Below are 57,671 nucleotides of genomic sequence, written 5' to 3' on the forward strand. Positions count from 1 at the left end.
TGGTCGGAGTCGTCCTCGGGCTCGTCCTCGGGCTCGCGGTGTCGGCCGTCGGCGTGGTGGTGGCGGACCGGCCCGTGCTGCGCCGGGAGATCGCGGCGAACCTCGGCGCCTCCGTCATCGCGGAACTGCGCCGGGTACCCCGCCGGCGGGGGCGGCGGTGGCAGGGACGCCGGACCAGGAGGGCCCGCAGCCGGCTCACCGCGACCCTGGTCCGCAGCGTGCGCGACTCCGCGGAGCCGGTGTCGCTGCTGGAACTGGGCTGTGCGCGCAGCACGGGCGCGATCGCCCTGGACCTCGCCGCGGCACTGGGCGAGGAGGGGCCGGTCGTCGTGGTCGACGGCCTGCCCGGCTCGAAGCTCGCCGACCGCCGCCCCGGGCCCGGGGCCCCGACCGTGGTCGCCGACGGGACGGCCGAGGCCGAGTCGGCGCAGGAACGACGGGTCGGCGTCGGCTCGGTGGCGCCCGGCACGGCGTGGACCGACCTGCGCCACCTCGGCACCCGGACCGTGCTCGTCGTGCGGGCCGGCCACGGCAGCGCCGCATGGCTGCACACCGTGGCGCGGCAACTCGCGGACCAGCGCATACCGGTGATCGGTGTGGTGCTGATCGACCCCGATCCGCGGGACCGGACCGACGGCACGCTCTGGGACGGGCCGCCCGCCGCGCCGCGCGGCCGCAACGACCGGCCGGCCCGGCCGATCGGCACGGGGCGGCGGCGGACCGAGCGGCTACCGATGTGGACCGCCATGGTCCCGGACAGTGACCAGGAGGCGAGGTAGGACATGTGCGGCATCGCAGGAACGTACCGATGGCCGGACGGGAAGGCCGTGACCGACCTGCTCACCGAGACCCTCGCCCACCGGGGGCCGGACGGGGCGGGCCGGTACAGCCACCCCGTCGGTGACGGCGAGGTGCACCTCGGGCACCGCCGACTGGCCATCATCGACCTGTCGGAGACCGGCGCCCAGCCGATGGTCTCGAACGGCCTCGTCCTGACGTACAACGGCGAGCTGTACAACGCGCCCGAGCTGCGGGCCGAACTGTCGGCCACCGGGGTGCGCTTCCGCGGAACCTCCGACACCGAGGTGCTGCTGGAGGCCTGGCGGCGCTGGGGCACGGACTGCCTGCCCAGGCTGCGCGGCATGTTCGCGTTCGGGATCTTCGACGAGCGGACCGGCGAGCTGGTGCTCGCCCGCGACCAGCTCGGCATCAAGCCGCTCTTCCTGCTCCGGCGCGGCGAGGGCCTGGTGTTCGCCTCCGAGCTCAAGGCGCTGGCCGCCGCCACCGGCGGGTCGCTGCAGGTGGACCACGCGGCGCTGGTGGCCTCACTGCTGTACTACTGGGTGCCGGACTCGCGGTGCGCGTTCCGCGAGGCGGAGAAGCTGCCGCCGGGCAGCTGGCTGCGGTGCCGGCCCGACGGCCGGGTGGAGCGCGGCCGGTTCTGGCACCTGCGGGACGTCGCCGCCGAGGGCCGGGAACGGGCCCGCAGCGGCGAGCTGCCCGACATCGCCGCGATCGTCGAGGAGTCGACCCGGCGCCACCTGCTCTCCGACGTCCCCGTGGCGACCTTCCTCTCCGGCGGGCTGGACTCCAGCTACCTGACCGCGCTGGCGGCCCGCGACCACCCCGGGATCTCCGCCTACACGATCGGGTTCCGCGCCGAGGACGCCAGGTTCGAGGCGATGCCGGACGACCTCCGCTACGCCCGTCAGGTGGCCGAGCGGTTCGGCGTCGACCTGCACGAGATCGAGATCGCCCCGGACGTGCTCGACCTGCTGCCGCGGATGACGTACCACCTGGACGAGCCGATCGGCGACCCCGCCGCGATCAACACCTTCCTGATCTGCTCGGCCGCCCGGGAGGCCGGCGTCAAGGTGCTGCTCTCGGGGATGGGCGCCGACGAGCTGTTCGCCGGCTACCGCAAACACCTGGCCAACCTGATCGCGCTGCGCTACCAGCGCGTCCCGCGGCCCCTGCGGCGCGGCCTGTCCGCGGCGGTGGACCGGCTGCCGGTGGCCTCGGCCCGCCGCGGGTACCGGTCGGTGCGGTTCGCCAAGCGGTTCCTGTCCTTCGCCGACCTGCCGGAGGAGACGGCGTTCCGGCGCAGCTACACCATGTACGACCGGGCCGAACTGCTCGCCCTGGTCGATCCGGACCTCGCCGGGACCGTCGACGACGTCCTGACCGAGCACGCGGACGTCTACCGGGACAACGAGCTCGACGACTTCGTCAACCGGATGTGCCTGGGCGACGCCCGGATGTTCCTGCCGGGCCTGAACCTCGCGTACACCGACCGCTCCAGCATGGCCGCGTCGACCGAGGTGCGGGTGCCGTACGTGGACGTCGAGGTGGTCAGGGCGGCGTTCGCCGTGCCCGGCGACCGGAAGATCGTCGGACGGCAGGGCAAGGCCGTCCTCAAGGAGGCGGCCACCTCGGTCCTGCCCCGGGAGATCGTGTACCGGCCCAAGGGCCTGTTCAGCGCCCCGCTGCGGGCCTGGATGAGCCGGGACCTCGCCCCGCTGGTGCGCGAGGTGGTGAACGACGGCGTGCTCGTCCGCTCCGGGTTCCTGCGGCGCGACGCGCTGGCGCGGCTCGTCGCCGAGGACGCCTCCGGGCAGCGGGACTTCTCCAAACACCTGTGGCACGTGCTGACCCTGGAGTACTGGTACCGCAGTGCGACCTCCGGGACCGACCACAGCGCCGGTTCGCCGGCGTAGAGCACACGTGACGGCTGAGAAACCTAGGGGACTCCGAGTGAAACAGGTCGTGCAGAACTACAAGAGCGGCGAGCTGGCGGTGCTCGACGTGCCGGCGCCGGGGTGCAAGCCGGGCGGGGTGCTGGTCCGCACCGCCTACTCGCTGATCTCCACCGGAACCGAACTGATGAAGGTCTCCGAGGCCGGCATGTCGATGCTGGGCAAGGCCCGCTCCCGGCCGGACCAGGTCGCCAAGGTCATGCAGAGCGTGGCCACCAACGGACTGCCCGCCACCTACCGCAAGGTGATGGGCAAGCTGGACTCGTACACGCCGCTGGGCTACTCGCTGTGCGGGGTGGTCGAGCAGGTCGGCGCCGGGATCGACGACGTGAAGGCCGGCGACCTGGTGGCCTGCGCCGGCAACGAGCACGCGCTGCACGCCGAGCTGAACTGGGTGCCGAAGAACCTCTACACCCCGGTGCCGGACGGCCTGGCGCCGCGGCACGCGGCCTTCGGCACCGTCGGGTCGATCGCGCTGCAGGGCGTCCGCCAGGGCGAGCCGCAGCTCGGCGAGGTGGCGCTGGTGATCGGCCTCGGGCTGATCGGGCAGCTGGTGGTGCAGCTGCTCACCGCCGCCGGTGTGCGCGTGGTCGGCGCCGACCCGGACCCCTCGCGCTGCGAGCTCGCCGAGCGCCTGGGCGCGGCGGCCTGCGGCGACCCGGGCTCGGCGGCCGTGGAGAACGCCGTCGCGGAGCTGACGGACGGCCACGGCGTGGACCAGGTGTACCTGGCGGCCGGCGGCGGCAGCAACCAGCCCGTGGAGCTGGCCGCGCACCTGGCCCGGGACCGCGGCCGGGTCGTCGACATCGGCAAGTGCCGCCTGGACCTGCCGTGGAACGCGTACTACGAGAAGGAGCTGGACGTCCGCTTCTCGCGCTCCTACGGCCCCGGGCGCTACGACCCGGAGTACGAGCTGGAGGGGCGCGACTACCCGATCGGGTACGTGCGCTGGACGGAGCGGCGCAACCTGGCCTGCTTCATCGACCTGATGGCCCGCGGCCGCGTCGACGTCGACCCGCTGATCTCCCACGTCGCCGACTTCGAGGACGCGGTGGAGACGTACCGGCGCCTCAAGGACGGCGAACTGAAGGCCGTCACCGCGCTGTTCCGCTACGCCCCGGCGGAATCGGAGCCGCCGGCGAAGGCCGAGGCCCCGAAGCTGGAGATCCCCGCCGTCAGGCTCCCCGCCGCGCGGACGGCCACGGCCCGCCCGGCCGGCGCCCCGGTGCGGCTGGCGTTCGTCGGCGCGGGCAACTACGCGTCCTCCATGCTGCTGCCGCACCTGGCCCAGCGCGAGGGCGTGGCACTGTCCACCGTCGTCACCACCACGTCCCTGTCCGCGGCCAACGCCCAGCGCAAGTTCGGCTTCGCCCGGGCGACCACCGACCTGGACGCCGTCCTCGGGGACTCCTCGATCGACGCCGTCTTCGTGGTCACCCGGCACAGCTCGCACGCCTCCCTGACCCGCAAGGCGCTGCTGGCCGGCAAGGCCGTCTTCGTGGAGAAGCCGCTCGCCCTGACCGAGGACGAACTCGCCTCCGTGCTCGCCACGGTGGAGGAGTCCGGCAACGACCGCCTCCAGGTCGGGTTCAACCGCCGCTTCGCCCCGCTGCTGCGCGAGGCCAGGACCCGCCTCGGCGCCCGTACGGGCCCGGCCAGCCTGCGCTACCTCGTCAACGCGGGCCGCCTCCAGCACGGCAGCTGGTACCTCCAGCAGGGCACCGAGGGCTCGCGATTCGAGGGCGAGGGCGGCCACTTCATCGACACCGCGAGCTGGCTGCTCGGCGCGGACCCGGTCTCGGTGTACGCCGTCGCCCCGTCCGGCAACGAGGACCTCCAGATCGTGCTGGGCTACCCCGACGGCTCCACCGCCGCCATCAGCTACGTCACCTCCGGGGCGCCCGGCTTCCCCAAGGAGACGCTGGACCTGCTCGCCGACGGCAAGGTGCTCAAGCTCGACGACTTCGTCCGCGCCTCGGTGTACGGCCGCAAGCGGTGGGTCAGCTCGCGGCTGCCCAAGGCCCGGGACAAGGGCCAGTCCAACGAGCTGGCCTCGTTCGTCAAGGCCGTGCGCACCGGCGGGCCGATGCCGGTGCCGCTGGAGTCCCTGGTCGCCACCACGGCGGCCACCCTCGCGGTGCAGGCCAGCCTGGGCGCCGGCGCCCCGGTGGCCCTGGCGAGGTCGCTGTGACCATGAGCGCGGGCTGGTACCTGCGGCGCCTGTCCGCGATGGGGCCGCAGGAGGTCGCCGGCCGGGTGGGCGACACGCTGCGCCGGCGCCGGTGGGGCAAGGAGATCCCGCCGGCGGGCCCGGCCGTCAGCGGCGCCCGGTTCACCGCCGTGCTGCCCGCCGGGGCGGTCGAGGCGGTGCCCGCCGAGGCTGCCAAGCGGCTGGTCGCCGAGGCGGACCGGCTGATGGACGGCCGCGCCGAGTTCTTCGGCGTGGAGCGCGCGGACATGGCCGACCCGGACTGGTGGTTCGACCCGAAGACCGGCCGCCGGGCCACCGCCGGCTACGCCTTCGACGTGCCCTACCGGGACGAGGGCGCCGTCGGCGACATCAAGCAGATCTGGGAGCCCTCCCGGCACCAGTACCTGACGGTGCTCGCCGCCGCGTACGCCGTCACCGGCAACGAGCGCTACGCCGAGCGCGTCGCCGACCACCTGCGCTCCTGGTGGAAGGTCAACCCGCCGCTGGAGGGCGTGCACTGGGTCAGCGGCATCGAGCTGGGCATCCGGCTGCTGTCCTGGGTGTGGGTGCGCCGGCTGCTGGACGGCTGGTCGGGCGCGGCCGCGCTGTTCGAGGCCAACCCGACGGCGCTGCACCAGATCTGGCACCACCAGCGCTGGCTGGCGGCCTTCCCCAGCCGGGGCTCCTCCGCGAACAACCACGTCATCGCCGAGGCCGCCGGGCAGTTCGCCGCCTCCTGCGCCTTCGACCGGTTCCCCGAGTCGGAGCGATGGCGTGCGGAGGCGCTGCGCTCGCTGGACCGCCACCTGCGCGCCAACACCTTCCTGTCCGGCCTCAACCGGGAGCTGGCCAGCGAGTACCACGGGCTCGTCCTGGAGCTCGGCCTGGCCGCGGTCGCCGAGGCGGACGCCGCCGGGGTGCCCGTCCCCGCGACGGTCCGTCTGGTGCTGCTGCGGATGACCGACGCCCTGGCCGCCGTGGTCGACAACCGGCTGCGGCCCCCGCGCCAGGGCGACGCGGACGACGGGCACGGCCTGGTCGTGGACGGCGCGGGCACCGACCGCTGGGCCTCGCTGCTCGCCACCGGGGAGGCCGTGTTCGGCCGCCTGCCCTGGTGGCCGGAGGTGGCGGCCGGCGACGTCCGCACCCCGCTGCTGGCCGCGCTGCTGAAGCCGTACGGGTCGGGCGTGGCCCGCCCGGCGAGCCGGCCCGTCCACCTGGCCGACGCCGGGATGACCATCCTCCGCGACGAGGAGGACCGGATCTGGTGCCGCTGCGACGGCGGTCCGCACGGGTTCCTGTCCATCGCCGCGCACGCCCACGCCGACGCGCTGTCCCTGGAGGTCCGGCAGGACGGGGTCGACGTGCTCGCCGACCCGGGGACGTTCTGCTACCACGGGCAGCCGGAGTGGCGGCGGTACTTCCGCTCGACCCTCGGCCACAACACGCTGGAACTGGACGGCGCCGACCAGTCCGTCTCCGGCGGCCCGTTCCTGTGGACCCGGCAGGCCCGCAGCCGCGTCCTGGTCGCGGACGTGGCAGACAAGGACGCGGCCGGTGGGGGAGTGGCCCGCTGGTGCGCCGAACACGACGGCTACCGGCCCTCCGTGCACCGCCGCCGGGTGGAACTGACCGCCGGGAGCCGGGAGTTGCGGGTGGTCGACGAGGTGAGCGGACCGCGCCGGCCCGTACGGCTGGCCTTCCACCTCGGCCCCGCCGTCACCGCGGACCTGACGGGGAACCGGGCGCTGCTCACCTGGACCGGTGACGGCGAGGACCGCTCCGCGGAGCTCGACCTCGCCGGGCAGCTGTCCTGGCGCGCCCACCGCGGCGAGAGCGACCCGCCGCTCGGCTGGTACTCCGCAGGCTTCGGCCGCAAGGAGCCCGCCACCACGCTGATCGGCACCGGCTTCGCCGACGGCGCGCAGGGGTTCACCACCGTACTCAGGTTCCACGGCTAGGGGGGCGCGTGGGGATCACGAGGCGGCCGCACCGGGGGGCGTCGACGCCGCGGCGCACGGCGTCGGCTGCGGCGGCGCTGACGCTCGCCCTGCTGGCGGCGACCGGCTGCACGAGCACGTCGGACGCCCCGGCGAAGCCGACCGGGGCGCCGACCGCGTCCGCGGCCGTGGCCGTCGCCCGGGTGTGCGCCGAGCCCGCGGCCGGACCGGCGACGGCGCCGGCGGGCGCGGTGACGATCGACCCGGCGGTGGTCGGCGACCTGTCCGCAAAGACCAGGAACAGCCCGCCGAACACCACGTTCTGGCTCGGACCGGGCACGCACCGGCTCGCGTCGGACCGGTACGCCCAGGTCGTCCCCAAGGAGGGGGACAGCTACCTCGGCGCGCCGGGCGCGGTGCTCGACGGCGGGAAGACCAACGAGTACGCGTTCGGCGGCGCCGCCGGCGGCGTCACCATCCGCTACCTGACCGTGCAGGGCTTCGTCGCGCCGCAGAACGAGGGCGTGGTCAACCACGACTCGGCCGACGGGTGGGTGATCGAGCACGCGACGATCCAGAACAACTCCGGCGCCGGGCTGATGGCCGGCGCCCACCAGCGGGTCCGCGCCAGCTGCCTGCGCGGCAACGGGCAGTACGGCATGAACGCGTACAAGACCGGCGGCCCCGTCAGCGACCTCGTGGTGGAGGGCAACGAGATCACCGGGAACGACACCGACGAGTGGGAGCGGCGCCAGCCGGGCTGCGGCTGCACCGGAGGCGTCAAGTTCTGGGCCGTCAACGGCGCCGACGTGCGCGGCAACTGGGTGCACGACAACCGCGGCACCGGGCTGTGGGCGGACACCAACAACAACGACTTCCGCATCGAGGACAACGTGCTGGAGTCCAACGACGGCGCCGCGCTGATCTACGAGACCAGCTACAACGCGGTCATCCGGAACAACACGATCCGGCGCAACGACTGGGTCGAGGGCCGCAGGTACGCCGACCGCGGCGACAACTTCCCGGTCGCGACCGTCTACCTGTCCGAGTCCGGCGGCGAACCGCGGATCCCCGCCCGCACCGACAAGATCGAGATCGACCGGAACGTGCTGGAGGACAACTGGTCCGGGATCACCCTGTGGGAGAACGCCGACCGGTTCTGCAACAGCCCGGCCAACACCTCGTCCGGTGACTGCACCCTGCTGGTGAAGAACACCGCCAGCTGCGCACAACCGGGCATCGCCGGCGCACCGCTCTACGCCGACTGCCGGTGGAAGACCCAGCGCGTCGACATCCACGACAACCGCTTCGTCCTGGACCCGACCGTCCCCGGCTGCACGACCGGCTGCGGCCGGATGGCGGTGCTCGCCAACTACGGCACCTACCCGGACTGGTCGCCGTACAAGGGCGAACCGGTGGCCGAGGCGATCACCGGCAAGCAGCAGAACCGCTGGCACGACAACACCTACCTCGGACCGTGGAGCTTCGTCGCCCACGACCCGAGCCGGACGCTCGACTCCGCGCAGTGGCAGGGCGCGCCGTACCAGCAGGACCAGGGCAGCACCTTCCGGCCGCGGGCGGGTGGTTGAGATGGGCCGGAACCAGATGTGCGCCGGGCCGCCCGCCGGACCGGACACCGCGGGCGCCCGGCCCGACGCCCGGCCGCGCCCGGCCGGCACCCCGAAGGCCGTCGGGACGGTCTGGGGGCTGCTCATCCTCAACACCCTCGGCTCCGCCGGGGCGAAGACCATCGTCCCGCTGCCCCGCTCCCTCATCCAGATGGCCACCATGGGCGCGCTGGTCACCGCGTTCGCGCTGGCGCTCGCCCTCAACCTCCGGCTGCGCATCCGCGCCAGCGCCTTCCTGTTCCTGCTCACCCTGATGCTGGTGCTGAGCGTGATCTCCAGCGCGCACCTGGAGTCCGGGTTCGGGGCGCTGTTCCGCTGCTTCCGGCTGACCCTGTTCGTCGGCACGCTGTGGCTGCTCAGCCGCTGGTGGGACGGCGGCCCGCTGCTCGTCCGGCACCACATCCGGATGTACTTCGCGGTGCTCGCGTCGGTGGCCGCCGGCCTGGTCGTCTCGCCGGGCGCGGCCATGCCCGACCTCTACGGCGGGCGGCTGGTCGGCGCGCTGTGGCCGCTCACCCCGCCGCAGATCGGCCAGTACGCCGCGGTGATCATCGGGCTCACCGTGCTGCTCCTGCTGGACCGCCGGACCACCGGGGCGAGCGCGGCCACCGTCATCGTGCCGTCCTTCGTCCTGCTCGCGCTGACCCACACCCGGACGGCGACGGTCGCCATGCTCATCGGGCTGGTGCTGGCCGTCGGCTCACTCGTCCTGACCAGCGCCGCCGCCCGCCGGTTCTTCACCTGGGCGGTGCTGTGCGCCACCGTGGCCGCGGTCGGGCTGAGCTCACTGCTGCAGGCGTGGTTCCTGCGCGGACAGAGCCAGGAGAACTTCTCCAACCTCACCGGCCGGGCCAAGGTCTGGGACGCGCTGCTGGCGGCGCCCCGGACGACCACGGAGCAGCTGTTCGGCGTGGGGCTGGGCGACAAGTCGTTCGGCGGGCTGCCGATCGACAACAGCTGGCTGGCCGTCTACAACGAGCAGGGCCTGGCCGGCGTCACCGTCGTGGCGGCGATCCTCGTCGTGCTGGGCGGCGTCGCGCTGCTGCGGCCGCCGTCGCTGGCGAGGGCCTGCGCGATCTTCCTGATCAGCTACTGCGCGATCGCGTCGTACACCGAGGCCGGGCTGGGCGACGCCTCGCCGTACCTGCTGCACCTGACGGTGGCCGCCTCGCTGCTGGTGACACCCGCCGCGGCCGGCCACGGACCGGCGCCCGGAGTCGCGCTGTCCGGAGGCGGGTTGCCCCGAGTCGCGGCGTTCGGAGACCCGGTGTCCCGAGCCGGGGTGCCCGGAGCCCTCCGACGACGCACACCGCCATGGACCCACGGATCGGAGGGAGGGTGAGCATGCGCGTCCTCGTGGTGCACAACCGCTACGCCTCGGCGCAGCCGAGCGGGGAGAACATGGTCGTCGACCAGGAGGTGGGGCTGCTGCGCGAGGCCGGGCACCGGGTCGAGGTGTTCGAGCGGCGCAGCGACGACATCGCCGCCCGGTCCCTGCCGGGCAAGATCGCGGTGCCGCTGCTGGTGCCGTGGAACCCGGCGGTCCGCAAGGAACTCGCGGCCCGGCTGCGCACCGAGCGGCCGGACGTGGTGCACGTCCACAACGTCTTCCCGCTGCTGTCGCCCGCGGTGCTGGCCGCCTGCGCCGACGCCGGCGTGCCGGCCGTCGCCACGCTGCACAACTACACCCAGGTCTGCCCGCCGGGCACGCTGCAGCGGGACGGCCGGCCGTGCACCGAGTGCGTCGGCGGCTCGCCGCTGCCCGCCGTCCGGCACGGCTGCTACCGCAACTCCCGGTTGGCGACGGTGCCGCTCGCCGTCAGCCTGTCGGTCAACCGGCGGCGGTGGTGGTCCGGCGTGGAGCGGTTCTTCTGCATCTCCGCGGCGCAGCGCGACGTCCTGGTGCGGGCCGGCCTGCCGGCCGAACGGCTGGCGGTCAAGCACAACTTCGTGCCCGACCCGGGCACGTGCCGCACCGGCGTCGGCGAGCACCTGCTCTACCTCGGCCGACTCGCGGAGGCCAAGGGCGTGCGGCTGCTCATGACCGCGTGGGACGAACTCGCCGCGGCCGGCGGGGTGGGCGTGCCGCTCGTGGTCGCCGGCACGGGCCCGCTGGAGCGCGAGGTGACCGCCTGGGCGGCGGGCCGGGACGACGTGCGGTACGTCGGCCTGTACGACCGGGACCAGTGCCGGCAGGCCCTCGCGCGGTCGGTCGCCGTGGTGGCGCCCTCGACGTGGCTGGAGGCGTTCGGCCTGGTGGTCGTGGAGGCGATGGCGGCCGGCGTCCCGGCCGTCGCCGCCGGTCACGGCGCCTTCGCCGAACTCGTCGAGGACGGGGTGACCGGGCTGCTGCACCGGCCCGGGGAGGCGGCCTCGCTCGCGTCCTGCATCCGCCGGATCACGGCCGGGGCGGACCGCAACCAGGAGATGGGCCGGGCGGCCCGGCGCCGGTACGAGCAGGGCTTCAGCCCGGCCGTCGGGCTGGAGCGCCTGGTGGAGGGGTACCGCACCGCGATCGCGGTGCGGTCCGGCGGCGCGGACGGCGCGCCGCCGGTCGGGAACGGAAACACGGGCTCGCGCCGGGGCACCCGCGCGGGCAGGGATGGGGGCAGGACATGACACGATGCCGACTCTGCGGATCGACGGCGTTGGGGAGCGTCGTCGACCTGGGGGCGACCCCGCCGTGCGAGAGCTTCCTCGCCGCGGACGAACTGGACCGGCCGGAGCCGGCGTACCCGCTGCACCTGCGGGTCTGCACCGACTGCTGGCTGGCGCAGATCCCGCCGCTGATCACGCCCGAGGAGACGTTCACGCAGTACGCGTACTTCTCCTCCTACTCGACCTCCTGGGTGGAGCACGCCCGTAGCTTCGTCAGCGGTGCCGTACAGCGGCTGGACCTGGGCCCCGACGCCTTCGTGGTCGAGGTCGCGAGCAACGACGGGTACCTGCTCCGGCACGTCGTGGACCGGGGGATCCGCTGCCTCGGCATCGAACCGTCGGTGAACGTCGGCGCCGCGGCGCGCGAGGCCGGCGTGCCCACCCTCACGGCGTTCCTGGACCCGGTCACCGGCTCGGCCGTCCGCGCCGAACACGGCCCGGCGGACCTGGTCGTGGCCAACAACGTGTACGCGCACATCCCCGACGTGGTCGGGTTCACCCGGGGGCTGCGCGCCCTGGTCGCCGACGACGGCTGGGTCTCCATCGAGGTGCAGCACCTGCTGACCCTGATCGAGGAGAACCAGTACGACACGATCTACCACGAGCACTTCCAGTACTACACGGTCGCCTCCGCGGCCCGGGCCCTGGCCAGCGGCGGACTCACGCTCGTGGACGTCGAACTGCTGCCGACGCACGGCGGCTCCATCCGGCTGTGGGCCCGCCCGGACGGGGCGGCCGGCGAGCCGACCGGCCGGGTCGCCGAGGTGCTGGACCGGGAGAAGGCCGCCGGGCTGCAGGACCTCTCCGGGTACACCGAGTTCTCCGCCCGGGTGGCCAAGGTGCGCCGGGACCTCCTCAAGTTCCTCGTCGAGGCGGCCGAGCGCGGCGAGACGGTCGTCGGCTACGGCGCCCCCGGCAAGGGCAACACCCTGCTCAATCACTGCGGCATCCGGCCCGACCTGCTCCCGTACACGGTCGACCGCAACCCGTACAAGCACGGCAGGTTCACCCCGGGCACCCGCATCCCGATCCTGCCGCCCGAGCGGATCGCCGCCGACAAGCCCGACTACGTCCTCGTCCTCCCGTGGAACCTGCGGGCCGAGCTGACCGAGCAGCTCTCCTTCGTGCACGAGTGGGGCGGCCGACTGGTCTTCCCCATCCCGGAACTCAGCATCGTCGAGGTGAAGGCATGAAGGTCGTCCTGTTCTGCGGCGGTTACGGGCTGCGCATGCGCAGCGGAGCGTCCGACGACGTGCCCAAGCCGATGGCGATGGTCGGCCCGCGGCCGCTGATCTGGCACGTCATGCGCTACTACGCGTACTACGGGCACACGGAGTTCATCCTCTGCCTCGGGTACGGGGCCCACCACATCAAGGAGTTCTTCCTCAACTACGAGGAGACGACGTCCAACGACTTCGTGCTGCGGGGCGGGAAGACCGAGCTGCTGTCCACCGACATCGCCTCCTGGACGATCACCTTCGCGCAGACCGGCATCGAGTCGCCGATCGGGGAGCGGCTGCGCCGGGTGCGCCACCACCTCGACGGCGAGGAGATGTTCCTCGCCAACTACGCCGACGTGCTCACCGACGCCCCGCTGCCGGAGATGATCGACGCGTTCGCCCGGCGCGACGCCGGTGCGTCGATGATGGTGGTGCCGCCGCAGTCCTCGTTCCACTGCGTGGAGCTGGGCGAGGACGGCCTGGTGGGCGGCATCACGGCGGTGAGCGAACTGCCGCTGTGGGAGAACGGCGGCTACTTCGTGCTCCGCCAGGAGGTCTTCGACCACATCCCGGAGAACGGCGACCTGGTCGCCGACGGGTGCACCCAACTGGCGAAGCGCGGACGGCTGGTGGCGCACCAGCACCGCGGCTTCTGGAAGCCGACCGACACCGTGAAGGAACGGGCCGCGCTGGACGCCGCCTACGCCCGGGGCGACCGCCCGTGGGCCGTGTGGGAGCGGGACGGCGCGGCCGGCCGTCCGGCCGGCGCCGCGGCGGGGACCGCGTGATCCGCCTCGGGGCCGGGCGCCCGGACGCGGTCGTCGCCGTGGGTGCGCACTGCGACGACATCGCCATCGGCGCGGGCGGCTCCCTGCTGACGATGTGCCGGGCCCGGCCCGGCCTGCGGGTCGACGCCCTGGTGCTCTCCGGCGGCGGGGGCGAACGCGAGGAGGAGGAACGGGCCGCGCTCGCCGCCTTCTGCCCGGACGCCGACCTGCGGCTGACCGTGCTCAAGCTGCCCGACGGCCGGCTGCCCGCGCACTGGGACGAGGCCAAGGCCGCCGTCGAGGAACTGCGCGGGCGCAGCGAGCCGGACGTGGTCCTCGCCCCGCGCACCGAGGACGCCCACCAGGACCACCGGGGCCTGGCGCAACTGATGACCACCGCCTTCCGCGACCACCTCGTCCTCGGCTACGAGATCGTCAAGTGGGACGGCGACCTCGGCCGCCCGGTGGCCTACCAGCCGCTGACCCCGGAGACCGCCGAGGAGAAGGTCCGGCTGCTGCAGGAGCACTACCCCTCGCAGCGCCACCGCCCCTGGTACGACCGGGAGGCCTTCCTCGGGCTGGCACGGATCCGCGGCATCGAGTGCCACGCCCGCTACGCCGAGGCGTTCGCCGTCACCAAACTGACTCTGAACCTGGGGGGATGACCCAATGCGCGTACTGCTGACCGGACACCAGGGGTACCTGGGCACCGTGATGGCCCCGGTCCTCGCGGCCGCCGGGCACGAGGTCGTCGGGCTCGACGCCGGCCTGTTCGCCGACTGCGTGCTGGGCCCGGCGCCCGCCGACCCGGCCGGGCACCGGGTGGACCTGCGCGACGTCACGGCCGAGCACGTCGCCGGGGTGGACGCCGTGATCCACCTGGCCGCGCTGTCCAACGACCCGCTGGGCTCGCTGGCCCCCGACCTCACCTACGACATCAACCACCACGCCTCCGTCCGGCTGGCCGAACTGGCCCGGGACGCCGGGGTGCGGCGCTTCCTGTACGCGTCCACCTGCTCGGTCTACGGCGCCGCGGGCGGCGACGAGCTGGTCGCCGAGAACGCCCCGCTGCGCCCGGTGACGCCGTACGCGGAGTCCAAGGTGCGGGTGGAGGACGACCTGCACGACCTGGCCGACGGCGACTTCAGCCCGGTGTTCATGCGCAACGCCACCGCCTTCGGCTACTCGCCCCGGCTGCGCGCCGACATCGTGCTGAACAACCTGGTGGGCCACGCGCTGCTGACCGGCGAGGTGCTGGTGCTCTCCGACGGCACCCCCTGGCGCCCGCTGGTGCACGCCGCCGACATCGCCCGGGCCTTCGCGGCCGCGCTGGTCGCGCCGAGGGAGGCGGTGCACGACGAGGCGTTCAACATCGGCAGCGAGACCAACAACGTCACCGTCGCCGAGATCGCCGAGCAGGTCGCCGAGGCGGTGGAGGGCTCCAAGGTGCGGATCACCGGGGAGGCGGGCGCCGACCCGCGCTCCTACCGGGTGGACTTCTCCCGCTTCCGGGCCGCCGTCCCGGACTTCGCGTGCGAGTGGACCGTCCAGCGGGGCGCGCTCGAACTCGCCGAGGCCTACCGCGAGTTCGGCCTCACCAAGGAGGCCTTCGAGCAGCGCTTCACCCGACTGGCCGTGCTGCGCGAGGCGTCCGCGGCCGGCACCGTCGACGACACCCTGCGGTGGCGCCGATGAGCACGCCCGGCGAGGAGATGCACGCGCTGGTGGAGCGGCTGTACCCGATCTGCCGGAGCATCACCGGCGACGGTGTGCGCGCCACCCTGGACATCGTCGGCGAGTATCTCCCGCTGCAGGTGCACGAGGTGCCGACCGGGACCCAGGTGCTCGACTGGACGGTGCCGCAGGAGTGGAACATCCGGGACGCCTACGTCGCCGACCCGGCCGGCAACCGGGTCGTCGACTTCGCGGCGTCCAGCCTGCACGTGCTCGGCTACAGCGTGCCGGTGTCCGCCACCATGCCGCTGGCCGAGCTGCGCGGACACCTGCACACCCTGCCGGAACAGCCGACCTGGGTGCCGTACCGCACCAGCTACTACACGCCGGACTGGGGGTTCTGCCTGGCCCAGGAGACCCTGGACGCGCTGCCGGACGGCGACTACGAGGTCCGCATCGACTCCACGCTCGCGGACGGCCACCTCACCTACGCCGAGCACGTCGTCCCCGGGCAGGTCCCCGACGAGGTGATCGTCTCCTGCCACGTCTGCCACCCGTCGCTGGCCAACGACAACCTGGCGGGCATCGCGGTGGCGACGTTCCTCGCCAGGGAGCTGGCGCAGCGGACGCCCTGGTACACCTACCGGTTCCTGTTCGCGCCCGGCACCATCGGGGCGATCACCTGGCTGGCCCGCAATGCGGAACGGGTCGAGCGGGTCAAGCACGGGCTGGTGCTGGCCTGCGCCGGGGACCGGGGCTCGCTGACGTACAAGCAGAGCAGGCGCGGCGACGCGGAGATCGACCAGGTGCTGCAGCACGTGCTGCTCACCTCCGAACGCCCGCACCGCATCACCGAGTTCACCCCGTACGGCTACGACGAGCGGCAGTTCTGCTCGCCCGGGTTCGACCTCGGCGTGGGCTCGCTCAGCCGGACCCCGTACGCCGGGTACCCCGAGTACCACACCTCGGCGGACAACCCGGACTTCGTCTCGCCGGAGGCGATGGCGGACACGCTCGCCGTCTGCCGCGAGGCGTTCGACGTCCTCGACCGCAACCGGCGGTACCTCAACCTCAGCCCCTACGGCGAACCGCAGCTGGGGCGGCGCGGGTTGTACGAGTCGCTCGGCGGCCGCAGCGACGCCAAGCAGGCCCAGATGGCCATGCTCTGGGTGCTCAGCCTCTCCGACGGCGAGCACAGCCTGCTGGACGTGGCCGAGCGCTCCGGGCTGCCGTTCGACACCGTCGCCGTCGCGGCCGACGCCCTGCACGGCGCCGGGCTGATCAAGACATGACGGGGGCGGCGGGGGCGGGGGCGAAGGGGCCGGTGGCGACGACCGGCACGGGGGAGGAAGCTGCGGCGTCGGCGACGGCTGAGTCGGCGACGGCTGGGTCGGCGACGGCTGGGTCGTCGGCCCCGGTCGGCGACGGCCGGCGGACCGCCCGGCGGGCCCTCGTCGGCCGGCTGTCCTGGGGGCTCGCCGACCAGGCGGCCTCCAGCGTCAGCAACTTCGCCGTGGGCATCTACGTGGCACGCTCCCTGGGGGTGACCGCGTTCGGCGTGTTCAGCCTCGCCTGGGTGACGTACGGCGTGGTGCTCAACGTCTCCCGCGGGCTGGCCACCGACCCGCTCGTGGTGCGCTTCAGCGGCGTGCCCGAGGCGTCCTGGCGCGGGGCGGTGGCCCGGTCCACGGGCACCGCCCTCGGCGTCGGCACCGCCATCGGCGCGGTGTGCCTGGTCGCCGGGCTCGGCCTCGGCGGCCGGGTCGGCGCCGCGTTCGCCGCCCTCGCCGTCATGATGCCCGGGCTGCTGCTCCAGGACGCCTGGCGGTTCTCGTTCTTCGCCGCCGGCGCCGGGCGGAAGGCGTTCGTCAACGACGTCGTGTGGGGAGTCGCGCTCGTCCCGGCCATGGTGGTGGCCGCCCGGGTCGGCAGCGTGGCCGCCTTCGTACTCGCCTGGGGCGCGTCCGCCACCGTGGCGGCCGGCTACGGCTACCTCCAGTCCGGCATCCGGCCCCGGATCGCCGAGGCCCGCGGCTGGCTCCGCGAACAGCGCGACCTCGGCTACCGATACCTGGTCGAGAACGTCAGCCTCAGCGGCGCCAGCCAGCTGCGGGCGTACGGGCTCGGCGCGATCGCCGGGGTCGGCGCGGTGGGCGCGGTGCGCGGCGCCGAACTCCTGCTCGGCCCGTTCCTGGCCGTGCTCATGGGGCTCTCGCTGGTCACCGTCCCGGAGGCGGCACGCGTCCTGCGGCAGGCCTCGCACCGGCTCGGCGGGTTCTGCCTCCTGCTGGGCGGCGGCCAGGCCGTCGGCGCGCTGCTCTGGGGCTCGGCCCTGCTGCTGATGCCCGGCCGGCTCGGCGAGCTGGCGCTCGGCGACGTCTGGCACTCCTCCTCACAGCTCATCGTGCCGATCACCCTCGGCGTCGCGGGCGCCGGCCTCGGCACCGGCGCGGCGGCCGGGCTGCGCGCGCTCGGCGCGGCCCGGCGCAGCCTGCGCTGCCAACTCCTCGCCTCCGCCTGCTACGTCGGCGGCGGGCTCGGCGGAGCCGCCGCCGGCGGCACCGTCGGCTCGGCCTGGGGCGTCGCCGCCGCGACCCTCAGCGGCTCCGCCGTCTGGTGGCTGCAACTGCGGTCCGCCCTGCGCGAGCACCACCGCACACCCGTCCCCCAAGGGAGGACCTCATGACCGCCCGACCCAGGCTCAGCATCGGCCTGCCCGTGTACAACGGCGAGGAGTACCTCGCCGAGTCGCTCGACGCCCTGCTCGGCCAGACCTACGAGGACTACGAACTCCTCGTCTCCGACAACGCCTCGACCGACGGGACCGAGGAGATCTGCCGCGCGTACGCCGCGAAGGACCCGCGCATCCGCTACCTCCGGCTGCCCCGCAACATCGGCGCCACGCCCAACCACAACCGCGTGCTCGACGAGGCCCGCGGCGAGCTGTTCAAGTGGGCCTCGCACGACGACCTGTACGGCCGGGACCTCCTGCTGCGCTGCGTGGAGGCCCTGGACGAGCGGCCGGACATCATCCTCGCGCACACCGGCCAGGCGGTCATCGACGGCGACGGCCAGGTGACCGTCCCGTACGAGTACGGGCTCACCACCGACTCCCCGCGCGCGCCCGAGCGCTTCCGCAGCCTGCTGTTCGAGCCCGGCGGCGACGACTTCTACGGAGTGATGCGGACCGACGTCCTGCGCCGGGTGAAGCCGATGGACAGCTACCACCACGCCGACCGCACCTACGTCGCCGAAATCACCCTGCACGGGCCGTTCCACCAGGTGCCGCAGCTGCTGTACTTCCGCCGCGACCACCCCACCCGCGCCGAGCGGGCGAACCCGTCCAAGCGCTCCCGGTGCGTCAACCTGGACCCGCGCCGGGCCGGCCCGCTGCACCCGACGCCCCGGCTGCTCGCCGAGTACGTCTGGGGGTTCGCGTCGGCGATCCGGCGGGCGCCGCTGAGCCCGGCCGACCGGCGCGAGTGCTACCGCCACCTGGCCGCGTGGATGACCAGCCGGCTGCGGCCCGGCGCCGGCGAGCGGGTCGAGGACCGCGCCCCGGTCGACCCGGCCCTGCTCACCGTGGACGTCGACGCCCTCGTGGCCGGCCGTGAGGGGAGGCGGGCATGACGGCCGTACGGGGCGAGGGCGGGGGCGGGGACGGGGACGGGGGTCGTGTCAGGGCGTCCGGAACGCCGGTGCGCGTCGGGCTGTTCGGGCTGCTCGGCTCCGGCAACCTCGGCAACGACGGCTCGCTGGAAGCCGTGCTCGGCTACCTCCGCGCCGAGCACCCGGAGGCGGTCGTGGACGCGCTCTGCGGCGGCCCCGAAGCCGTGACGACCCGGTTCGGGATCCCCGCCACGCGGCTGCACTGGAACCGGTCGGAGTACCGGACCGCGTCCCGGGCGGGCTCGATCGCGGCGAAGGGCCTCGGCAAACTCGTCGACGTCGTCCGCACCGCGGCCTGGGTGCGCCGGCACGACGTGGTGATCGTGCCCGGCATGGGCGTCCTGGAGGCCACGCTGCCGCTGAGGCCGTGGGGCTTCCCGTACGCGCTGTTCCTGCTCTGCGCGAGCGGCCGGCTGCTGGGCACCAGGATCGCGCTGGTCAGCGTCGGCGCCGCCGAGATCGGCAACCGGCCGACCCGGGCCCTGGTGCGCTGGTCGGCGCGGCTGGCCGCGTACCGGTCGTACCGGGACGGCCCCTCGCGCGACGCGATGCGGGCGATGGGCGTGGACACCTCGCGCGACGAGGTCTACCCGGACCTCGCCTTCTCCCTGCCGGCGCCGACGGCGAGCGTGCCGTCTCCCGAGCCCTCGGGGAGTGAGCCGTCGGGGAGTGAGCCGTCGGGGAGTGAGCCGCCGCCTCCGCATGGCTTGGTCTGCCTCGGTGTCATGGACTTCCACGGGGGCAACGACGACCGCGCCCGGGCCGACGAGATCCACCGGCGCTACCTCGACGGGACGATCCGGTTCGTCCGCACGATGGTCGAGGAGGGCCGGCCGGTCCGCCTGCTCACCGGCGACCGCTGCGACGCGTCGGTGGTCGCCGCGATCCTCGACGCGGTGGACTCGCCGCTGGTCACCGCCGCCGAGCCGGCCTCCCTGGCCGACCTGATGAAGGAGATGGCGGTCGCCGACACCGTGGTCGCGGTCCGCTACCACAACCTGATCTGCGCCCTGAAGACCGGAACGCCGGTGCTCGCCCTCTGCTACGCGACGAAGAGCGAGGCGCTGATGGCGGACATGGGCCTCGGCGCGTACTGCCACCCGGCGCGCGAGGTCGACGCCGACCGGCTGCTCGAACAGTTCCGGGCGCTGGAACAGCGATCGGCGGAGCTGCGCCGGACCCTCGTCGAGCGGAACGTGACCGCCGCGCGGCGCGTGCAGCACCAGTTCGACGCCCTGACCGCGGCCCTCTTCCCGGCGGCCGACCGCGGTCGTGCCGACGCCCTCGACCGCGCCGACGCCCTCGATCACACTCGTACCCACACCCACACCCACACCCACACCCACGGCCACGACCTGCGGGAGACACAGTGAAGGTGACCAGAGTCCCGGCGATCAGCGGCGCGTTCCTGTTCGAGCCGACGCCCTATGCTGACGAACGCGGCTTCTTCTGCCGCACCTTCGACGCCGACGTGATCCGCTCGGTGGGCCTCGACCCGGACGCCTTCGTCCAGCACAGCCTGTCCCGCTCGGTGCAGGGCGTGCTGCGCGGCCTGCACCTGCGCTCCGGCGCCGGCGAGGCCAAGCTGGTGCGGTGCTCGTACGGGAAGGTCTTCGACGTCGTCGTGGACCTGCGGCCCGACTCGCCGACCTACCGCAACCAGGCCCACTTCGAACTGTCCGGCGAGACCCAGGTGAGCGTGTACATCCCGGCGGGGTGCGCGCACGGCTTCCAGGCGCTGACCGGGACCGCCGACGTCTCGTACCGGATCGACCGCCCGCACGACCCGGCCGAGGACGTGACGATCGCCTTCGACGACCCGGAGCTCGCCGTCCCCTGGCCGCTGCCGGCCGTGTCGATGTCCAAGCGGGACCGGGAGGCACCGAGCCTCGCCGAGGCCCTGAAGCACAAGGAGGAGGAGAGGCCGACGTGAGCACCGAACACACCGTAGGCACCGAAGGCACTGTGGGCACTGCGGAAGCCGTGCGCGCCGTGGGCGCTGCGGGTACTGCAGGCGCGGCGGGCGCTGCGGGCGTCGAAGGGGCGGGGGCGAACGAGGAGTTCGCCCTGCCCCGGTCGCGGGCGGCGAACGAGCGGCTGCACGCCCTGATCCCCGGAGGCGCGCACACCTACGCCAAAGGCGACGACCAGTACCCCGAGAACCTGGCCCCGGTCATCAGCCACGGCCGCGGTGCCCACGTGTGGGACGTCGACGGCAACCGCTACGTCGAGTACGGCTCCGGCCTGCGGTCCGTCAGCCTCGGCCACGCCCACCCCCGCGTGCTGGAGGCGGTGCGGCGCGAACTCGACCGCGGCTGCAACTTCGTCCGCCCGTCCGTCCTGGAAGTCGAGGCCGCGGAGCGGTTCCTGGCCACGGTGCCGACCGCCGAGATGGTGAAGTTCGCGAAGAACGGCTCCGACGTCACCACCGCCGCGGTGCGCCTCGCCCGCGCCGTCACCGGACGCTCGCGGGTGGCCATCTGCGCCGACCACCCGTTCTTCTCCGTCGACGACTGGTTCATCGGCACCACGCCGATGTCCGCCGGAGTCCCGGCGTCGACCACCGAACTCACCGTGGCGTTCCCGTACGGAGACCTGGCCGCCACGGAAGAACTGCTCACCCGCCACCAGGACGAGGTCGCCTGCCTGATCCTCGAACCCGCCGGCCACACCGAGCCGCCGCCCGGGTACCTCGCCGGCCTGCGCGAACTGGCCGACCGGCACGGCTGCGTGCTGATCTTCGACGAGATGATCACCGGCCTCCGCTGGTCCGAGGCCGGCGCCCAGGGCCTCTACGGTGTCGTCCCCGACCTCTCCACCTTCGGCAAGGCCCTCGGCAACGGCTTCGCCGTCTCCGCACTGGCCGGGCGCCGCGAACTGATGGAACGCGGCGGGCTGCGGCACTCCGGCGACCGCGTCTTCCTGCTGTCCACCACGCACGGTGCCGAGACACACGCGCTGGCCGCGGCCATGGCCGTCCTCACCACGTACGTGGAGGAGGGCATCACCGCGCGGCTGCACGCCCTCGGCGAGCGCCTCGCCGCGGGCGTCCGCGAGGCAGCAGCCGGAGCGGGCGTCGGCGACCACGTCCTCGTCCGGGGGCGGGCCAGCAACCTGGTCTTCGCCACCCTCGACGAGAAGGGACAGCCGTCGCAGCCGTACCGCACCCTGTTCCTGCGCCGACTGCTCGCCGGCGGCGTCCTGGCCCCGTCGTTCGTGGTGAGCAGCGCGCTGGGGGAGGACGACATCGAGCGCACCGTCGAGGCGGTGGCCGGGGCGTGCGCCGTCTACCGGAAGGCACTGGACGCCGGTGACCCCACCCCCTGGCTGGGCGGCCGGCCGGTGAAACCGGTGTTCCGGCGCTTCGCGTGACGTGACCTCAGGCCCTGGCTGCCCGATCGGCGGTCCGGTCGACCAACCACGCGGTCACCGGAACCACCACCAGCGCCGTACACCAGCCGCCCAGCACATCGGTCGGGTAGTGCGCGCCCAGCGCGACCTGTGCCCACCCCATGGCGGCGCCCGCCGCCACCGCCGCCCCACCGAGCACGAGGGGGCCGCGGTGGCGCGGCGCGGCCAGCGCGACCGCGAGGGCCAGCGCGGTGAAGAAGGCCGTGTGCCCGCTCGGGTAGGACAGGTTGCCGTCGCCGTGGATGGTGCGTCCCACCACGTGCTTGAGCACCGTCGCCGTCCCCACCGTCAAACCGACACCGGCCACGACGAGCACCGCCCCCCGAGGACGCCGGCCCAGCAGACAGCCGATTACCACGGCCACGACCAGTAGCGTCGAACCCACGGGCTCCCCCAGGAAGTCCAGGACCAGCGCGACACCCCGCCACGGCTGCCCCACCCCGTACACCGCCGACTGAACCCGAGCATCCACCACCCCGGGCCCACCCGCACCCGCATACCGAACCCCGCCCACGGTGACCACCACCGCAGCCACCGAAGCGACGACCCCGAGCCACACCCGACTCGCCGCAGACACCAACCGCCCGCTCACCCACCCACCCCGCCCCACGACACAGAGAGCCGCCGAAGCCCCGGCCGGGAACAAGTCTGACAGACCGTCACAAACCGCGGGCTGTATCGCGATTCACGGCACCCAAGAAACGGGACCCACCAAGCGGGCGCCCCACCCCTGCAGCCGGGCCGCATGCGCCCCCAGGACTCTCCCCGCAGCCGCGGAGCCGACCGCTACGAGACCGACCGAGCCCTCCGCGAGATGGGACCATCCCCGCAAGTGCAGGGCAGACGCGGTCGCCATACCGGTGCTCACCTTCGGAATCGGACCATCCCCACCAGTGCGGGGCCGACACCACGAACGAGTATCCGATGCCCGACCAGCCGGGACCATCCCGCATCGTCTCCTCGGCAGGTTTCTCGAACACGGAGCAATCCCCGCGAGCGCGGGGCTGACTGGCCCTCCTTGCCCTTCACACGGATCTCGTGGGAACTATCCCCGCGCGTGCGGGGCTGACCTTGCGTCCTTGGCGTCCGTCATCCAAAGGCGAGGACTATCCCCGCGCGTGCGGGGCCGACAGGAGTTTGCGGACTTGCTGCTCGATGTCTGCGGGACTACCCCCGCGAGCGCGGGGCCGACCTCGGCGGGGCGGATCAGCTCGTCCGGGTCGCCCGACCATCCCCGCGAGCGCGGGGCCGACGCGAACAGGCCGGCCGGGAAGGTGAAGGTCACGGGACCATCCCCGCGCGTGCGGGGCCGACGGGGTGGTGCGGAAGATCCGGACCTCGTGCACAGGACCATCCCCGCGAGTGCGGGGCCGACCCCGAACCGACGGACCAGCTCACCCCCGAGACGGGACCATCCCCGCGAGCGCGGGGCCGACCGATCGACCCGGGCCTGGTAGCGGTCCATGAGGGGACCATCCCCGCGAGCGCGGGGCCGACATGAGGTAGCGCTGGGCCGTGCCGTGCTCGCCGGGACCATCCCCGCGAGCGCGGGGCCGACGTGCCGGAGAACGTTCCCGTCTTGCCGATGTAGGGACCATCCCCGCGAGCGCGGGGCCGACACTTCCTGAGCTGCTGTGATCTGCCTCAGTGAGTGCCATTCAGTTCAGTTCGAATCCGGATCCACCGTACGTGCGGCTGGCTCGTGTTCGCTGAGTAGTAGCGGTCTGCCGAGCAACCTACCGGAGAACCTCGTACGCGCGAGGCCGATGGGGCTGCCAAGTCAACCAGTGGACACCGGGTAGCCATGCCCATGGGCGCAGTGCCCCGGCGAAGCTCGCTTGCTGACTGGGCGTCACGATCGGAATACACGCGGTGCCATGGATGCTCAGGTCGAGTTCGAGTACGTGATCGACTATGTCATCGCCGTCGAGCTGGACGCCGAGCCCGAGCCGGCCCGGCGGACTCTTTCTGCCCGGGTCACGGACCCCGCCCCGGTGCCCGGGTGCGGGCCGGCCATTGCACACATCCACCGGGCCCTGCGCGGGGCCATCCGTGAGGCCGACCCCGACGCCTACGACCGCATCGAGCACCCGGACCAGCTGGTCATCGTCAGGGTCCGAGACGCCGACGCGGCCGCCTAAGGAGTGTCCCGTAATTGACCGTTGAGATGGCCGGGACGAGGTGGGCTGATCGCCGGTGGGTCGGGCTATGCGGCCTGTAGAAGGTTGTGGAGGCGGGCGATGCCGAGCATGGCGTGGTGGACGCCGTCGCCCTTGAGCCGGCCAGAGCGCAGCGTCCACTCCCTCCCCGTCCGCGACGATCCGTCAAGCCGGTGCGGCTCTTCCCGCGAGCGACCCGCCGCAGGCCTTGACGGACGGGATCTGACGTCGTGCCATGAGAGGACACACCGCGACGGGGGATGACACGATGGCGGCAGAGGAACACGACGAACCCAGTGGCGAGCCCGAGAGCCACACTGAGGTGCCGCAGCGCAGCGGTCGGAAGATCCCACCTGGCAATGACTTCGCCCATGTGGCTTGGATCGTCCTGGCTCTTATCGTCTTCGGGCTGATCTTGACCGCGGCATCCGGCGCCGGCGATTGCTCTGCTAACTGCGGCGGCAACACGGGACCCTTGTGGCACTGATCACCGAGCTGCCCGCGAACCTGGCCGCCGCGCTGGTCGCCACCACAGGTTCGCTGCTGCGGCGCGTGACCACAAGGGTCAAGCTTGTTGGGCCAACCGGTGCGGGCCCAGGTAGTAGGACAGTGCAGCGTGCGACGGGCCGTCGGCGACCTCCCCGCCCACCAGTAGCTTGACCACCTCTGCCTCGCTGAGCCACTCCACCCGGGTGGCCTCGGAGGCGTCTTCCGGCGGACCGATGCGGGTGCAGCCGGTGACATGGAAGCAGCGGAAGTGTGCGTCGGAGATGCCGGCCATGGCGTCGTACTCGGTCAGCAGCTCGACGTGGCCGGGCCGCCAACCGGTCTCCTCCTCGACCTCGCGAGCGATCGCCGCTGCCGGGTCCTCACCGGGCTCGGCCCAGCCGGCCGGTACCTCCCAGCCCCAGCGGCCGGTGATGAACCGGTGCCTGTAGAGAAGAAGGAACCGGCCAGTGTCGTCGGTGACGACAGCGGTGGTCGATGCGCGGGGGTAGCGGACGACGTGGTGGGCAATCCGGCCGAGGCCGGGCACCTCGACGTCATCCAGCCACACCTCGACCCACGGGCTGCCGTACACCTGCCGACTCCCGAACGTCTCCCACTCCATGGCAACCCCTTACGTGCGCGGTCAGGCCCACATCCTCAGGAGTCTCCCCACAAGCGTGGGGCCGACTCCGAGGTGGTCATCATGTGCGCCCACAGGGTGGAGCAATCCCCGCGAGCGCGGGGCCGACACCTGGTCCATCAGGTAGACCTGGCCGTTGATCGGACCATCCCCGCGCGTGCGGGGCCGACTCAGTGAGGGCGCCGCCGGTCTGGTTGTAGAAGGGACCATCCCCGCGCGTGCGGGGCCGACTTGCGGGCGATCTGGTTGAGGGACTGGCCGGCGGGACCATCCCCGCGAGCGCGGGGCCGACGTACGCATCGAAGGCCCGGTGCGCACCAAGCAGGGACCATCCCCGCGAGCGCGGGGCCGACCGGGCCGGATCCGCGCCGGTGGAGCCGGCCTTGGGACCATCCCCGCGAGCGCGGGGCCGACACTTCCTGAGCTGCTGTGATCTGCCTCAGTGAGTGCCATTCAGTTCAGTTCGAATCCGGATCCACCGTACGTGCGGCTGGCTCGTGTTCGCTGAGTAGTAGCGGTCTGCCGAGCAACCTACCGGAGAACCTCGTACGCGCGAGGCCGATGGGGCTGCCAAGTCAACCAGTGGACACCGGTTAGCCATGCCCATGGGCGCAGGTGCCCCGGCGAAGTTCGCTTGCTGACTGGGCGTCACGATCGGAATGCACGCGGTGCCATGGATGCTCAGGTCGAGTTCGAGTACGTGATCGACTATGTCATCGCCGTCGAGCCGGATGCCGAGCCCGAGCCTGCCCGGCGGACTCTCCGTGTCCGGGTCACAGGCCCCGCCCGGGTGCCCGGACGCGGGCCGGCCATTGCACACATCCACCGGGCCCTGCGCAGGGCCATCCGCGAGGCCGACCCCGACTCCTTCGATCGCATCGAGCACCCGGACCAGCTGGTCATCGTCAGGGTCCGAGACGCCGACGCGGTTACCTAGGGTCGCCACAGAAACAGTCCGTTTCGTGGATCCCTTGAAGCGAGACCCATGATCCGGGCGCGCGCCGACCTGAGAGCAGTTCCGGCTTTACGGGCGCCGTAGGCACTTCTAGCAGGATGACGCCCGACCCGTCCCGTCTAGATCACGAGGTGCCCGTGAGCAGCAAATGGACCGTTCACGGTAGCCGGCCTCTGTACACCAGCCCGTGGGTGAGCCTTGATCTGGTCGACGTTGAGCCGTCGGGGCGCGACCGCTACGAGCACCACCTGGTGAGGTTTGCTCCGGTGGCAGCCACCGTGGTTCTCAACGACCGGGACGAGGTGCTCCTCATGTGGCGGCACCGCTTCGCCACGCGGACCTGGAACTGGGAGATCCCCAGCGGCATTGTGGAGGATGGGGAGAGGCTCGCGGCTGCAGCTGCTCGCGAGGTGTTGGAGGAGACAGGGTGGCAGGTGGAATCGGTCGAGCCGCTCGCGTACAACCAGCCGATCGGCGGTATGAGCAACGCTGAGCACCACGTGTTCCTTGCCCGTGGTGCCACTTTCGTGGCGCCGCCGGTGGACACGCATGAGGCGGACCGGATCGAGTGGATCCCGTTGGACCGGATCCAGGACATGATCGACCGTCGGGAGATCGTGGCCGGCGTCGCCGTCACCGGGCTCTTGCAGGTGCTGGCCCGACGGCCTTGATGCGCCGGCGCGGGGTTCTCGGCTACCGGCAGCTTGCGCAGGTCTGTTGACTTGCGGCCGGCCAGTCACGCCTGGCGCGCGAGCCGGTGCGGGCGGTGGCAGTAGCTGGGCGCCGCATGCGAGGGCCCGTCGTCGACCCTCGCCGCCCACAATCGGACTCCTCTGCCCTTGGACTGAGGCCCTGCTCACGAAGCAATCCCCGCACGTGTCGTGGTGTCGTACTGGTTGCCGCCTCGCGCCGTGGGGCGGGCCGAGGAGAAATCCCGCGAGTGCGGGGGCTCTTGCGGTCGGTGGGCCCACGAGACTGGCTGATGTTCCGTAGTCTCGGCTCATGCGATCTGTGGTGTTCGACATCGGCGAGACCTTGATCAGCGATACCCGCTACTGGGGTGACTGGGCTCGTTGGCTTGGAGTGCCGCAGCACACACTGTCGGCGCTGGTGGGCATTGTGGTGGCCCAGGGTCGGGACAATGCGGATGCCATCCGGATCCTCCGCCCAGGTGTGGACGTGGCAGCGGAGTGGCGGGCCCGACAGGCTGCGGGTCGGGGCGACTACCTCGATGAGACGGACCTCTACCCGGACGTGCGTCCCGCCCTGTCCCGGCTGCGTGAGGCCGGTCTGTGGGTGGGCATCGCGGGGAACCAGAACGCCGCTGTGTCCGGGCTCCTCCGTGATCTCGGACTGCCGGCCGACGGCATCGCCACCTCGGCAGAGTGGGGCGTGTCGAAGCCGGGCCCCGGGTTCTTCGAGCGGGTGGTCGAGTGGGCGCCGGGGGAGCCTCACGAGATCGTCTACGTGGGCGACCATCCGATGAACGACATCACACCGGCCCGGTCAGCGGGCCTGCGGACCGCGCATCTCCGCCGCGGTCCCATCGGCCTCACAACCACGGCGGAAGACGCCGACTGGACGGTCGACTCACTGACCGAGTTGGCCGAACTTCTGGTCGGGCGACAGTGAGGTTGCCTCAACCGAGTGACCGTCGGGGCGATCTCGCCCGACGCCTGTGCGGCGCCGGTACCGTTCCGTTGCGACCACGGAACGGAGCCAAGTATGCCCGCGCCCAATGCTCCCACGCTCGGCCTGCGCCTGGAAACGGCGCGTGCTGCGGCCCGGCTGTCCCGGCGTCAGCTGTCCGAACTCTCCGGAGTTTCACCGAGCATGATTCAGAAGATCGGTGACGGCGAGCGGCATCCGAGCGACCAGGTGCTCGGAGCATTGGCGAATGCTCTCGGGACAACCCCTGAGGAACTGGTCGGCGGACCTGTACGGGCAGACAGCCGGGTTCACCAGGTCATTCCGAATCTCCAGCGGGCTATCGCCGCATACGACTTGCCGGACGACGGCCCGATCAGGCCCCTTACGCAGGTAGCCGCCGACGTCAAGGCCAGCGTTGAGGACCGGGTGCAGTCCCAGTACGTCCGCCTCAGCGAGCAGGCGCCGGCCCTGCTGGCCGAGCTGTTCCGGGCTGTCGACAGTACTCGTGGCAGCGAGCGGGAACAGGCCGCGCGTCTTCTTGCCCTGGCGGCCCGTTCGGCAGATGCGGTGGCCTACAAGTACGGGTACCGAGACCTCAGCGCCCGCCTCGTGGAGCTGATGCGGTGGGCAGCAGAGACCGCAGCCGACCCAGCGCTCGATGCAGCGGCAGCATACGTGCGCATGGAGACCTTCTTCGCAGCTCAGCAACTCGGCCCCGGACTGCGGTCGCTGCAGGCCGCAGTAGACCGGCTGCCGTCGCTGCAGACTGAGCGGCTGGTCGCCGCTGCTGCCGCTCTGCACATGCGGGCCGCGGTTGCGGCCGGTCGTATGGGTCAGGCCGACGATGCCCGCGCGCACCTGCGTGAGGCAGAAAGGCTTGCGAGTCGAGTGCGAGAGCGGCTCTACGATGGCACGGCTGTGGGGCCCAACTCCGTGGAAATCCACCGGTTGTCGGTGGCGGTCGAGCTGGGTGAGCCGAAGGACTTGCAGGAGGCAGTCGAGGCCGCGGCCAGGTGGGTGCCTCCGTGTGAGCTGCCAGCCGAGCGCCGGTCGCACTACTACGTCGACCTAGGCCGTGCTCACGTTCAGCTTGGGCGCCCACGACACGCCGTCGAGTCGCTGCTGGTGGCTCGCCAGATCGCCCCTCAGCACGTCCGTGAACACGGTCAGGTACGGATGGCCCTGGCCACGATGGTGCGGCTGACACGAGGTCGGGACGAGCGGGTGATGTCGCTCGCGCGGTGGGCGAAGGCCGTTTGAAGCACGAGCGATCTCTACCACTGCCTGTGGTAATTCCGGTGCCGGCGCCCGAGGATCGTAGAGGGCGTGACAGGGACACCGAACCCGATCGTTCTCGATCCGGAAGCGATTAGCCTCGCGCGTCTCTACGGAGACGCGTCCGTGGAGTGCGGTTCATCTGAACCACCGTCGGCTCCTTCAGGCCGTGTCTGCACACCGACCGATGAGTCGTCCGCCTTACTCGGCTGGACTGTGGCGGGCGACCCATTCTGCATGGGCGGAGGCACCCGATGAGGCTCGATGGGCCCCTCACGGTGGCGGTGGACGGCTATCTGGAGCCTGCCACCCTGCCGACGCTGAAGGCCTTGGACGTCCTTTGGCAGACGGTGCGCGTGCTGCCGATGGACGCCTGCCAGCGGCGGGGGATGGAGCTGATGTTCGGCAGCGGATCCGCCGTCGACCTTGAACGGTGGATGGGCGACGACGCCGTCACCGACCTGACGATCGGCCTGACCGACGGCAGCCGTGCCATCGTGCGCGTGCGGCACAGCGACGGTCTGACCGTCGCTCAGCGGATCGTGAATCGTTACACCGTCGAGCAGTTGCTGAACGACCGGCGGCACCGGGACCCGTGGGTCATCCGCGATTCCCAGACCGGCGACCTGGTCAGCGCCGGTGCCGGTGGATTGCGGCCGCTGGAGTTCGCGATCCGGGAGAGCGCCGAGGCGTGGGTTCTTGGTCGGGCGAATCTCGCGCAGTACCGCGTCCTCCCGGGCGGGGCGGTGGGCAGGTGACTGCGGCCGATGGGCAGCAGCGGCTCCCTCTCCGCGAGGCGCGACGCGCGAACTCCCGTCCGAGAGAACCGGGGCGCCCTGTGATGGCTTACACCGTCGACTTCGTTCCGTTGACAGCGCGCCGACGGGGGTTGGTCCTGCGTACGTACCAGGTGGACGCAGACGGTCGGCGGCACGGCTACTCGCCGGTGGTCGTGGTCGTTCCCGAGCCGGGCTCGCCGATGGCGGAGTTGTGGCTCGACCACTGGCTGGACTGCCGCTGTCCCCGGCACTGCGCCGACTGACCTGCCCGCCGACCCACTTGCATTCCCCGGATCCGCGCCGGCCACGTCGGCCGGCGCCCCCTGATCTCCTCCCGCGCACTCGCCGGGAGGCTGCACCACGCTCTCACCGAGAGGACCCCCGCCATGAGCACCACCATGACGACCCCCGCGCCGCCGCCGGCTCCGCCGGCCCCGCCCGGGCCCGGGCCGATGATCCCGGTGGCCACCGCGACGACGAGCACGGCCACCACGGCCACCACGGCCACCACCACGGCCACCACCACGACGACCAGGTAGGAGACTCCCATGGCATGGGGAATCGGTAAGGGCGGCAGCTCCGGCGGTGGCAGCGGCTCCAACGACGGCGGGCAGGGCAAGCGCGCCGGAGACAAGGACTTCGGCACCTCGAAGCCCTCCCCGGACAGCGCGAAGTCGCCGTCCGGCGGAAAGCACCGCGGCAAGGACGACGACAAGTGACGCGTCCCGCGCACCAGGAGCAGGCCACCACGTGCGGCCTGCTCCGCGCCGTCTCCCGCACCCTCGGGTACGAGGTCGCCCCCGAGTGGCGCCAGGCCGCGGCCGCGGCCCCGCGTCACGCCTTCCTCCCCGATCGGGTCTGGCTCGCCGACGGCGATGCGTACGAGCCCTGCGACCGCGAGAGCGAACCCGAGCGCTGGCTCGCCGCGGCCTACGCGGACGCCCCCGTGGTGACGCAGATCAACGACGGCCAGGAACCCGAGGACGCGGCCGACAGGTGGCCGTCCTGCTCGGCGTCGGCGCCCTCCATCGTGGTCACGATGCTCGATGCGCTCGAACTGGTGCCCGGTACCCGGGTCCTGGAGATCGGCACCGGGACGGGCTGGACCGCCGCGCTGCTCGCACACCGGCTCGGCGACGCCAACGTCACCACCATCGAGGTTGACCCCTACCTGGCCGCGCGCGCCCGGGCCACGCTGGCGGCCGCCGGTTACGCCCCGACCGTGGTGTGCGGTGACGGCCGCTCGGGCGGGCCGCCCGGCGAGTCGTACGACCGTGTGGTGGCGACCTGCTCCCTGCGGCGCGTCCCGCCGGCGTGGATCGCCCAGACCAGGACCGGCGGCATGATCCTCGCCCCGTGGGACAATCCGTGGGTGTGCGGCGGCCTGCTCACCCTGACGGTCCTCGCCGAGGGGAGCGCTGTCGGCCGGTTCACGCCCGACAGCGCGTTCATGCTGATGCGCACCCAACGGCAGGACGTGCGGCTGTTCCGGGACGTCGTGCACGAGGACCACCAGCCGGTCCCCTCCGTGACGACGCTCGACCCGTGGGCGGTCGCCGACAGCTGCTTCGAAACGCGGTTCGCGCTCGGGCACCGCCTCGGCGATCTCTGGCACGTCTGGGACCACGACCCCGGTGTGGACGGGGTCGTGACGCGGCTGTGGGTGGCCGGCACCGACGGCCGGTCCTGGGCCGCCGTGGACTGGGACGGCACCGAGGACACCGACCGGTACGCGGTGTGGCAACATGGCCCGCGCCGACTGTGGGAGGAGGTCGAAGTCGCCCACCGGTGGTGGCTCGACGCCGACCGGCCAGGACCGACCCGGCTGGGCCTGACCGTGACGTCCGACGGTCGGCACCGCGCGTGGCTCGACACTCCCGAGAACAGCTGGCCCCTCCCGTAGGCGGTCGGCCGCGAATGCCCCGCCCGACTCGATCTCCAGGAGCCTCGCCGCATCCTGCGACAGGGCGGCGTGCCGCGGGTGTCCGAGACGATCGCTGACGGCCACCCAGCCGCTCAGCAATCGTTCACGGCAACCGAATCGACGGCCGCAGACGGCCGCAGACGACCGCAGCATGAATTGGGTGGCAGACCTGCCTCGAAGTTCGAGACCATCCGACCATGTCGAATGGCGCCCCGGGACAGGACCTTCCGGTCGGCTTCGGGTTCCGGCCGTATCGCGGCGACGAAGACCACGGCCCCATGGCCGTGGTGCGGCTGGGTTGCGCTGAACGGGACCAGGTCGACGCCCGTTCGGTTGTGGACGGGCTCCCGACGGCGACCGAGATCGCCGAAGCCTCTGCCAAGCTGGAGGAGCCGTCCAAGAACCAGATCCTGGTGGTGCACGACGGGAGCGTCGTCGGCTACTCGACGATCCGATGGTGGCAGGAGCGGGACGACACATGGCTGTACCTGCACCGCGGCTACCTCCTGCCCGAGCATCGCCGCCAGGGCATCGGCTCAGCCATGCTGAGCTGGGCCGAAGAACGGATCCGCCGGCTCGTCGAACAGCATCGAACGGCGCGGACGGCAGTGATCGGCGCGAACGCCACGGCCACCGAGCAGGACGCCACGGCGCTTCTGCTCGCAGCCGGCTACCGACGTGTCTTCAGCCTGGTCGAGCTGGAGCTGCGCGATCTGCAGCAGTTGCCCGACCGGGGCAGCGAACTGCCGGCCGGGATACGGACGGGACCGATCGGGTCAAGCCACTACCGTGCAGCCTGGAGGACCGTCGTCGATGCGTATGCGGACGCCGGTTTCACTCAGAAGTGGCCATTCCAGGACTTCGTCGACACCGCCGACCCGGCATGCTGGAGTGCTGCATGGAACGGGCAGGACATGGTCGGCGTCGCCCTCTGCTCCATCCGCCGTCACGACCACACCCTGGGCGAGGTCGAAGAGCTGTGTGTCCGGACGGACCATCAGCGGCGCGGAATCGGCCGGGCCCTGTTGCTCGACGGGCTGCGGAGCCTTCGCGGGCAGGGTGCAACGACCGCCCGGCTGTTCACGGGCACGTCAAATCCGCACCGGTCCTACGATCTTTACGAGAGTGTGGGGTTCCGGCGGCAGAACGAGTACGTCCGCTACCGCAAGCCGCTTGCCTGACCGGCCGGTCATCGGGCGGTCCGATCAGTCCACAGGATTCGACACCATCTCCCGTCAGGGAAGAGCCCGGAGCGGGCGTCGAAGATCGCTGGGTATAGTGCAGGCGCTCTGCCCCGATGATCCCGTCGCCGAGGAGGCCGCCCCATGGAACCCGTCACGCTGATCACCGGTGGCTCGACCGGAATCGGCGCCGCCACCGCCCGCGCCCTGCTCAAGCAGGGCCACCGCGTGGCCGTCACCGGACGCGACGCGGGCAAGCTGGCCGCCTTCGCCACCACCGCAGGGGCGGGCGAGCGGCTGCTGACGATCACCGGCGACGCGAGCGAAGCGGATGACGTCGCCGCCACCGTCCGCCAGGTGCTGGACACCTGGGGCCGGCTGGACAACGTCATAGCGAACGCCGGCTTCTCCCTGCCCGGCAACCTGGAGACCCACGCCCCCGAGGACATGCGCGCCATGATCCTCACCAACGTCCTGGGCCCCGCCCTGCTGATCCAGGAGACCCTGCCCCACCTGAGGGCCTCCAAGGGCCGAATCGTGATCATCGGCTCGGTCGCCGGCGTCCGCCACACCCCCGGCAACCTGTACTCCGTCACCAAGTGGGCCGCCCACGCCCTCGCCGAGAACACCCGCCTCCTGGTCGGCCAGGACGGCGTCGGCGTCACCGTTGTCGCCCCCGGCATCGTGGACACCCCCTTCTGGCACGGCCGCGGCGGCACCCCCGAGGCAGCCGCCACGATGACCGGCGAGCAGATCGCGGACACCATCGTGTTCGCCATCAACCAGCCCGCCGGCGTGGACATCAACCACATCACGGTGCGGCCGACGGGGCAGGTCGGCTGAGGTCGGAGCTCCCAACGGCCTTACGGGGGAGGCGCCTTCGGCTCCGCCGGAGCCGGGCTGACGCCGGTTGTGCCGCAGGCGTGGGGTTTCGAAGCGCCTGGCATACTCGGGCCGTGATGGATGTCGAGGAGTTCTGGGCCCTGATCGACGAGGCGTGCGCCGAAGTCGACGCCCTGGAACCGGACTTCGACGATCGGCCCGACGCGATCGGGCGCGCGTGCGAGGAGCGGCTCGTGAGCCGCACGCCCGCCGAGATCGTCCAGTTCTCCCTGCGCCAGTGGCAGCTGCGCGACCGTGCCTACCGGTACGACCTGTGGGCAGCGGCGTTCCTCATCGAAGGCTGGTGGTCCGACGACGGGTTCATGGACTTCCGCGAGGGCCTCATCTCGCTCGGCCGGCACTGGTACGAGCGCGCGCTCGCCGACCCGGACTCCCTCGCCGACCATCCGGCGGTGCGGGCCGGCGGGGACGTGCTCATCGGGAACGAGGACTTCAACCAGGTGGCCCACCGGGCCTACCAACGTCTCACCGGTGAACCGGACGGGCTCGACGAGGCGCTGGAGGCCTCCCCGGAAGCCGGCCCGCTCCGCGTCATGACCGAGCCGGCCGGAGTTCGGTGGGACGTCGCCGATAGCGACGAGATGCGCCGCCGCCTGCCACGCCTCGCCGGAATCTTCCTGGACTGACACTCCGGCGGTGGATCCTGACCACGCCGGCGGACCCGGCGCGGGAGCGGATGCTCGGAGACAAGGCCTACGCGAACCGGGCGATCCGAGAAACCCGCTCGACCGGACCGCCCGCTTCAGAGACCCTACGGGCATGGAGTTCTTCGTCTACCACCGCGATCGGCCCGGCTCCGAGAAGCTGCGCACCGAGCTTTCGGAAGAACACTGGTCCTACATGGACCGATACGCGACGGAGATGATCGCCCGCGGCCCGACCCTCAGCGACGGTGGCACGCCCACCGGCAGTGTGCACATCGTCGACCTGCCGGATCCCGCCGCCGCCCGCGCGTTCGCCTTCGACGAGCCCGGCTACCAGACCGGCGCCTACCGGGACGTGCTGCTGCGGCGGTGGCGCAACATGCTGGGGCGCACCATGTGGGACTTCCCCGGTGGCCGAACCGGCGGCAACCGGTACCTGGTGCTCGGCCTCGGCACCCCGCAGGCCGCCGACCTGGCCGCCGTGCCGCCCGACAGCGATGAGCTGATCGCCTACGGGCCGTTGCTGTCGGACGACGGCGCCACCTGGCTGGGCACAGCGGCACTCGTCCGGGCGCCGGACCCGGACACGGCACGCGCCGTGCTGACTTCGGAGGGGTACGCCGACGTCGAGGTGCACAACTGGCAGTTCGGCGGGCGCCCGTCATGACCTGAGGACGTCCGGCCGACGTCGCAGCCGACAGCCGCGGCCCTTTGGATCGCTCGGCAGCCGGGCGATCACCGGTACCTGGTTTCCGGTGGCGAATGCGAGCAGCATCATCGCCCGCCGGTCTGGACATCAGCACCGCGCGATCATCCCCGCAAACGCGGGGCTACCGGACGACCTGCCGGGCCATGTCGCCGCCGAAGGGACCATCCCCGCGAGCGCAGGGCTGACAGGAAGTCCCGCGCAGCACACTGGCATATGTAGGGGCCATCCCCGCGAGTGCGGGGCCGACATCCCGAGGATGTCCCTGATCGGGCCTGGAATGGGGCCATCCCCGCGAGTGCCGGGCTACCTGGGCAACCCAGTCGCCGTTCGGGTTCTACGCGGAGCAATCCCGGCGAGCGCCGGGCGAGGCGACGATCCACACGACTTGCCAAGGGGCGAGGCGGAGGAGCAATCCCCGCAGGCGCGAGGCTGACGACGTGTAGCCGAGGGAGTTGGCGCTCAGGCCGGAGCAATCCCCGCAGTGCGGGGCTGACTATCCGGCTGCGGACGGCACGGTGGCAATCAAGGAGCAATCCCCGCAAGTGCGGGGCCGACGAAAACGTCCAGATCGAGTGCCAGCCCTCGCGAGGGCCATCCCCGCGCGCGGGGCCGACTCATTGGTCGTGTCCAACAGGTCGTCAGCCTTGGAGTGATCCCCGCAGGTGCGGGGTCGAAGCCTTGTACTCCATGTCCGTGCCGTCCGTCGTGGAGCAATCCCCGCATGCGCGGGGCCGACACCGCCGAGCGGAACATGGCGAACGTCGCCAGGGAGCAATCCCCGCGTGCGCGGGGCTGACAGCGCGGCCGCCAGAGTTTCGTCGTCGGCGTTGGAGCAATCCCCACGTGTGCCGGGTCGACGCCGACCTGAAGCTCGATGTCCATCAGCGGCTGGAGCAATCCCCACGTGGGCGGGGCCGACCGGGGGCCCGGCCCCTGCGAGTCGGCGTCAGGGAGCAATCCCGCGTGGGCGGGGCCGATCGCCTTGAAGACGTCACCGCCGTCAAGAACATGGAGCAATCCCCGCGTGCGCGGGGCCGACGACGTTACCGCAGGTCAGGACGCGGACATCGCGGAGCAATCCCCGCGTGCGCGGGGCCGACGCGATCAGGCTGGTGCCGGCGCGCAGCCGCGGGGAGCAATCCCCGCGTGGGCGGGGCCGACGTGCGCGGCCGTCTGCGGGACGCGGCGTACGAGGAGCAATCCCCGCGTGGGCGGGGCCGACTGGAGGCCCGCGTAGAGGCTCTGGCCTGCGGTGGAGCAATCCCCGCGTGTGCGGGGCCGACGTTTGCTGAGCTGCGGAGATTGGCGTCAGAGGGCGCTGGTTGATTCAGTTCGGGTGGGTGGCGGCCCGGCGAGGAGCTGGGGTCTTGCTTTCATCTCTCCCTGATCCGAGCTGAGTTGTCAGTGCGAAGTCTTGCGACACCGAAGCGTACTCGCGCGTGGGGGTCGATGCGGCGCTTGAGGGTGAGTGGAGAGTTGGTCGACTTCTTCGAGGGGCCCGGGCGTGGTGGCGTAGAGTCGGCGGATCCGGCCAGGTCCTGGTCGGCGGGCGGCGACGCGCCCGCGGCGGACGGGTTCAAGGCCGCTTCTCGGTAGGGTAATTCAGGCAGTTCTCCGCCTCTTGCGCTGCTGTTGCGCGGGCTGACAGGCTCTGCGCTGTGATCGGTGACAACGCGCTCGCAGTTGCGGAGGCGGTCGCCTCGCCGCGGTGGTCGCCGACCTTCGCGCCGGTGGAGGCCGTGGGCCTGCGACACCTCGAATCGGCCGAGTTCGTCGAGGCCGCTCTCGCCACAGCCCCCGGCAGGCCCGTCCGGCCGGCCGGGCCGCTGCCCGGGACGGCCGGCTTCGCCGTCGTGATGGCGCCGTTCGCGGGGCTGGCTGCGCGGCAGCTTTTCGGCAGACTCGATCCGGTGGTCGGGCAGGTGGTCGAACTTCCCCGCATCGTGCAGGAGTTCACCGCGACCACGGCTGCCGCGCTCGGCAGTCTGGCGGCGCGGGCGCTGGTGCTGGAGTTGCGGGTGGCCCGGGGTGAGGGGCGGCTGGCGGGGGCGAGTCCGCAGGACAGGTTCCGGGACTTTGTCGCCGCTGCCGGTACCCGGTCCGGGTTGGTGCGGCTGTTCGCCGAGTACCCGGTGTTGGCGATGCTGGTCGGCCGTACCTGTGTGGATGCCGTTGCGGCGACGGCCGAGGTGCTCACCCGGTACGCCGCCGACCGCTCCGAGGTGGTCGCCCGGTTGTTGGGCGGGCGCGACCCGGGGCCGTTGGTCGCCGTGGACCGGGCCGTCGGTGATGCGCACCGGGGTGGCCGTCGGGTGGCGGTACTGTGCTTCGCCGATGGCAGTCGGGTGGTCTACAAGCCCCGTTCGCTCGCGGCCGACCGCCACTTCGGCGAACTGGTGGACTGGTTCAACGCCCGCCCGGGGTCACCCGGGTTGCGTACGCCCGCTCTCCTGGCCCGGCCGGACTACGGCTGGACGGAGTTCGTCGAGGCCCGGCCCTGCGCCTCCGCGTCGGAGCTGGAGCGGTTCTACCGGCGGCAGGGTGCGCTGCTCGCCATCGCGCACGTCCTCGACCTCACCGACCTGCACCACGAGAACCTGATCGCCTGCGCCGACCACCCGGTGCCGGTGGACGTCGAGACGCTGTTCCACCCGCCCGGGTACGAGGGCGAGGACCGCACCGACGACGACCCGGCGGGCCGCGCGCTGGATGCGTCCGTCCAGCGGACCGGTCTGCTGCCGCACCTGGTGCTCGGGGACGAGGCCGCGCTGGACCTTTCCGGCCTGGGGGGCGGCGCCGGTCACGGCTCGCCGTTGGAGGCGGTCGGCTGGGAGGCCGCCGGTACCGACGAGATGCGGCTGGTCCGCCGGCCCGGCGTCGTCGACGGCGGGGTCAACCGCCCGCAGCTGGGCGGTGTCGAGGCCGAGCCCGCGGCTCACGCGGGGGCGCTGGTGGCCGGTTTCCGCGCTGGCTACCGCGCGATCCTGACGGGCCGGCGGGAGTTGGCCGGACTGCTGCGGCGCTTCGCCGCCGACGAGGTCCGGGTGGTGACCCGGGCCACGCAGGTCTACGCGACGGTCCTCGCCGAGGCGACCCACCCCGACGTGCTGCGGGAGCCGGGCGACCGGGAGGGGCTGCTGCGGCTGCTCGGTACGGACGCCGTGGACGACCAGGGCTGGCCGGGACTGCTCGACCATGAGGTCGCCGAGCTGTGGGACGGCGACGTGCCGGTGTTCACCGCCCGTCCGGGTGGCGTCGACCTGTGGAGCGGCACCGGTGCTCGTATCCCCGGCGCCCTCGACCGGCCCGGACTGGCCCGGGTGATGGAGCGCCTGGCGGCGATGGACGAGGCCGACCTCGCGGGGCAGGAGCGGATCATCCGGGCGTCGTTGGCCTGCCGTGCCGCGGAACCGGCCCATCCTGCCGCGGTGCCCGTCCCGCGCACCCCCGAACAGGACGGTGAACTGCCCGCCCCCGAGCGGCTGCTCGCCGCCGCCCGGGACATCGGCGACCAGCTGGTCGAGCAGGCGCACCGGGGGCCGGGGCAGGCGAACTGGCTGGCCATGGAGCTGCTCGGCGAGCGGTACCGCAGGCTCGCGCCCTGCGGTGCCGACCTGGGGAACGGATACACCGGGGTCGCCCTGTTCCTCACCCAACTCGCCGCGGTCACCGGCACGGACCGCTACGCGGACACGGCGCTTGCCGCGCTGCACCCGGTGCCGGAACTGCTGGAGCGCCTCGCCGCGCTCCCGGACGAGGACCTGGGCGCGGTCGGCTCGGGCGCCTTCACCGGGCTCGGCGGCATCCTGTACGCCCTCGCGCAGACGGCGGTCGCCCTGGACGACGCCGGGCTGCGCGCCCTGGTCGAGCCGGCGGCCGATCTGACCGTCCGGGCCGCCGGGGCCGAGCAGCCGCTCGGTGTGCTCGACGGCACCGCGGGCGGTCTGGTCGCGCTGCTGGCCGCGCACCGGGTGTGCCCGTCGGCCGGGCTCCGGCGCGGCGCGGGTGCCTGCGCCGACCGGCTCGCCGCCGCGCCGGTCCCGGTGGAACCGGGCTTTGCGACCGGCGCGGCCGGGGTCGGCTGGGCGCTGCTCGGCTTCGCCTCCGGCGGGGGCGGGGAGCGCTACCGCCGGTCGGGGCTGGCCGCGTTGCGTTCGGCCGTGGCCGCGGTGCCGTCCGTCGGGGCCGACCTCTCCTGGTGCACCGGCCGGGCCGGGGTGGCGCTGGCGGTCGCGGACCGGGCCGAGGCGATGGCGGACCCGGGGTCGGCCGAGGCCGTCGCCGAGGTCGTCGGGCACCTCGCCGGCGCCGGACCGCTGCCCGATCACGGTCTGTGCCACGGCGAGTGGGGCGTCCTGGAGCTGCTGCACCGAATGCCCGACCGTCCGGCACTTCGGGCCCGCGCCGCCGGTGCGGTCCGGCGTGGCCCGCGCTGCCCGGCCCCCGGCGGGATCACGCCGCCCGGACTGCTCACCGGTCTGGCCGGCCTCGGCCACGGCCTGCTGCGGCTCGGCTTCGCCGACCGCGTCCCGTCGGCGCTGCTGCTGCGGGCACCGAACCCCTGAGCCCCGCCGTCAGCCCGTCCGACCGAACCACCTTGCCCGACCGAACCAGCCTGCCAAACCGAACCACCGTGCGCAGCCGAACCACCGTGCCCGGTCGGGCCACTGTGCCCGAACCGCGGTCACAGCAACGCGGTCGCCTCCGAGACCGTCGGACGTCGACCTTCGAGATCATCTGCCGGAAGGGAACACCGTTCATGAACACCACCGCCCTCGCGCAGCGCCCGATGCAGCCCGCCGGCGCGCACCGCGCCGCCACCGTCGATCACCCGGCGGGTGAGATCCGGCTGCGGACCGGCGGCGGGCTCGGCCGCCGGTCCCGACTGCTCAGCGGGCCCACGGCGTTCCGCTCCACCAGCGCGTGGACCACCATCAGCAAGGTGGTGGGTGACGAGCGTCACTGACCGCGCCGCCGGGCGGGCCGGATCCGAACGCACCGCCGGGCAGGCCGGATCCGGCCGCACCGCCGGACGGACCGGCCGGAACAGGCAGGCGGGCCCGGGCCGCGCACCCCGCGGCAGCACGACCACCTTCCTGTGGAGATCACTATTCATCACAACTTCGGCACAGTAGCCTGCGAATGTGCGCAACACTTCCCCGACGATCATTGGCCGTGAGACCGAACTCGGGCTGCTTGAGAGCAGCCTGAGCGGTCTTCAGTCCCATGCGGGCCGCGCGGTCTTCCTGGTGGGGGAGGCGGGGATAGGCAAGTCCCGGCTGGCGGGGGACTGTGCCGGCCGGGCCGAGGCGCTGGGCCTGCCGGTGCTGCGCGGACGCGGCAGCCCGACCAGTGCCGGGATCCCGTACCGCCCGCTCATCGAGGCGTTGAACTCCCGCTTCCGGGTCGTCGGTGTCCCCGACGACCCGGAGCTGGAGCCGTACCGTCCGGCGCTGGGCCTGGTGATCCCGCAGTGGCGGCACACGGCCGTGCCCGGCTACCCGGAGAGTGCGGTCGAGCTGGCCGAGGCCGTGCTGCGGCTGCTGGCCGTGCTCGGCCGGGACGGTGGTTGCCTGCTCGTCCTGGAGGACCTGCACGAGGCCGACTCGGACACCATCGCCGTGGTGGACTACCTGGTCGACAACCTGGCCGGACTGCCCGTCCTCCTGGTGGCCACCCTGCGGCCCGAGCCGGGGGCCGCCCTGGAGCTGGCCCGGGGCGGTGAGCGGCGCCGGGTCGCCTCGCTGGCCGCCCTGGAGCCGCTCGGGCCGACGCAGATCGGCGCGCTCGCCGCCGGCTGTCTGGAGCTGGGCTCCGAGCAGGTGCCCGCCGCGGTGGTCGACCGGCTGAGCACCATCAGCAACGGGAACCCCTACCTCGTCGAGGAGTTGCTGACCGAGATGGTCGGCTCCGGGGCGCTGCGCCAGGACGGCGACGGCTGGGTGGTCGTCGGCGACCTGGCGGCCGCCGTGCCGGCCAGCGTGGTCAGCGGCCTGCGGCACCGACTGGAGCAGCTCGATCCCCAGGTGCGCGACCTGCTGCTGCTCGCCGCCACCCTGGGCACCGGCTTCTCGCTCGGCACGCTCCAGCTGATCACCGGCCACAGCATGCGGCTGCTGCTCGACCACCTGGCGGCGGCGGCCGCCTCGGGCTTCGTCGTCCCCGACTCCACCGCCGTCGACCAGTACGCCTTCCGGCACGCGCTCACCGCGGAGGCCCTGCTCGCGGGGCTGCCGCCGGCCGAGCGGGCCGTGATCGCCCGCCGGGCGGCCGAGGCGATCCTGGCGGCCGACCCGGCGCTCGCCGACGGGCGCTGCCAGCTGGTGGCGCGCCTGCGGGAGCTGGGCGGTGACCGGGCGGGGGCGGCGCTGCTCTACGCCGAGGCGGGCCGCCGGGCGCTCGCCGCGGGGGCCTCCGCCACCGCGGTGAAGCTGCTGGAGCGGGCCCACGAGTCGGCCGCGGCGTCCGACCGCACCGACGTCATCGAGTCGCTGGTCTACGCGCTGGCCGAGGCCGGTCAGCTGGACCGGGTGTTCGCGCTGGCCGAGTCGCTGCCGGCGGCCGGGGCCGACGCGCTGGACATCGAGCGTCGCATCGCCCTGCACACCAGGCTCGCCTGGGCGGCGGTGATCGCCGAGCGCGCCGCCGACACCCGGACGCAGATCGCCGCGGCCCGTGCGCAGCTCGGCGGCTCCGGCGATCCCCGCCAGACCGCCGCCCTGGCCGTGGTCGAGGGCCACCTGGCGCTGCTGCCCGGCCACGGCGGGGCGACGGCGGAGACCGAGCGGCTGGCCCGCGAGGCGGCCGAGGTCGCCGAGCGCGAGAAGCTCCCCGTGGTGGCCTGCCAGGCGTGGCAGCTGCTCGCCCTGCTGGCCCGCGAACGCGGCTTCGACGACGCGGACGCCTGCCTGGAGCGGATGCTCGCCGTCGCGGAGACGCACACCCTGCCGGTCTGGCGGGTGGAGGCGCTGCTGCGGCTCGGCGGGAACGCCTTCATGCGCACCGGTGACGCGCGTCGGATCCGGGAGGCCCGGGACGCCGCCCGCGACCTGGGCGCCCTCGTCCTCGCCCAGCACGCGGAAGGCCTGCTGGCCATGGACGCCCTGCAGCGTGCCGACTTCACGGCCGCCCGGGAGATCATCGACCGCTGCCTGGAGCCGAGCGCCCGGATGCGCAACCTCGGCAGCCACCGCTACCTGCTGCTGGTGGCCGCCACCCTCGCCGCCCACCAGGGCCGGCGGCGGCAGATGGAGCGGGAACTGCTCCGCTTCGAGCAGGCCGACGACTCGGACTCCTTCCTCACGCCGGTCCTGCACGGCCTGTGCCGGGCGTTCTGCGCGCTCCTGGAGGAGAACCGCGCCCGGGCGGGTGCCGACCTCGCCGCCGCGGCCGCCTGGGAGGACCGGCACCCCAACGTGTTCTACCTCAGCGGACGGTACGGCCTCGGTGCGCTGCTCGGCGTCCTCGCGGGCACCGCCGACCGCACGGCGTACGCGACGGTCCTGGCGGCGCCGGCCGCCGCCCTGGCGTGGAACCGGCAGTTCATGCTGCTGGCCGACGCCGTCCTGCTCGGACGCGAGGGCCGCGGCGGGGAGGCCGCCGGCCGGGTGGAGCAGTCGCTGCAGGCGTCCCGGGGGTTCCCGACCGCCCGGCACCTCGGACTGCGCCTGGTCGCCGAGGCCGCCCTCGCCGACGGCTGGGGCGAGCCGGTCGCCTGGCTGCGGACCGCGGAGGAGTACTTCCACGAGGCCGGCGTGCGCTCCGTCGCCGGCGCCTGCCGGTCGCTGATCCGGCAGGCGGGCGTGTCGGTCGCCCAGCGGCGCAGCGGGCGGGAGCTGATCCCCGAGACGCTGCGGGCGAGCGGGGTGACGCCGCGTGAGTACGACGTGTTCGCCCTGCTCGTGGAGCGCCTCGGCAACCAGGACGTCGCCCAGCGGCTGTCCATCTCGCCCCGGACGGTGGAGAAGCACATTGCCAGCCTGCTGCAGAAGACGGGCAGCGCGGACCGCGCGGAGCTGTGCCGCCTCGCCCGGGCGCTGTGCGGGGACTGATCGGGGGAAGTGACCGGGGGCTCCGGGCGATGCCGGACGGGGCGGGGACACCTTGCTCCCCGCCCCGCCCGGCATCGCGTCCCGACGCGTCCGGCCTCCTATGCTTCGGGGCTGAGGAAGTCCGGGACGTCGGTGCCGAGGCCCTGCTCCTGCGCCCTGTGGTGGACCAGGTCGGCGACGGCGAGGTCGAGGACGCCGAGGCCGAAGGGCGAGAAGACCGTCAGCGCCTCGGGGTCGCGGTGGTGGCGGCCGCCGGTGAGGATGGCGCCGATCGAGTCGGCGATGAAGTCGCGGTGGCCGGTCTGCTGTTCGGCGAGGTGCAGGGAGGTGGACTCGCGGCAGACGTGGTCGCCGTCGTCGACGATGTTGACGCTGGACAAGATGGTCTCCGGGGCGAGGTCACGCAGGGACAGGTGGAGCAGCAGCGTCCCCGGTCGGCAGGGGGAGGGGTCCAGGTGCGGGGTGGAGGCGGTGGTGGCCAGGGAGACCAGCCGGTGGGCCGCCAGGGCGTCCTCGATCCGGTCGGCCGTGGTGGTCTTGAGCCCGGGGAACCGGGCCGCGCACCGTTCGGCGAACGCCTGGGCGCGGGCCGGGTCGAGGTCGAACAGGGTGATTTCGGCCAGGTCGGGCAGCAGGGCGCGCAGGAAGGTGAGCACCTCGAAGTTGATCACGCCGCAGCCGATCAGGGTGGCGCCGGTCTGCGGCTCCTGCGGGGCGAGCGTCGCGGCCGCGAGGGCGGCGCTGGCCGCGGTGCGCCGGGCGGAGATCACCGAGCCCTCCAGCAGTACCTCGGGGTGGCCGGTGCGCATCGAGTTGAGGATGATCGCGGCCGAGGCGCGCTCCAGTCCGGAGGCCAGGTTGCCCGGGAAGGACGAGATCCACTTGATGCCGGCGACCGGCTCCCGGTCGTCGGCGTCCCCGGTGTTCCCGAGGTAGCCGGGCAGGGCGATGATCCGGTTGCGGGCCTCCTCGGGGAAGCGCAGGAAGAGCGAGTGGGGGAGCGCGGTCCGTCCGGCGGCGTGCAGCCGGTACGCCCGGCTCACCGCCTCGACCACCTGGTGCTCCGCACCGTCCAGGACCTGCCGGACCTCGCGGGCTGTCAGGATCAGCATGGTGTCACCTCGGCCATCGGACCGTTCTCCCTCCACAGGTGGGTGACGTCGCCGAAGTGCGACGTGACCCAGTCGTCGTCGTAGATCGTGTCGAGGTAGCGCTCACCCCGGTCGGGGAGGATCACCGCGCAGGTCGCGCCGGGCGGGATCCGGTCGCCCATCTGCCGGACCGCGGCGAGCACCGCGCCCGACGAGCCGCCGGCGAGGATGGCCTCGCGGTGCGCCAGGCGCCGGCAGTTGACCACGCAGTCCAGATCGCTGACGTGCACCACCTCGTCCGCCAGGCCGTCCTGGTGGAGTGCCGGCCGGACGGCGGCGCCGTGGCCGGGGATGAGCCGGGGCGCGGGCCGGCGCCCGAAGATGACGCTGCCTTCGGCGTCGACGGCCACGATGGTCACCGGGAGCTGCTGCTCCCGCGCGTACTCGGCGCAGCCGCGCAGCGTTCCGCAGGAACTGGTCGCGCAGAACAGGTAGTCCGGGCCGCCGGGCAGGGCCTCCCGGATCTCCCGCATGGTCGCGTGGTGCGAGCGCGGGTTGAGCGGGTTCGAGTACTGGTCCGGCCAGTAGGCGTGTTCGGTCCTGGCGAGGATCTCGCGCACCCGCCGGATCCGCACCGGCAGGTATTCGCCGGTGGCCGGGTCGGTCCGGGTGACCACCTCGACCTCGGCGCCCAGCGCCCGCATGATCGCGATGTTCTGCCGGTTGGCGCGGGGGTCCACCACGCAGATGAGGCGGATCCCGAAGTACCCGCAGACCTGGGCGAGTCCGATGCCCAGGTTGCCGGAGCTGGACTCGACGACGACCGACAGCCCGGGGATCAGCCGGCCCGAGCGGATGCCCTCGCTCAACAGCTCCAGTGCGGAGCGGTCCTTGATGGAGCCGCCCGGGTTGTGCGCCTCCAGCTTGGCGAAGAGGCGGAAGTGGCTGGTCGGGTCGATTCTGGTCAGCTCGACCAGCGGCGTTCGGCCCACGGTCCGGAGTACACCGGCCGGCACGGTGTCAGACATGCGCACGGGCCCCGTCGATGGTGTCGCCGTCGGTGCGGCGGCGCGGGCTCGTCGGCCGCGTCCCGGTCCACGCGGGCCCGGTGTGCGGCTCCACATCGTCGACGACGATCCGGGACGTGCAGGTTTCGGTGGCTTCCTCGGCCACAACTACCCTCCTAGCCTTAAGGTTTGACACTGCGACGGGGCGAGCCTGCCGGGCTGTGGGGAACGGCGGCAAGAGACAAACGGGCAGCGGGACGAGCATGCGCGCGGTGCCGCTGTGTCCCCGGGCCGCGAAGCCCGCAGCGCACGGCGGACCGGCCGGTCACCCCGGGCGGCGGCGCACCCGCGCCGGACGGCCGCAGGACGGCGTACGGGCCGGCGTACGCGACGCGGCACTCACGCGCCGCGGGCCACGCGCCACGGGTCACGCGTCACGCGCTCGGAGCGGACTCGGTGGCGGTGGCGTCGGTGATGCCGGCGGCGTCCTCGGCCCCGGCCGCGGTGGCGCCGTCGGCGGCGGCCGGCTGCCCGGGGGCGACGCCGGCCAGGGACGGTGCGGAGCGCACGGAGGGGCTGAGGGTGGCGGTCGCGCCGAGGAGGACCATCCAGGCGGCCAGGACCACCACGGTGGAGTGCGCCCCGAACCGGGCGAGCAACTCGCCGCCGATCAGCGAACCCAGCGGGACGGCACCGAAGGCGATCAGGCCGACCGCGCCGATCACCCGGCCCTGGATGGCGTCCGGGGTGACGGCGAGCTGGTAGGCGGAGGTCACCACGTTCCACACCGGCCCGACGAAGCACATCAGGGCGTACACCGCGCCGATCAGGTACGGGCCGTGGACCACCAGGAGCACCGGGACCAGCAGCGCCCAGGCCCAGTTGGCGCCGATCACCACGGTCCGCATCGACAGCCGCCGTTCCAGCTCGGGCGCCAGCAGCGAGCCCAGCACCCCGCCGACCGCTCCCAGGCCGAACATCACGCCGATCTGTGCCGGTGAGCCGCCCTGGTCGCGCGCCATCAGGATGACCGTCAGGAACACGGCCTGGAACAGCAGGTTGCTGCCCGCGATCAGGAAGGTCGTGGTGCGGATGAACGGCTGGCGCCACAACCAGCGGACGCCTTCGGTGAGTTCGCGGTGCAGCGGGCCGCTGCGGGGGCGCCGTTCGGCCTGGAACTCGGTGCGGATCAGCAGCAGGGAGACCAGCGACCACAGGTAGCTGACGGCGTCGAAGAGGAACGGCAGTGCGCGGCCGAAGCCGAACAGGGCGCCGCCCAGCGGTTTGCCGAGCATCGTGGCGCCGCGGGCCCGCGCCTCGTTGCGGGAGAGCGCGGCGGCGAGCTGGGACGGGTGCACCACGTTGGGGACGGCCGCCGAGGCGGCGATCTGGAAGCACACCGTCAGCGTGCCCTCGGTGAAGCCCACCGCGAGGATGTGCGGCAGCGACAGCCGGTCCAGCAGCAGGGCCGCCGCGACGCTGCCGATGGCCAGGATGCGCAGCACGTCGCACCAGATCATCGTCCGTCGGCGGTTCCAGCGGTCGACCAGGGCTCCCGCCGGGAGCTGGAACAGGAGTTGCGGCACCAGTGCGACGAAGCCGGCGGCTCCCGCGTCGGCCGGGGACCCGGTCAGCGCGAGGACCAGCAGCGGGTACGCCACACTGGAGGCGTTGGATCCGAGCCCGGAGACCGCCGCTCCCTGCCAGAGCAGCAGGAAGTCCCGGTTGCGCAGCAGCGGCGGGACGTTCCGGGGGACTTCCTCGCGCACGGTGTCGGTCATGGTCCGATGCTGGGAGGCCGGCCGCCCCGGGCCCAGAGAAGGACCGGCAGTCACGCGCGCAGTTCGCCGCCGGAACCTCGGCCGTGCTGACCCTGCCGCCCCTTTCCCGCAGTCGGCAGGCTGACGCCGGGCCGGTGGAGCGTCACCGGACCGCTGACCCGGTCGCACGCACAGGAAGGCGAAGGATGAGCACGAGCCCGAGCTCCCGCACGGAGCTGCTGCAGCGGCGCCTCAGCGGCTTGACGAAGAAGCGGCAGGAGGGGATCGCCCCCGTGCCGCGGGACGGCGCGCTCCCGCTGTCGTTCGCGCAGCGCCGGATGTGGGTGCTCGACCGGCTCCGGCCGGGCGGCGTCGAGTACCTGATGCCGCTGCTGCTGCGCCTGCCGGGACCGGTGGATCCGGTGGCGCTGCGGCGCGCGCTGGACGCGCTGGTCGCCCGGCACGAGGTGCTGCGCACCCGCTACCCGGCCGTGGACGACGAGCCGGTGCTGGTGATCGACGCACCGGGGCCGATCGCCCTGACCACCGTCGACCTGGCGTCCGACGGGCCGGAGCAGGCCGAGCGCCGGCTCGCCGAGCTGGTGGCCGAGGACGGCCGGCAGCCGTTCGACCTGGCTGCCGGGCACCCCGTCCGGGCGCTGCTCGCCAAGCTCCCCGGCGACGCGTACGCGCTGCTGCTGACGATCCATCACATCGCCTCGGACGGCTGGTCGGAGGACGTCCTGCTCGGCGAACTCGGGCGGCTCTACGAGGCGTTCGCGGTCGGCCTGCCGGACCCGCTCGGCTCGCCCGCCGTGCAGTACGCGGACTTCGCCGTCTGGCAGCGCGAGCAGCTGTCCGGCGACCGGCTGGCCTCCCAACTCGCCTACTGGCGCGACACCCTGGCCGACCTCACCCCGCTCGCGCTGCCCACCGACCGGCCCCGCGGTCCGGTCCGGGACGCCGCCGGCGCCGTCGCGATGTTCACCGTCCCGGCCGAACTCGTCGTGCCGCTGGAGGAGTTGGGCCGCAGCCGGGGCGCCACCCCGTTCATGGTCTTCCTGGCCGCCTTCCAGCTCCTGCTGGGCCGCAGTTGCGGGCAGACCGACGTGGTGGTCGGCACCCCCGTCGCGGGCCGGGAGCAGGTCGACGTCCAGGCCATGGTGGGCCTGTTCGCCAACACCGTCGCCCTGCGCGCCGACCTCGCCGGCGACCCGTCGTTCCTGGAACTGCTCGGCCGCGTGCGGGAGTCCGCGCTCGGCGCGTTCACCCACCAGGAGACCCCGTTCGAGCGGCTGGTCGACGAGCTGGCGCCCGAACGCGACCCCTCCCGCAACCCGATCTTCCAGGTGGTCTTCCAGCTCGCCGCGCACACCCCGGCCGAGCCGGGTGCGCTGCGTGCCGAGCTGCAGGCGGTGGACTGGCACCCCGCCAAGTTCGACCTCTCGCTCGCGCTCACCACCACCGCCGACGGCTCGATCAGCGGCGAACTGGAGTACGCCACCGCTCTGTTCGACCCGGAGACGATCGAGCGGACCGTCGCGCACTACCTGCGGCTGCTGGCCGGGATAGCCGCCGACCCCGGCCGACCGGTCAACCGGCTCGACCTGCTGCCCGACGCCGAGCGCGAACTCCTCGCGTCCTGGAGCGGAGCCGGCCGCAGCTACCCCGCCGACGAGACCCTGCCCGAGGTGTTCCGGCAGTGGGTGGAGCGCACTCCCGACGCCCCCGCCGCGACCTGCGACGGCGTCTCGCTGACGTACGCGGAACTGAACGCCCGGGCCAACCGGCTGGCCCACCGGCTGCGTGCGCTCGGCGCCGGCCCGGAGAGCCTGGTCGGCGTGCGCTGCGAGCGCGGGCTCGGCCTGGTGGTGGCGCTGCTCGGTGTGCTCAAGTCCGGTGCGGGCTACCTCCCGCTGGACCCGGGCCAGCCGGCCGACCGGCTCGCCTACATCCTCGCCGATGCCGGGGCGACCGTCCTGGTCGCCGACCGGAGCACCGGCGAGGAGAACGTCACCACCGTGCTGCTCGACGAGGCCGACCGGGACTGGCCCGAGACCGACCCCGCCCCGCCGGCGACGTCCGGCAACACCGCCTACGTCATCCACACCTCCGGCTCCACCGGGGCCCCCAAGGGCGTCCCCGTCACGCACGCCAACGTGCTGCGCCTGCTGCGCTCCTGCCAGGAGGACTTCGGCTTCGGCCCGGACGACGTGTGGACGCTGTTCCACTCCTACGCCTTCGACTTCTCGGTCTGGGAGCTGTGGGGCGCGCTGCTGAACGGCGGCCGGGTCGTGGTGGTGCCGTTCGCCGTCTCGCGCTCCCCGCAGGACTTCCTCGACCTGCTGGTCGCCGAGCGCGTCACCGTGCTCAACCAGACCCCCTCGGCCTTCCGCGGCCTGCAGGAGGCCGTCGCGCTGGCCGACCTGCGCCCCGAGGCCCTGTCGCTGCGGACCGTGGTCTTCGGCGGCGAAGCGCTGGACGTGGCCGAACTGGGGCCCTGGTTCGAGCGGTTCGGCGACCGGCGGCCCGTCCTGGTCAACATGTACGGCATCACCGAGACCACCGTCCACGTCACCCACCGCCCGGTGCGGGCCGAGGAGACCGCCGGTGCCCGGCGCAGCCCGATCGGCCGCCCGCTCGGCGACCTGCGGCTCCACCTCCTCGACGCGGAGCTCAACCCGGTGCCGATCGGCGTCCCGGGCCAGCTCCACGTCTCCGGGCCCGGCCTGGCCCGCGGCTACCTGAACCGCCCGGGGCTGACCGCCGAACGCTTCCTGCCCGACCCGTACGCCGGCACACCGGGCGCCAGGATGTACCGCACCGGGGACCTCGCCCGCTACGGCGCCGACGGCGAACTGGAGTTCCTCGGCCGGGCCGACAGCCAGGTGAAGATCCGCGGCCACCGGATCGAGCCCGGCGAGATCGAGGCGGCCATCGGCGCCCTCCCCGACGTGGACAAGAGCCTGGTGATCGCGCACCGCGGCGCCGAGGAGCGGGAGGCCCGGCTGGTCGCGTACGTCGCCCCCCGGGCGGGCCGCACCCTCGACGTGGCGGAGCTGCGCGCGGCCCTCGGCCGGACGCTGCCCGGCTACATGGTGCCGGCGGTCTTCGTCCCGCTGGCGGCCTTCCCGATGACGGCCAACGGCAAGATCGACCGCCGCGCCCTGCCCGCCCCCGAGGCCCACCGCGCGCTCGGCGGCGCCGAGCACGTCGCCCCGCGCACCGGCACCGAGCGGGTCGTCGCCGAGACCTGGGCCGAGGTCCTGCGCCTGCCCCGGGTCGGCGCCCTCGACAACTTCTTCCACCTGGGCGGCGACTCGATCCGGGCGATCAAGGTCGTCGGCGCGCTGCGGCGGCGCGGGATCGACCTGACGGTGCAGAACCTGCTGGTGCACCAGAGCGTCGAGGGCCTGGCCCGGTTCGCCGACCAGGCCGCGCCCGGCGGACCGGCCGGCGTGGAGGAGCAGCGGGTGGCGCCGTTCGAGCTGCTCTCGGCAGCCGACCGCGCCGCCCTGCCGACCGGCCTGGTGGACGCCTACCCGCTCGCCATGGTGCAGGCCGCGATGGTCTACCAGATGCTCGCGGACCGGGACGAGAGCCCGTACCACAACATCACGCTGTTCCCGTTCGTCGACGACGCGCCGTTCTCGCTGCGCGCGATGCGGGAGGCCGCGGCCCGGCTCGCCCGGCGGCACGAGATCGTGCGCACCAGTTTCGACCTCACCGGGTACTCCGAGCCGCTCCAGCTCGTCCACGCCGACGGGACGGTGGAGGTCGGCCACGACGACCTGCGCGGGCTCGACGAGGAGCGGATCCAGGCCGAGCTCACGGAGTTCACCACCCGGACCCGCCGCACGCCCTTCGACATCGGCCGGGCGCCGATGCTGCGCTTCCACGTCCACCAGACCGCCGACGACCGCTGGACGTTCTCCTTCATCGAGTGCCACGCGATCCTCGACGGCTGGAGCCACCACTCGCTGATCGACGAGGTGATGCGCGACTACCGGGCGATCCGCGACGGGCGGGCCCCGGCCGACACCGGGCAGCGGCACACCGTCCGCTACGCCGACCACATCGCGCTGGAGCGGCGCTCCCTCGCCGGCACCGAGGACCGCGCGTTCTGGCAGCAGCGGGTCGGCGACTTCGAGCGCGTCGTCCTGCCGCCGTCCTGGGCCGCCGACCCGGCGGCCGGCGAGCGGCCGTACCAGGTCACCGTTCCGTTCCACGACCTGGAGCCGGGCCTGCGCGCGCTGGCCGCGGCCGGCGGGGTGCCGCTCAAGAGCGTGCTGTTCGCCGCGCACCTGAAGGCGATGGCCGTGATCAGCGGCAGCCGCCGCTTCCACAGCGGACTGGTCTTCAACGGGCGCCTGGAGACGGAGGGCGGCGAGCTGGTGCGCGGCATGCACCTCAACACCGTGCCGCTCGGCGTCGAACTGACCGGCGGCACGTGGCGCGAGCTGGTGGGGCAGGTCTTCGCCGCCGAGGTGGACGCCTGGCCGCACCGCCGCTTCCCGCTGCCGGAGATGCAGCGCGCCTGGGGCGACGGCAGCCCGCTGGTCGAGGTGTCCTTCACCTACCTGGACTTCCACGTCCTGGACGACCGGCAGATCGATTCCGGCAAGGTCGTCGACGTCAGCCCGAACGAGTTCGCGCTGGACGCCTCGACCTTCCCCGGCGTGTTCGTCCTCTACGGCCGCCCGGAGCGGATCAGCCGGGCCAACGGGGAGCGGCTGGCCGGGCTGTACCGGCGGATCCTGGAGGCGATGGCCGCCGACCCGCTGGGCGACTCCGGCGCCGACGCCCTCGCCGCCGAGGAGCGCGAACTGCTCGACCGGTTCGCGACCGGCCCCCGGACGGCCGCCCCGGACGCCTGCGTGCACGAGCTGTTCGAGCAGCAGGCCGCCCGCACCCCGGACGCGGCCGCGCTGCACTGCGCCGACGGCAGCACCGTCGACTACGCCTCACTCAACGCCCGCGCCAACCGGATCGCCCGGCGGCTGCGCGGGCTCGGCGTCGGCCCCGAGTCGAAGGTCGGGGTGCTGCTGCGCCGGGGCCCGGACCTGGTCGCGGCACTGCTCGCGGTCCTCAAGTCCGGTGCCGCCTACCTGCCGCTCGACCCCGCCCACCCGGCCCGGCGGCTGGCCGGCGTGCTCACCGAGACCGGCGCCGCGGCCGTCCTCACCCAGGCGGAGCTGGCCCCGCTGGTCGCGGGCCTGCCCGCCGAGGCCGTGCTGCTCGACCGCGACACGGAGACCGACGCGCAGGACGGGGACGACCTCGGCCCGATCGCGACGCCCGCCAACCTGGCGTACATCGTCTACACCTCCGGCTCCACCGGCACCCCCAAGGGGGTGATGATCGAGCACCGCTCCCTGGTCAACTACGCGACCTGGGCGGGCGCCGAGTTCCCGGACGTGCACGGCACCGGCTCGCCGCTGTACTCCGCGATGGCCTTCGACCTGCCGGTCACCTCGCTCTTCCCCGCGCTGCTCTCCGGGCGGCCGGTCACCCTCACCGAGGACGACGGCACCCCCGGCCTGGACGGTCTGGTCGCCGTCCTGGAGCGCGGCGGATTCGGCCTGGTCAAGCTGACCCCCACCCACCTGGCGCTGCTCAACCAGACCCTGCCGCCCGCCGCGCTCGCCTCCGCCACCGACCGGTTGGTGGTCGGCGGCGAGGAGCTCACCCGCGAGGCGCTCAGCGCCTGGACCGAACACGCCCCGGACACGGCGGTGGTCAACCACTACGGCCCGACCGAGGCGACCGTCGGCTGCTGCATCCTGAAGTCCCGCGCCGACAGCCTGCCCGAAGGCCCGGTGCCGATCGGCCGGCCGGTGGCCAACACGGTGATGCGGATCCTCGACCGCGACCAGCGGCTCGTCCCGGTCGGCGTCATGGGCGAGCTGTACATCGGAGGCGCCCAGCTGGCCCGCGGCTACGCCGAGCGGCCCGCGCTGACCGCCGAGCGCTTCGTCCCGGACCCGTACGCGGCCGCGCCCGGCGCCCGGCTCTACCGCACCGGGGACCTGGCCCGCTACCGGGAGGACGGCCTGCTGGAGTTCGGCGGCCGGGCGGACAACCAGGTGAAGATCCGCGGCTACCGGGTCGAGCCCGGCGAGGTGGAGGGCATGCTCCGTCGCCACGGGGCGGTCCGGGAGGTCGCCGTCCGGGTGCGCACCGCGGCCGGCGGCGACCGCAGCATGGTCGCGTACGTCGTGCCGCGCGAGGGCGCGGACATCCAGCCCGTGGAGCTGCGGGACTGGCTGCTCGGGCACCTGCCCGAGTACCTCGTCCCGTCCGCCTTCGTCCTGCTGGACGCCCTGCCGCTGACCCGCAGCGGCAAGGTCGACCCGCACGCCCTGCCCGAGCCCGAGGCCGACAGCCTCCCCGCCACGCCGTACCTGGCGCCGCGCACCGCGATCGAGGGCCTCCTGGCGACGGCGCTCGCCGAGGTGCTGGGCCTGCCCCGGATCGGCATGGACGACTCCTTCACCGACCTCGGCCTGCACTCGCTGATCGCGATGCGGGTGATCGTCAAGCTCCGGGAGGAGCACGGGACGGCGGTCGCCTTCCGTGACTTCTACCAGCACCGTACGGTCGCCGAGCTGGCCCGGGCGATCGACCCCGCCGTCGCCGCCGACCTCGCGCCCGCGCTCGTCGCCGACCCGGCGAACGCCGCGGACGACCTCGCGGACTCCGTGCTGTGGCTGCGGCGCGAGGGCGGGCGGGCACCGCTGTTCTGCGTCTACCCGGGCGGCGCCCAGTGGTACGTCCACCTGGCCGAACACCTCGCCGAGGACCGCCGGGTGGTCGGCCTGGAGTGGCCCGGCCTGCACCGCGACGTCGCCTCCCCGCAGAGCATCGGCCGCGTCGCCGAGCAGTTCCTCGCCCGGATCCGGGCCATCCGGCCCACCGGCCCGTACCACCTGCTCGGCTGGTGCGGGGCCGGACCGGTCACCAGCGAGTTGGCGCACCGGCTGCACCACGACGGCGAACAGGTCACCTTCGCCCTGCTCGACCCCGCCCTGGACAGCCACACCCGCCGGAACCTGTGGGACGAGGCGGCGATGCTCGCCCGCGGCGAGAGCCTGCTCGGCGAGCTCGACCTGGCGGAGGGGGAGGAGGAGATCGAACTCCTGCAGGCGGAGTTCCTCAAGGTGCTCGACCACGTCATCGACGAGGGCCCCAAGTTGGCGCCCCGGCCCGGTGACACCTTCTGGGCGGGCCGGCTGAAGGTCTGGCGCGAGCTGGCCCAGGCCACCCTCGGCTACCGGCACCGGCCCTACCCGGGGCGGATGCACCTGCTGATCGGCGACGAACTCGCCGGCGGCGCGCACGACGTGGCCTCCGGCCAGTCCTTCCGGGACTACGTGACGCGCTGGACCGAGCTGACCCCCGGGGGCCTGGAGGTCCACCGGGTCGGCGGCGACCACCTCGGCGTGCTGCAGCCGCCGCACGTCGCCGGGCTCGCCGGGGTGCTCGACGGGCTGATGGCGGAACAGGACTGACGGTCGGCGGCAGTCGAGGCCGGCCCCCCGCGGCGCAACCGCGGGGGGCCGGCCTCTGCGTGTCGGCCTCTGCGTGTCGGCCTCTGCGTGTCGGCCTCTGCGTCCCCGTCACTGCGTCCCCGCCGCTGCTGGCCCGCGCCTGCCGGACACGCCGAAGGGGCCGCCTCCCGGTGGTTTCCGGGAGGCGGCCCCTTCGGCCGGGCTCACTCGTCGCCGGCCCCCGCGGGGCCGCCGCCGACGCACCACTCCAGCACCGCGCGGGCACTGTGGTACTTGTTCTCGGCCTGCTCGAAGGCGATCGAGTCGGGCCCGTCGAGCACCTCGGCGGTCACCTCGTCGCCGCGGTGCGCGGGCAGGTCGTGCATGAACAGCGCGCCGGGGACGGCGTCCATGACGGCCTTGTCGACCCGGAACGGCTCGAAGAGGCGCCGCCAGTCGGGGTCGGGCTTGGTCGTACCGGTGGTCTGCCAGCGGGTGGTATAGACCACGTCGACCTCGGGCAGGTCGGCCATGTCGTGCCGCTGCTCCACCAGCGCGCCGCTGCCCGCCGCGTACTCGGCGGCCCGGTCGAGGTAGCGCTGCTCGACGCCGTAGCCGGCCGGCGTGCGCAGGTGCAGCGCCGTCCCGGGGTAGCGGGAGAGAGCCAGCGTCAGCGCCGAGGCGGTGTTGTTGCCCTCGCCGACGTAGAGCACCCGCAGGCCCTCGATCCGCCCGAACCGGCCGAGCAGCGTGGTGAGGTCGGTCAGCGCCTGGGTGGGGTGCTCGACGGCGCTCATCGCGTTGACGACGGCCATCCGCTGCTGGGCGGCGAACGCCCGCAGCTCGGCCTCGGTGCCCACGGTCCTGGCCACCAGGACGTCGAGCATCCGGGACAGCACGGCGGCGGTGTCCTCGACCGTCTCCCCGGTGTTCTCCTGCAGGTCGCCGGGGCCGTAGGTGATCAGCCGGCCGCCCAGGCGCAGCGTTCCGGCGGAGAAGGCGGTGCGGGTGCGGGTGGAGGTCTTGCGGAACAGGACGCCCACCACCGCGTCCTGCAGCGGACGGGCGTCCTCGCAGCGGCCGGCCGCGAAGTCGGCGCCGCGCTGCACGATGCGGTGCATGGACTCGAAGTCGAGGTCGTCGATCGAGATCAGGTGGCGGCGTATCGGTCGGGACATTGCGCGCTCCTCACGTGATGGTGTGTCAGATCGCCTGCAGGCCCTGCCGCAGCACGTCGAGGCCCCGGTCGAGCAGTGCGAGGTCGACGGTCAGCGGCGGCAGCAGCTTGACCACTTCATCATCACGGCCGCAGAGTTCGACGATCAGCCCCCGCTCGAAGGCGTACCGCTGCAGCCGGTCGGCGCGCAGGGCGCCGCCGGAGGCGCCGAGGTCGATGCCGAGCGCCATCCCGCGTCCGCGCATCACCAGGTCCTGCCCCAGCGCGGCCAGTTCGCCGCGGAAGCCCTCCAGGCGGGCGGTCGCGGCGGCGAGGTGGGTGTGGAAGGAGTCCTGGCGCCACAGCTCGCAGGCCGCGGTGGCGGCGACGAAGGCCAGCTGGTTGCCGCGGAACGTCCCGGTGTGCTCGCCCGGCTCCCAGGCGTCCAACTCCCGCTTGAAGAGCACCATCGACAGCGGGAGCCCGTAGCCGCTGAGCGACTTGGACAGCGTCACCACGTCCGGGGTGATCCCGGCGTGCTCGAAGCAGAAGAACCGGCCGGAGCGGCCGCAGCCCGCCTGGATCTCGTCGAGGATCAGCAGGATCCCGTGCCGCTCGGTGAGTTCCCGCAGGGCGCGCAGCCACTCGGCGCTCGCCGGGTAGACCCCGCCCTCCATCTGCATCGGCTCCAGGATGACCGCGGCGGGCAGGTCGACGCCCGAGGAGGGGTCGGCGAGCAGCCGCTCCAGGTAGCCGATCGAGTCGAACGCGCCCTGCGGGCCGTCCTCGTAGGGGACGAACGTGACGTCCTGGCCGCTGACCCCGCCCGCCCGCCGGGCCCGGCGGCTGCCGGTCACCGCGAGCGAGCCGCGCGACATGCCGTGGTACGCGCCGGTGAACGCGACCAGGCCGCTGCGGCCGGTCTGCTTGCGGGCCAGCTTGAGCGCGGCCTCGACGGCGTCGGTGCCGGTCGGGCCGGTGAACTGCGCCTTGTAGTCCAGCCCGCGGGGGCGCAGCACGGTGTCGGCGAAGGCGGTCAGGAACTCCCGCTTGGCCACGGTGTACATGTCCAGGCCGTGCGCGATGCCGTCGGCGGCGAGGTACTCGGCCACCCGGGCCTTGATGAAGTCGTTGTTGTGCCCGTAGTTGAGCGTCCCGGCGCCGCAGAAGAAGTCGATGAACGTCCGGCCGTCCTCGGCGTGCAGTTCGACGCCCTTGGCCCGCTCGAAGACGGCCGGGAACTTGCGGCAGTACAGCCGGACCTCGGACTCCAGCTCCTCGAAGGTCTTGAACTCGTGCTCCGGCAGGGGATCCTGGCCGGTGGTCGGGGTGTCCTCGGCGATGTCCATCGGGTCCTCTCGGGAGGGATCGAACCCGCGGCGGGCCGCTCGGGGCGGCGCCCGCGGGTGGAGGGAGGGTTCGCCGTGTCCGCCTGGTGGACACGGGCAGGAGCAGCGTGCCGCCGGACCGCGGCACGGTGCCAGGGAACGAGTGGCAGCCTCGGCGCCGGGGCGCTGCGCGTTTGTCCCGGCCGGCGGCCGTGCCCGGCCGCGAAGGGTCCCCGGCCGGCGGTCAGATCAGCCCGGTCCGCACGGCGTGCGCCACCGCGTGGGCCCTGTTGTGCACCTGGAGCTGGCCCATCAGCTCGTAGATCACGTTCTTGACGGTGTGCTTGGAGCAGCTCAGCGTCCGGGCGATGGCCTCGTTTCCGTGGCCGTCCGCCATCAGCCGCAGTACCTCGATCTGCCGGTCCGTCAACGGCGAGCTGCCCGAACGCCGTTGTCGGCCGGTCGGCTCCGAGGAGCCGTTGAGCAGGCAGGCGAGCACCGGGTGGGACAGCCGGCCCTCGCCGCGGTGCGCCGAGTGGACGGCCGCGGCCAGCCGCGCCGGCGTC

The 57,671-nt window shown here is 73.1% G+C and carries 45 protein-coding genes, 1 pseudogene and 2 CRISPR repeat arrays (2 of these 48 only partly in view); of the genes and pseudogenes, 35 read left to right on the top strand and 11 right to left on the bottom strand.

The genetic code is table 11. From position 1 onward, the window contains the following. The 12 genes in view from ACIRST_RS03805 to ACIRST_RS03860 are tightly spaced (at most 37 nt apart) and all read left to right on the top strand, a layout consistent with a single transcriptional unit that may run on beyond the window. Positions 1-779, top strand: partial view of a Wzz/FepE/Etk N-terminal domain-containing protein gene (locus ACIRST_RS03805; RefSeq protein ID WP_402799740.1) — the 3' portion only. The gene continues 751 nt to the left of window position 1, outside the view; only the last 779 of its 1,530 coding nucleotides appear in the window; the start codon falls outside the window, past its left edge; the stop codon is at positions 777-779. Between the two features lie 3 nt (positions 780-782). Continuing rightward, entirely contained in the window at positions 783-2,717 is a 1,935-nt protein-coding gene (asnB, locus tag ACIRST_RS03810) for an asparagine synthase (glutamine-hydrolyzing) (protein WP_402799743.1), read from the top strand. A gap of 37 nt (positions 2,718-2,754) precedes the next feature. After that, the gene (locus tag ACIRST_RS03815; RefSeq protein WP_402799745.1) at positions 2,755-4,947 is read left to right on the top strand and encodes a bi-domain-containing oxidoreductase; all 2,193 of its coding nucleotides are present in this window, start codon (positions 2,755-2,757) and stop codon (positions 4,945-4,947) included. Beyond that, entirely contained in the window at positions 4,944-6,908 is a 1,965-nt protein-coding gene (locus ACIRST_RS03820) for an alginate lyase family protein (RefSeq protein WP_402799748.1), read from the top strand. The genes ACIRST_RS03815 and ACIRST_RS03820 overlap by 4 nt, the downstream gene beginning before the upstream one ends. A 14-nt stretch (positions 6,909-6,922) precedes the next feature. Further along, positions 6,923-8,476, top strand: a complete 1,554-nt coding sequence (locus ACIRST_RS03825) for a right-handed parallel beta-helix repeat-containing protein (protein ID WP_402800125.1) — start codon at positions 6,923-6,925, stop codon at positions 8,474-8,476. Position 8,477: 1 nt separating this feature from the next. Next, complete coding sequence (locus tag ACIRST_RS03830; protein WP_402799750.1) at positions 8,478-9,857, top strand: O-antigen ligase domain-containing protein; 1,380 nt, start codon at positions 8,478-8,480, stop codon at positions 9,855-9,857. A gap of 2 nt (positions 9,858-9,859) precedes the next feature. Continuing rightward, positions 9,860-11,134: a glycosyltransferase gene (locus ACIRST_RS03835; protein ID WP_402799753.1), complete on the top strand. Its 1,275-nt coding sequence runs from the start codon at positions 9,860-9,862 to the stop codon at positions 11,132-11,134. Then, positions 11,131-12,366, top strand: coding sequence for a class I SAM-dependent methyltransferase (locus ACIRST_RS03840; RefSeq protein WP_350525569.1), 1,236 nt, complete (start codon positions 11,131-11,133; stop codon positions 12,364-12,366). The genes ACIRST_RS03835 and ACIRST_RS03840 overlap by 4 nt, the downstream gene beginning before the upstream one ends. Then, complete coding sequence (locus ACIRST_RS03845) at positions 12,363-13,181, top strand: glucose-1-phosphate cytidylyltransferase (RefSeq protein ID WP_350525570.1); 819 nt, start codon at positions 12,363-12,365, stop codon at positions 13,179-13,181. The genes ACIRST_RS03840 and ACIRST_RS03845 overlap by 4 nt, the downstream gene beginning before the upstream one ends. Then, positions 13,178-13,825 carry a PIG-L family deacetylase gene (locus tag ACIRST_RS03850; RefSeq protein WP_350525571.1) on the top strand — a complete coding sequence of 216 codons (648 nt, stop codon included), beginning with the start codon at positions 13,178-13,180 and terminating at the stop codon, positions 13,823-13,825. The genes ACIRST_RS03845 and ACIRST_RS03850 overlap by 4 nt, the downstream gene beginning before the upstream one ends. A gap of 4 nt (positions 13,826-13,829) precedes the next feature. Next, on the top strand, positions 13,830-14,855 hold the full coding sequence (locus ACIRST_RS03855) for an SDR family oxidoreductase (protein WP_350525572.1): 1,026 nt from the start codon (positions 13,830-13,832) through the stop codon (positions 14,853-14,855). Beyond that, positions 14,852-16,126: a DUF4910 domain-containing protein gene (locus ACIRST_RS03860; RefSeq protein WP_402799760.1), complete on the top strand. Its 1,275-nt coding sequence runs from the start codon at positions 14,852-14,854 to the stop codon at positions 16,124-16,126. The genes ACIRST_RS03855 and ACIRST_RS03860 overlap by 4 nt, the downstream gene beginning before the upstream one ends. Here ACIRST_RS03860 and ACIRST_RS03865 read toward each other — a convergent pair. After that, positions 16,116-16,355 (bottom strand): hypothetical protein, encoded by a 240-nt coding sequence (locus tag ACIRST_RS03865; protein WP_402800156.1) that lies wholly within the window; start codon positions 16,353-16,355, stop codon positions 16,116-16,118. The genes ACIRST_RS03860 and ACIRST_RS03865 overlap by 11 nt on opposite strands. On the opposite strand from ACIRST_RS03865, the gene ACIRST_RS03870 reads away from it, so the two are divergent. The 5 genes from ACIRST_RS03870 (at position 16,297) to ACIRST_RS03890 (ending at position 21,875) form a co-directional block, all read left to right on the top strand. Continuing rightward, positions 16,297-17,520 (top strand): hypothetical protein, encoded by a 1,224-nt coding sequence (locus tag ACIRST_RS03870; RefSeq protein WP_402800127.1) that lies wholly within the window; start codon positions 16,297-16,299, stop codon positions 17,518-17,520. The two genes, ACIRST_RS03865 and ACIRST_RS03870, sit on opposite strands and share 59 nt — an antisense overlap. After that, positions 17,517-18,464 (top strand): glycosyltransferase family 2 protein, encoded by a 948-nt coding sequence (locus ACIRST_RS03875; protein ID WP_402799762.1) that lies wholly within the window; start codon positions 17,517-17,519, stop codon positions 18,462-18,464. Before ACIRST_RS03870 ends, ACIRST_RS03875 begins: the two co-directional genes overlap by 4 nt. Further along, positions 18,461-19,876, top strand: coding sequence for a polysaccharide pyruvyl transferase family protein (locus ACIRST_RS03880; protein WP_402799765.1), 1,416 nt, complete (start codon positions 18,461-18,463; stop codon positions 19,874-19,876). The genes ACIRST_RS03875 and ACIRST_RS03880 overlap by 4 nt, the downstream gene beginning before the upstream one ends. Beyond that, positions 19,873-20,436, top strand: coding sequence for a dTDP-4-dehydrorhamnose 3,5-epimerase (locus ACIRST_RS03885; protein WP_350525577.1), 564 nt, complete (start codon positions 19,873-19,875; stop codon positions 20,434-20,436). The genes ACIRST_RS03880 and ACIRST_RS03885 overlap by 4 nt, the downstream gene beginning before the upstream one ends. Positions 20,437-20,570: 134 nt before the next feature. Beyond that, on the top strand, positions 20,571-21,875 hold the full coding sequence (locus ACIRST_RS03890) for a glutamate-1-semialdehyde 2,1-aminomutase (protein WP_402800129.1): 1,305 nt from the start codon (positions 20,571-20,573) through the stop codon (positions 21,873-21,875). A gap of 7 nt (positions 21,876-21,882) precedes the next feature. Here the strand turns inward: ACIRST_RS03890 and ACIRST_RS03895 are convergent, their stop codons facing one another. Further along, positions 21,883-22,506, bottom strand: a complete 624-nt coding sequence (locus tag ACIRST_RS03895) for a phosphatase PAP2 family protein (RefSeq protein ID WP_402799768.1) — start codon at positions 22,504-22,506, stop codon at positions 21,883-21,885. A 389-nt stretch (positions 22,507-22,895) separates the two neighbouring features. Then, positions 22,896-23,533: a CRISPR direct-repeat array (repeat unit 29 nt; unit sequence GGGACCATCCCCGCGAGCGCGGGGCCGAC). Positions 23,534-23,791: 258 nt separating this feature from the next. On the opposite strand from ACIRST_RS03895, the gene ACIRST_RS03900 reads away from it, so the two are divergent. Then, positions 23,792-24,055 carry a hypothetical protein gene (locus ACIRST_RS03900; protein ID WP_350525579.1) on the top strand — a complete coding sequence of 88 codons (264 nt, stop codon included), beginning with the start codon at positions 23,792-23,794 and terminating at the stop codon, positions 24,053-24,055. 65 nt (positions 24,056-24,120) lie between these two features. Here the strand turns inward: ACIRST_RS03900 and ACIRST_RS03905 are convergent. Further along, a pseudogene (locus ACIRST_RS03905) lies at positions 24,121-24,207 on the bottom strand (IS5/IS1182 family transposase); the annotation flags it as partial. Positions 24,208-24,638: 431 nt separating this feature from the next. Further along, positions 24,639-25,184 (bottom strand): NUDIX hydrolase, encoded by a 546-nt coding sequence (locus ACIRST_RS03910; protein WP_350525580.1) that lies wholly within the window; start codon positions 25,182-25,184, stop codon positions 24,639-24,641. Positions 25,185-25,222: 38 nt separating this feature from the next. Further along, positions 25,223-25,616: a CRISPR direct-repeat array (repeat unit 29 nt; unit sequence GGGACCATCCCCGCGAGCGCGGGGCCGAC). A gap of 259 nt (positions 25,617-25,875) precedes the next feature. Here ACIRST_RS03910 and ACIRST_RS03915 point away from each other — a divergent pair. The 16 genes from ACIRST_RS03915 to ACIRST_RS03990 all read left to right on the top strand — a co-directional run bounded on the left by ACIRST_RS03915 (position 25,876) and on the right by ACIRST_RS03990 (position 43,273). Then, positions 25,876-26,139: a hypothetical protein gene (locus ACIRST_RS03915; protein WP_350525581.1), complete on the top strand. Its 264-nt coding sequence runs from the start codon at positions 25,876-25,878 to the stop codon at positions 26,137-26,139. A gap of 209 nt (positions 26,140-26,348) precedes the next feature. Next, complete coding sequence (locus ACIRST_RS03920) at positions 26,349-26,828, top strand: NUDIX domain-containing protein (protein WP_402799773.1); 480 nt, start codon at positions 26,349-26,351, stop codon at positions 26,826-26,828. A 331-nt stretch (positions 26,829-27,159) separates the two neighbouring features. Continuing rightward, a complete protein-coding gene (locus tag ACIRST_RS03925; RefSeq protein WP_402799776.1) occupies positions 27,160-27,789 on the top strand; it encodes an HAD family hydrolase in 630 nt (209 codons plus the stop codon). Between the two features lie 93 nt (positions 27,790-27,882). Continuing rightward, positions 27,883-29,067 (top strand): helix-turn-helix domain-containing protein, encoded by a 1,185-nt coding sequence (locus tag ACIRST_RS03930; RefSeq protein WP_402799779.1) that lies wholly within the window; start codon positions 27,883-27,885, stop codon positions 29,065-29,067. Positions 29,068-29,336: 269 nt separating this feature from the next. After that, a complete protein-coding gene (locus tag ACIRST_RS03935; protein ID WP_402799782.1) occupies positions 29,337-29,840 on the top strand; it encodes a hypothetical protein in 504 nt (167 codons plus the stop codon). A gap of 152 nt (positions 29,841-29,992) precedes the next feature. Beyond that, positions 29,993-30,124: a hypothetical protein gene (locus tag ACIRST_RS03940; RefSeq protein ID WP_402799784.1), complete on the top strand. Its 132-nt coding sequence runs from the start codon at positions 29,993-29,995 to the stop codon at positions 30,122-30,124. Between the two features lie 123 nt (positions 30,125-30,247). Beyond that, complete coding sequence (locus ACIRST_RS03945; protein ID WP_402799787.1) at positions 30,248-30,400, top strand: hypothetical protein; 153 nt, start codon at positions 30,248-30,250, stop codon at positions 30,398-30,400. A 9-nt stretch (positions 30,401-30,409) separates the two neighbouring features. Further along, complete coding sequence (locus tag ACIRST_RS03950) at positions 30,410-30,580, top strand: hypothetical protein (RefSeq protein WP_350525587.1); 171 nt, start codon at positions 30,410-30,412, stop codon at positions 30,578-30,580. After that, the gene (locus ACIRST_RS03955; protein ID WP_402799790.1) at positions 30,577-31,764 is read left to right on the top strand and encodes a methyltransferase domain-containing protein; all 1,188 of its coding nucleotides are present in this window, start codon (positions 30,577-30,579) and stop codon (positions 31,762-31,764) included. The genes ACIRST_RS03950 and ACIRST_RS03955 overlap by 4 nt, the downstream gene beginning before the upstream one ends. 218 nt (positions 31,765-31,982) lie before the next feature. Further along, entirely contained in the window at positions 31,983-32,966 is a 984-nt protein-coding gene (locus ACIRST_RS03960) for a GNAT family N-acetyltransferase (protein ID WP_402799793.1), read from the top strand. 144 nt (positions 32,967-33,110) lie between these two features. Next, a complete protein-coding gene (locus tag ACIRST_RS03965) occupies positions 33,111-33,809 on the top strand; it encodes an SDR family oxidoreductase (RefSeq protein WP_402799796.1) in 699 nt (232 codons plus the stop codon). Positions 33,810-33,925: 116 nt separating this feature from the next. Further along, a complete protein-coding gene (locus tag ACIRST_RS03970; RefSeq protein WP_402800132.1) occupies positions 33,926-34,495 on the top strand; it encodes a DUF4240 domain-containing protein in 570 nt (189 codons plus the stop codon). A gap of 133 nt (positions 34,496-34,628) precedes the next feature. After that, on the top strand, positions 34,629-35,180 hold the full coding sequence (locus ACIRST_RS03975; protein WP_402799799.1) for a YciI family protein: 552 nt from the start codon (positions 34,629-34,631) through the stop codon (positions 35,178-35,180). A gap of 1,700 nt (positions 35,181-36,880) precedes the next feature. Further along, the gene (locus ACIRST_RS03980; protein WP_402799801.1) at positions 36,881-39,787 is read left to right on the top strand and encodes a type 2 lanthipeptide synthetase LanM family protein; all 2,907 of its coding nucleotides are present in this window, start codon (positions 36,881-36,883) and stop codon (positions 39,785-39,787) included. Between the two features lie 194 nt (positions 39,788-39,981). Then, positions 39,982-40,188 (top strand): hypothetical protein, encoded by a 207-nt coding sequence (locus ACIRST_RS03985; RefSeq protein WP_396550198.1) that lies wholly within the window; start codon positions 39,982-39,984, stop codon positions 40,186-40,188. Positions 40,189-40,366: 178 nt separating this feature from the next. Next, the gene (locus ACIRST_RS03990; RefSeq protein ID WP_402799804.1) at positions 40,367-43,273 is read left to right on the top strand and encodes an AAA family ATPase; all 2,907 of its coding nucleotides are present in this window, start codon (positions 40,367-40,369) and stop codon (positions 43,271-43,273) included. 98 nt (positions 43,274-43,371) lie between these two features. Here ACIRST_RS03990 and sbnB read toward each other — a convergent pair whose 3' ends face one another. The 4 genes from sbnB to ACIRST_RS04010 all read right to left on the bottom strand — a co-directional run bounded on the left by sbnB (position 43,372) and on the right by ACIRST_RS04010 (position 47,152). Then, the gene (gene sbnB, locus ACIRST_RS03995) at positions 43,372-44,385 is read right to left on the bottom strand and encodes a 2,3-diaminopropionate biosynthesis protein SbnB (RefSeq protein WP_402799807.1); all 1,014 of its coding nucleotides are present in this window, start codon (positions 44,383-44,385) and stop codon (positions 43,372-43,374) included. Then, on the bottom strand, positions 44,379-45,392 hold the full coding sequence (gene sbnA, locus ACIRST_RS04000; RefSeq protein WP_350525596.1) for a 2,3-diaminopropionate biosynthesis protein SbnA: 1,014 nt from the start codon (positions 45,390-45,392) through the stop codon (positions 44,379-44,381). The genes sbnB and sbnA overlap by 7 nt, the downstream gene beginning before the upstream one ends. Continuing rightward, positions 45,385-45,537 carry a hypothetical protein gene (locus ACIRST_RS04005; RefSeq protein ID WP_350525597.1) on the bottom strand — a complete coding sequence of 51 codons (153 nt, stop codon included), beginning with the start codon at positions 45,535-45,537 and terminating at the stop codon, positions 45,385-45,387. The genes sbnA and ACIRST_RS04005 overlap by 8 nt, the downstream gene beginning before the upstream one ends. A gap of 268 nt (positions 45,538-45,805) precedes the next feature. Further along, positions 45,806-47,152: an MFS transporter gene (locus tag ACIRST_RS04010; protein ID WP_350525598.1), complete on the bottom strand. Its 1,347-nt coding sequence runs from the start codon at positions 47,150-47,152 to the stop codon at positions 45,806-45,808. A 185-nt stretch (positions 47,153-47,337) separates the two neighbouring features. Here ACIRST_RS04010 and ACIRST_RS04015 point away from each other — a divergent pair, with 185 nt between their 5' ends. Further along, positions 47,338-54,642, top strand: a complete 7,305-nt coding sequence (locus ACIRST_RS04015) for an amino acid adenylation domain-containing protein (RefSeq protein WP_402799812.1) — start codon at positions 47,338-47,340, stop codon at positions 54,640-54,642. A 203-nt stretch (positions 54,643-54,845) separates the two neighbouring features. Here the strand turns inward: ACIRST_RS04015 and ACIRST_RS04020 are convergent, their stop codons facing one another. The 3 genes from ACIRST_RS04020 to ACIRST_RS04030 form a co-directional block, all read right to left on the bottom strand. Further along, entirely contained in the window at positions 54,846-55,799 is a 954-nt protein-coding gene (locus tag ACIRST_RS04020) for an ornithine carbamoyltransferase (protein ID WP_350525600.1), read from the bottom strand. 25 nt (positions 55,800-55,824) lie between these two features. Continuing rightward, the gene (gene ectB, locus ACIRST_RS04025; protein ID WP_402799815.1) at positions 55,825-57,126 is read right to left on the bottom strand and encodes a diaminobutyrate--2-oxoglutarate transaminase; all 1,302 of its coding nucleotides are present in this window, start codon (positions 57,124-57,126) and stop codon (positions 55,825-55,827) included. Positions 57,127-57,349: 223 nt separating this feature from the next. Further along, positions 57,350-57,671, bottom strand: partial view of a response regulator transcription factor gene (locus tag ACIRST_RS04030; RefSeq protein ID WP_402799819.1) — the 3' portion only. The gene runs 311 nt beyond the window's last position; the window shows 322 of its 633 coding nt (coding positions 312-633); its start codon lies off the right edge, out of view; the stop codon is at positions 57,350-57,352.

The organism is Kitasatospora sp. NPDC101447, assembly GCF_044767225.1.
GTDB lineage: Bacteria > Actinomycetota > Actinomycetes > Streptomycetales > Streptomycetaceae > Kitasatospora.

Coding starts and splice junctions, on each gene's coding strand:
- asnB (WP_402799743.1), top strand. CDS start 783: ATGTGCGGCATCGCAGGAACGTACCGATGGCCGGACGGGAAGGCCGTG.
- ACIRST_RS03830 (WP_402799750.1), top strand. CDS start 8,478: ATGGGCCGGAACCAGATGTGCGCCGGGCCGCCCGCCGGACCGGACACC.
- ACIRST_RS03835 (WP_402799753.1), top strand. CDS start 9,860: ATGCGCGTCCTCGTGGTGCACAACCGCTACGCCTCGGCGCAGCCGAGC.
- ACIRST_RS03840 (WP_350525569.1), top strand. CDS start 11,131: ATGACACGATGCCGACTCTGCGGATCGACGGCGTTGGGGAGCGTCGTC.
- ACIRST_RS03845 (WP_350525570.1), top strand. CDS start 12,363: ATGAAGGTCGTCCTGTTCTGCGGCGGTTACGGGCTGCGCATGCGCAGC.
- ACIRST_RS03855 (WP_350525572.1), top strand. CDS start 13,830: ATGCGCGTACTGCTGACCGGACACCAGGGGTACCTGGGCACCGTGATG.
- ACIRST_RS03860 (WP_402799760.1), top strand. CDS start 14,852: ATGAGCACGCCCGGCGAGGAGATGCACGCGCTGGTGGAGCGGCTGTAC.
- ACIRST_RS03865 (WP_402800156.1), bottom strand. CDS start 16,355: ATGCCCACGGCGAAGTTGCTGACGCTGGAGGCCGCCTGGTCGGCGAGC.
- ACIRST_RS03875 (WP_402799762.1), top strand. CDS start 17,517: ATGACCGCCCGACCCAGGCTCAGCATCGGCCTGCCCGTGTACAACGGC.
- ACIRST_RS03880 (WP_402799765.1), top strand. CDS start 18,461: ATGACGGCCGTACGGGGCGAGGGCGGGGGCGGGGACGGGGACGGGGGT.
- ACIRST_RS03900 (WP_350525579.1), top strand. CDS start 23,792: ATGGATGCTCAGGTCGAGTTCGAGTACGTGATCGACTATGTCATCGCC.
- ACIRST_RS03910 (WP_350525580.1), bottom strand. CDS start 25,184: ATGGAGTGGGAGACGTTCGGGAGTCGGCAGGTGTACGGCAGCCCGTGG.
- ACIRST_RS03915 (WP_350525581.1), top strand. CDS start 25,876: ATGGATGCTCAGGTCGAGTTCGAGTACGTGATCGACTATGTCATCGCC.
- ACIRST_RS03925 (WP_402799776.1), top strand. CDS start 27,160: ATGCGATCTGTGGTGTTCGACATCGGCGAGACCTTGATCAGCGATACC.
- ACIRST_RS03930 (WP_402799779.1), top strand. CDS start 27,883: ATGCCCGCGCCCAATGCTCCCACGCTCGGCCTGCGCCTGGAAACGGCG.
- ACIRST_RS03935 (WP_402799782.1), top strand. CDS start 29,337: ATGAGGCTCGATGGGCCCCTCACGGTGGCGGTGGACGGCTATCTGGAG.
- ACIRST_RS03945 (WP_402799787.1), top strand. CDS start 30,248: ATGAGCACCACCATGACGACCCCCGCGCCGCCGCCGGCTCCGCCGGCC.
- ACIRST_RS03950 (WP_350525587.1), top strand. CDS start 30,410: ATGGCATGGGGAATCGGTAAGGGCGGCAGCTCCGGCGGTGGCAGCGGC.
- ACIRST_RS03960 (WP_402799793.1), top strand. CDS start 31,983: ATGTCGAATGGCGCCCCGGGACAGGACCTTCCGGTCGGCTTCGGGTTC.
- ACIRST_RS03965 (WP_402799796.1), top strand. CDS start 33,111: ATGGAACCCGTCACGCTGATCACCGGTGGCTCGACCGGAATCGGCGCC.
- ACIRST_RS03970 (WP_402800132.1), top strand. CDS start 33,926: ATGGATGTCGAGGAGTTCTGGGCCCTGATCGACGAGGCGTGCGCCGAA.
- ACIRST_RS03975 (WP_402799799.1), top strand. CDS start 34,629: ATGGAGTTCTTCGTCTACCACCGCGATCGGCCCGGCTCCGAGAAGCTG.
- ACIRST_RS03985 (WP_396550198.1), top strand. CDS start 39,982: ATGAACACCACCGCCCTCGCGCAGCGCCCGATGCAGCCCGCCGGCGCG.
- sbnB (WP_402799807.1), bottom strand. CDS start 44,385: ATGCTGATCCTGACAGCCCGCGAGGTCCGGCAGGTCCTGGACGGTGCG.
- sbnA (WP_350525596.1), bottom strand. CDS start 45,392: ATGTCTGACACCGTGCCGGCCGGTGTACTCCGGACCGTGGGCCGAACG.
- ACIRST_RS04010 (WP_350525598.1), bottom strand. CDS start 47,152: ATGACCGACACCGTGCGCGAGGAAGTCCCCCGGAACGTCCCGCCGCTG.
- ACIRST_RS04015 (WP_402799812.1), top strand. CDS start 47,338: ATGAGCACGAGCCCGAGCTCCCGCACGGAGCTGCTGCAGCGGCGCCTC.
- ACIRST_RS04020 (WP_350525600.1), bottom strand. CDS start 55,799: ATGTCCCGACCGATACGCCGCCACCTGATCTCGATCGACGACCTCGAC.
- ectB (WP_402799815.1), bottom strand. CDS start 57,126: ATGGACATCGCCGAGGACACCCCGACCACCGGCCAGGATCCCCTGCCG.